The organism is Streptomyces sp. NPDC086549 (assembly GCF_044746205.1).
Classification (GTDB): domain Bacteria; phylum Actinomycetota; class Actinomycetes; order Streptomycetales; family Streptomycetaceae; genus Streptomyces.
Genome location: NZ_JBIVBS010000004.1, coordinates 455,259 through 512,929 on the forward strand (window position 1 = coordinate 455,259; position 57,671 = coordinate 512,929).

Consider the following 57,671-nt stretch of genomic DNA (forward strand, 5'->3'; position numbering starts at 1 on the left):
AGGTGAGCGTGGTCGGGTGGTCCTCGCCCAAGGCCCGTAGGCAATCAGTGAGGGCCTGTTGGTACAGGGGGATGGCCCGGTCGAGGTCTCCCGCCTTCCGGTACGCGTACGCGAGGTTGTTGCGGGAGGTGAGCGTGGTCGGGTGGTCCTCGCCCAAGGCCCGTAGGCAATCAGTGAGGGCCTGTTGGTACAGGGGGATGGCCCGGTCGAGGTCTCCCGCCGCGTGGTACGCGTACGCGAGGTTGTTGCGGGAGGTGAGCGTGGTCGGGTGGTCCTCGCCCAAGTCCCGTAGGCAATCAGTGAGGGCCTGTTGGTACAGGGGGATGGCCCGGTCGAGGTCTCCCGCCTCCTGGTAGGCGCCCGCGAGGTTGTTGCGGGAGGCAAGCGTGTCGGGGTGGTCCTCGCCCAGCACTCGTACGCGGTTGGTGAGGTTCCGTTCGTACAGGGGGATGGCCCGGTCGAGGTCTCCCGCCTCCCGGTAGGCGCCCGCGAGGTTGTTGCGGGAGGTGAGGGTGGAGGGGTGGTCCTCGCCCAGCACCCGTACGCGGTTGGTGAGGTTCTGTTCGTACAGCGGGATGGCGCGGCCGAGGTTCCCCGCCGCGTGGTAGGCGTACGCAAGGAGGTGGCGGGAGGCCAGCGTGGAGGGGTGGTCGGGGCCGTGGAGGCGGGTGGAGATGGTCAGTGAGCGCTTGTTGTAGTTGACGGCCTGGGTGATCTGGCCTTGGCCTTGCAGGTAGACGGCGGTTTTGGTCAGGAGGAGGTCGGTGTCTTCGGTGTCGTGGGCGGGGGCGGCGGCGGTGAGGAGAGCTTCAGCATGAGGAAGCAGGGTGCGCCAGGCGGGCCATCCGGCCACATTTGTCTCTGGTTTGTCGGGTAGTGCGGTGCGTAAGAGGACTGTGGCGTGGTGGCGGGCGCTGGTGATGGTGTCGTGGGTTCGGTGGGGGTCGGCGTCGTCTGTCGTGGTGGGGTCGGGGGTGCGGGCGACGGTCTGGACAAGGCGGTGGACGCTGAGGGTGTCGGCGTCCAGGGTGATCATGCTGTAGGCGGCGAGCTGGCCGAGGGCTTGGGCGTAGCTGACGGGGCTGTCGGTCAGGGGGGCAAGGAGGGTGCGGGGGATGGCGCTGGGGGCATACCAGGCGGCGGTGCGCAAGATGTCGACGGCCTGCGGGGTATCGCGGTGGAGGGCGTCGAGGGTGATGCGCCAGATGCGGGCCATGGTGCGCTGGGGGTCGCTGCCCGCGGGAGCGGTGCTGATGGTCTGAGCCGGGTGCTGGCGGAGCAGGTCCCGGTAAGCGCTGACGGAGATGCGGCTTTGGGCGATAAAGGCGCCGGCTTGTTCGAGCGCGAGGGGGAGGTGTCCGAGGTCGTCGGTGAGCAGGCGGGCGTGGTGCTGGTTGTCGGGGTCGGTCAGGCTGGTGAGCCGGGTGAGCAGGTCGAGTGAGGCGGCCGAGGTGAGGAGGGGAAGAGCGAGAGGGGCAGTAGGCCAGCCGTCCGCGAAGCGGCTGGTGATCAGGTGACGTCCGGCGTGGTGGAGCTGGCCTATCAGGTGGCGGGTGGTGTCGGGCCGCTCAGCGTTGTCGAGAACGAGGAGCCAGCCGGGGTGGGTCTGGAGCCATCCGATGGCCCACTCCGCGTCCTCGGCGGTGGTGCGGCCGGTGGCGCCGCCATGGATGCGGGTGGTCAGGCTGGCAAGGTCGGTGGTGATCTGCTCAGTGGTGTCGGCGCGAATCCACCACACCAGTTGGTAGGAGTTCCGGTGAGTGTGGGCGTAGTGCAGGGCCAGTGTGGTCTTGCCGACACCGCCGAGTCCCTGGACGGTCTGCGTGATTGCTTTGGAGCCCTGCTCCATCTCGGCGGCGAGGGTGGCGAGGGCTTCTTCCCGGCCGACGAAGACTTTGGGGGGAAGGCTGGGGAGGTTGTGCAGGCCAAGGGGCGCAGCCACGTCGTAAGGACCTGAGGGGTGGTGATCGCCGCTCGTGGAGGTGGTGATGTCTTCGAGGGACAGTGGGTTGCCTGCGGCTTTGATGGTGCTCGTGAAGCCGGGGCGTGCGGCGAGGGTGGCCAGGGGAACGGCAATGAGTTGGTTGCCGGGGTAGTTCCTGGCGCGGTCGGTGGTCAGGACTCCGGTCAGCAGGTTTCCGCAGAAGAGTGCGCTTCCGGAGGCCCCGGACCAGGACGATGATGCACCAGCCGCAGTGGGGGTGGCGACCTGGTCGATGTGGGCGGTGATCAGGCCGGACTTCAGGCCGCTCAGCGTCTCAATGTGGCCGCGGATGTGCTTTGTGTCGCGCTTTCCGTCCCGTTGCTCGGCCTCCGGGAATCCCACTGCGACACAGGTAATGCGTGCTTCGGCGGTACCAGGAGAGGGTGCGGGCAGGCGTCCCCAACGCAACGGTGCGGCAGAGGCGGGAGGTTGCCAGGCTGAGTCGGTGATGAGTAGCAGGGCGGCATCGGTGTGCGGATCCTGCTCAATGTCGGGTGGTTGCTCCGGCCACAGCACCTCCGCTGCCATCCACGAGGCCGGCTCTTCTCCGTGCCGAGCGAGCCGCCGTACCTCCACCGCACGTTCGGAGGAGGATCCCGCCTGCTGGATGTTGTGATAGGCCGTCAGGACCAAGCGATCTGTGATGAGGTAGCCGCTTCCGGCAACCTGGCCTGTCGGGTCCCAGACCTCCACCACCTGTTGCACGTCCACCTACGGACCCCCGTTCTTTGCATCTCAGCAAGCGCGTGCCAATACGGGTGGGCTACTGGGGGCGTTGGGTGGTGTGGGCGCCGATGTTCTGGTCCTGGCCGTGTTCGTCGACCGGCTGCAAGGTGATTTTCAGCCGGGATGTGGTGCCCGCCGCGTATCCGGCTTTCACCTCGGCACTGGCGCTCCAGGGCAGGATGGACACCTTCGCACCGGCATGAGCGTCCTTCTTGACGTCCACGGCGAACTCCATCTCCACCGGACCGGTGCGGAACTGGATCGTGTGTCCGTGGCCCTCGGTCATGGCCTGCTCCAGTTCGGCCCGGATCGCGCTGATGGCCTCGGACAGTCCCGCCCACGGTTCCTGCGACATGAGTGGCTTCCCCCTGCTCTGCTGAGGTGACGTCAGGCGGGCAGCGTAACGGCTACCAAGCAGCGAAATGCCCCGGAATGACGAACTGCCTCATTCCCAGGGTCCGACCGCATGACCAGCAGCGCAACCGGCGTCGCCGTCCCTGCATAACGACGCCCGACCGGACTCCGAGGCTGCCGCCAACTTGGAGCGCGCACCCTTCTCTGGAGCCCTGCGACGCGCGCAAGCGACGCTGCGGGAGTCCTCGGTCAAGCCATGCTCATGCGGTAATAACTTCGCTGGTCAGGGGGTTGGATGAGGCTGTCCCCTGCACCCCGGCCTCGTTCCGCGCCATGGGACCTCGGTACGGTCGGGGTCGTGTCCGGTGCACGTCGGGGTTGGTCACCCGCGTCGGCTGGCATGCGTCCTGCTGGATGATCGCCGGTCGTGGACTGATCGGCGCGCGGTACGCTCTCGGCCATGTCGGAGGTAGGGCGAAGACTGGTGCGCGTCTTCTGGGCCGTGGACCGCTTCCTGGGTGGCGAACGCCCGCCCACACGTACACAGAAGTTCGCGGCCCGGCATCCGGTCCTCCTGGCGCTGCTGACGGGGACGTTGTGGGCCGCCTACTTCTTGTTTCTCCCAGGAGTGCAGCAGTCGGACTTCGTCATCGCTCCGGTCGGTGGCTTCCTGCTCGGTGGGATCCTCGGACTCACGGCGTTGTACGAGAGGTTCCGACAGCGCCGCCTGCGTCGACTGGGACTGTGGGACGGTTCATGACGGACTCCGTCGCCCTTGGAGCGGTTCCAGGGGACACATGAAAGTGCAGGCTCGTCGGGACTGGGGCAGGCGGCGGACGAGTAACCGCCGCTCGCACCCGGAGCCTGAACCAACTCCGTGGCCGCCGCTCCTCAGCCGGGAGCCACGGACCTTCATCTGGCATCAATCGTTGGCCGCCCTGTGACTGTTTTCGGTCAACCCTGGTTCACACCGCAATAGTGCGCTGCCTTGAGAACCGAGTACGGCCCTTCGTCGGATCCGGCTCACCCGCTGATCCACGTGCGGAGGCTCGTACTGTCAACCAGTTTGGCGTATTGAAAATCATATCCATGTGGTCGATGAGTGCGTTTCCAGCACATGCAGTCGCTATCGGTCGTAGCATCCCTCTCGGTTGCGTCTATCCCGGGGGTGGCACATGGTGTCGGATTACAGTGGGTTTGATCTCGTCCGTGCTGTACAGGCTGTGCGTGACGATCTTGTAGCCGCGGCGCATGCTGGATTGAACGAGCAGGTTGTTTTCGAAGTCGGCGATATCCAGATGGAGTTCGCAGTCGAGTTCCGCGAGGATTCTACAGTGAAAGGTGGAATCAAGGCATGGGTGGTTTCCATGGATGCCGACTCCACTGCCACTGCTGCGCGGACACATAAAATCTCCTTCACTTTGACAGCGAAAAAAGCATCCGATGGCAGCGGATGGCTAATCGCAAATGAAGAGGAGGGTGACACCGGAGGGTTTGGTGTTCCGGCTTCTGTGAATTCTTGACTTGCGCGTTCTGATCAGGACCGACTGTGGCCAACTATGAAGACCGCATGGTGGCGGTTCTCGCAGCACGTCAGGGCAGTGGAATTCTGCTGACGCCGAAACTTGTACTCACGAGCGCGCATGTAATTGGAGATGCGCAGCGGGTAAGAGCAATATCACCTTACGCGGATAAGTCGATCCAATGTGATGTTATCTGGGTAGGTGCTGAATCGGAGTGTGACGCTGCTTTACTGCGAGCCGATCACGATCTGATCGGCACTGCGATTGCCGAAAGCCTGCCGGCCTTGCGCTGGGGACGCGTTGCGACTCGGACACCGCTAAGGGGCTGTCAAATATTCGGTTTCCCAGCGGTGCAACGCTACGATGGCAATCAGTTGGAATGCGAGCAAGTGACGGGGACCGTAAAGACCGCAGCTGGTCTTCTACGGAGAGTTTATGTCCTCGACATCGACCACACTCCTCCGTCGGAGGTTGGAGGTGGCTCGCCATGGGCCGGCTTGTCGGGCGCTCCCCTATTTGCGGGCCCTGTTCTTATTGGCATAGTAGCGAGAGATCCTGCGAACCGACAGCATGGCAGAATCGAAGCTGTACCTATTGACCGAATCCTCAGCGTGAAAGAACTGGCATCTGACCTATCCTTGCTCTGGAAAACGGCTCCGGGCTTGGAAGACCTGACCAGTTCACATCCCGACGACGCCAACTACGAGGAGCAGTACGCAAAGGCAATCAGAGCTCGCTACAGGCGAACTGAGATATTCGGGCTCGATGAACTTACTAGTAACGACAGTAATTGGGACCTAGATGCCGCATATTTGAGTCTTGAGGCTGAGATCGTAGAGCCAGGACGATTGGAGGTAGCGGAAGCTCGCACCGTCCCAGCTACGGCCGAGAGGCGCGTCATAGACGAACTTCTGGCCAGGTACCCAAAGATTGTAGTAAGAGGCGAAGCGGGCGCAGGCAAGACAACTTTGGTTTGGTGGCTAGCATCGCACGCCGCATGTGGGACCCTAAAAGGTAGCTTGGCCTGCCTAAACGGACTAGTTCCGTTTGTTGTTCCTATGCGCAATCTGGCGGACCAGGACTTTCCGAGGCCTGCTGACCTACCTCGAGTGACAAGGCTTCCTTTGGATGAGGCACCGTCAGGATGGGCCGGCCGAGTACTTGATGCGGGGCGCGCTGTTCTGTTGATCGACGGCCTTGACGAGGTGACGCAGGACAAGCGGGAAAAGGCAAGGAGGTGGCTTTCGGACTTGCTGCGTATGTATCCGAAATCTCGTTGCATTTCCACGGTCAGGCCACTTGCTGTAGAACGGGACTGGCTCCAATCCGAAGGGTTCCGAGAAACACGTCTGCTCCCAATGCGAGACCTAGAAATTCGTAAGTTTGTCACCGCGTGGCATGCCGCTGCATGTTTGGAACAGAACGCTCATGCTGATCAGGAAGAACTCGCCGCCCAAAATGCGCATCTAGACGAGCTGAAGAATGAGCTACTAAGAGAACTCTTTCGTAATGAGGCGTTGCGCGACCTCGCCCGAGTACCGCTCCTCTGTGCCGTAATCTGTGCGCTTCACCGTCGGCGTCGCGGTGTTCTCCCTCAGACGCGATGGGAATTGTATCGAGCAGCACTGACAATGCTACTCGGCGAGCGGGATTCTCGGCGTAGCATTACAGCCCCTGAGGGTATAACCCTGAGCTTTGAAGAACATCAGCAACTACTTCAGCGGGTCGCGATTTGGCTTGTCAGAAATAGTCGCTCCGAACTCTCGTCAGAGCAAGCCTTCAGGCAGATATCAATAGCTCTTGAGGGAATGCCGCAGGTGAGGGATCAGGGTTCACCCAAAACCGTCTTCACTCATCTGCTCAATCGAACCGGATTGCTGCAGGAACTGTCTAGTGATTCCATTCAATTTATCCATAGGACTTTTCAGGACTACCTTGCCGCCAAGGAATTTGTAGAAAATGACAGTCTGAACGAACTAGTTATGCATGCGGACGATGAGGCATGGCAGGATGTTATTAAGATGGCAGTTGGCCACTGTAACCGGCCCGATAGTCGACGCCTCATACAAGACCTGCTGCGGGTAGGGGAGAAGTTCGCCAGGGCGCGTAGCCAGCGAGACGCATTCATTTTGGCGGCGATCTGTGCCAACAGTGCAATTTTCCTAGAGGATTCAGTACGAACCGGTGTTTGGGAGAAGATTGCTTCTCTGATGCCGCCGCGAAGTCATCGCGATGCTGTTCAGTTCGGACGGCTTGGTCCCGCTGTGCTGGGAATGCTGCCAGGTCCCGACGGCTTGGATCCGGCAAGTGCTGCAGCAGTTGTCGTGACTGCCGGAGAAATCCGGGGAAAGAATGCATTGACGCTAATTAAGAAATTTGCGACGCATTCAAGTATCCAGGTTCGGCGGAATATAGTGGAAGTTTGGAATGAATTCCCTATCGAGGAGTTCGCTGTCGAGGTTTTGTCCTCGATGTCGTTGAGTGATGTTCACCTGACCCTTGAGAATAGTCAACAGTTCGATAGCCTTACGCATCTCTCAGGCGTGTGCAATCTGCGATGCGTCGGAGACTGGGACGAGGATTTTCTTCTTGAGAAAACCAGCTCCCTTGATGTGCGCGAACTGATATTTCATGAGAATACGACGTTGCGTGACCTTGGGTTTCTGCATGCGTATCCGAACCTGCATGCCCTGTGGCTGCGTGGATGTACGAACGTAGGGAGCCTCTCTGCACTTGCAGGAACTCAGTTGAGTTTCCTGAATCTCGTGCATGCGCATAGTGAAGTGGATATTTCTGTCCTGCCAGAATTGCCAAATCTGCGCTCGCTAAGTATCAACACAAAGCTACCATGGCCAGACTTTCGACAGGCTCCTCCCGTTGAGCAAGTTGAGAGCCTATGGCTTGGTGCGGGGATGAATCAGAAAGTTTCTTTGCGCGGCATAGATCGCTGGACTCGTCTGCAGGAAGTCCGTCTGATGGGGAATTGGGCTACTGAGGAGGTTTTGCATCTTTGCTCGGTGAGGGACCTGGAAGAACTCGATGCTCCTTTCAGGTCTGTAGAAGACTTGGATGGCCTCACTTTCCCTCATTTGAAAATGCTTACTCTTCGCTGCCCTCGGCATGTATCTGTGGCTCCCATCCTGAGGGGCTTCCCTGGCTTGCGTCGACTAATATTGCAACATATCAGGGATGACGGAGTCGTTGACTTCCTTGGCGTGCAGTTCCGGGCCGATCTAAGGATTCAACTGCGCGGTTTTAGTGAACGGTTGAACCTGCAGGATGACGTCGCTGGGATGCTTAGGCTAGGTGGAATTCAAGCCTGAAACCTCAAGGTTGCTCTGCGTGGCCTCGACGGTGCTCCTCAGTATTGGCCAAGTTGACTCGTCGTAGCATTACATCTCTTCGTCGGGCACCTACGCCACTAACTCAGCGCGGCTTCTCGCTGAGCGGGAAGGCGAAATGGTAGATCTGTGGTGACTAGGAAAGTCCTGTGCTCTACCCCTTGATCCAGACGCGGGCGTGCCTTTTTCCCCGGCCTGGACGGTGCGTCGGGCGGACTGGGCGATAGGCAGGCCCCGCACCTTGTAGGAAGCGGGGCCTGGGCATGTAGGAGCCGACTCAGAATGGAAGCTCGGGTCTGGCGGTGCCTCGCTTGATGGTCATGATCTGTTCGTGGAATTCGCGGGTGGCGCCCTCGCGTGGATATCGGGAGCGCAGTTCCTTGTCCAGCTCGTCAGCGACTAAAAGCAGGGACGGGAGGGACTTACGGTCGGCTTCCAGGGCCGTTGTGCCCATGCCGATGGCTTCTTCGATATCACCGGTGCGGGCCGCGGCGACTCCGAGGGTGAGGCGGGCTTCTGCGGCGCGCATGGGGGAGATCTCAGTTCCGTCGGGGCCGGTGCTGATGTGGATCACCGAACGAGCGTGGGCGGCGGCGCGTTCGTCGTCTCCGAGGAGGCGGTAGGCGTCCATCTCGTAGAAGTCCCACTTGTCGGGGTCGATGATGAAGTGGTGTTCCGGGTGGTCGGGGCGGGGGAGTCGGTCCAGGCGGGCGCGGCCGGCATCCAGGGAATCGCGGACCAGGCGGGCGTCTCCCATGCGGGCGGCGGCGCGGGCCTTGTGGGCGTAGAGCTGGACGCCGACGGAGTGTGTCTGGTCCGAGGCGTGTCCGGCTTCAACGGCGTTGAGCATGTCTTGCCAACGGCTCTGGGTGAGGGCGAACCATGCCTCGATCTCCCATGCCCAGGCCATGATTTCGCCGTGTCCGGCCTCCTGCCCGATGCGGAGTGCGGCGGCTTTGCTGAGGTTGGCGGCTTCGCGCTGGCCCCGGTCGTATTGGACGCATGCGTTCAGCAGGAAGAGCCATCCGGCGTCGACGAGTAGTTCCCGGTGCTGGCGGAGGGTCATCCGGCCTTCGAGCTGCTTGGTGACGTACTGCAGGCCGTTCCGCGTGCGCTCGTGCAGGTAGTCGGCATTGGCGTACGGGTAGGCGCGGGCCAACTGGTCGATGCCGTCTTCGATCGACTCCAGGGCCGCGCTGTTGATGCTGGACATCTCGGTGCGCCGTAGCATCTCGGCGATGTCCCAGAGACCTGCGCCGCCCTGCGCGATCAGGGCGCTCGGATCCTCCAGCTCGGTTGCCTTGGCTGGTTGATCCAGCTCCCAGGGGCGCGGGGCGACCCCGGCGAGATGACCGGGGATCCGTAGGCCGTCCACCACTTCAAGGATCTTGCGGAACTGCGTGATCCGCGGGCGAACGCCCTTGCCGTCGGTGTCGGGCCGGGCCATCTTGCCGATGTGCTCGGGCTTGTAGCCGACGGCCTCGGCGATCTTGGCGTAGCTGATGTTTCCGTGGATCTTGGCGAGTCTGAAGACCTCGCCGAAGTCGTGGTTGGCGATCGCCGACCGCACGTCTGCGCGTTCCAGAACGTGAGGCGGGAGAGCTGCCGGTGTCGGTGCAGCTACGGTCATCTCACTTCCCCATCGTGATTGACCAAACGTCTCTTCTGGTTCGTTCTTCTCTTTCGATCGTCGCGCCCTGTCCGTCTGGCGAGTCTACCCAGGGGATTTCCCAAGTGGAGGGGCCCAAGTGGTCCCAGGGAGTGCCCCATTGGCCCGGGGGTCCCCAAGAGGGGGGTCCCCAAGAGGGGGGAGCGACTGCCGGGGTAGGGGGTGCAACCTGAGGCACCCTGCCGGGAGGGCCTCGGCAGACGTGATCGGGGACGGTGGGCGTGTCATGAACGCGAGGGAATCGCGGCGGCATGAACACGTAATGAGTGAGTTAGATGCCTTCAGCCACTGGTACGCGGCTCCGGACCCTTCCACGGGTGGGCGCTACCTGGCCTTGACGCTTTTTGCCGAGTTCCACGAGACGGCGCGCGTCGCCCGGGACATGACGGCCAAGTTCCTGCGGGACGCGGGTGCGAGCGCGGTCGTCGATGATGCCCGGCTGGCCGTGTCGGAGCTGGTCGGGAATGTAGTGAACCATGCGGTACCTGAGCGCTGCCTGGCTCGTCCGGGCGCCTGTCGGCGCATCGACGTGACCTTCAAGATGTGGCCGAAGTGGCTGTTCATCGGCGTCACGGATGAGGACTCCACGCCCCCGCTGCTTCCCCTTGGCGACACCTTCTCGCCGGGGCTGATGGGTGAGTTGTCGGAAGCGGTTCTCCCGGACAGCGGTCGCGGGCTGTTGATCGTCCAGCGGTTGGCGACGGCCGTCTGGTGGACACCGGAAGACAACGGCGGCAAGACGGTGTGGTGCCGCTTTGATCTGGACGACGGGGCCTGACTCGACCCGTCCTGATGATCTCCGGGCTTGTCGCCCTTGCGTCGCGCACTCGGGCGGGAGCGGCAGCCGGGGACCGGGGGTGATCCTCCGGTGATCGGGGCGTGGCTCCTCGGGACTGTCCGCCGGGATCCCCACCCGGCCCCAGGGGCCACGCCTCACAACCTCATACCGAGACCGGACCACCCCCGCGCCTGGCAGCAACCGGGGTGGTCCGGCAGGGGACACAGCGATCCCCGGTGCCTGATGGTACCGGGGTCGTTGTGCTGCGTATTCGCCCCGGTTCAAAGACAGTTGACGATCTGTTACCAGAGCGGGAGTGACACGGTGACTGGCGCGGGTGATGAGTGGCTCGGCGACGGCCTAGGCATGGCGGGCGGGGACCTCGGTCTGTGGGTGTCCGGTGTGGACTACGTCGCGGGATGGCGTGAGGCGCGGGAGGCTGCCGACCGGCTCAACCGCGCGTTTCTGGGTGCGGGCTTCGAGCTGTCGGAGGTACGGGCCGTCGCCTCGACGTACGACGACGGGCGTGGGGTCGTGCGCTTCGTGGGCTGGCCCGGTGCCATAGTCCGGCTTGCCGCGCTCCTGGCGGCACGCGCGGACGGCGACGGTGGCGCGCGATGAGGGGTGTTTTCACTGGTGAGGGGCGCGCGTGGGTACGTCGCCGGCCGGAGAGACTTTGGGCTGGAGCTGCCATGGGGCGAGTGAGCAGGGGGCCCTACGCTGGCCCGGCGAATCGGGCAGGCAGTTGCCCTGCCCGCGGTTGTGCCCGATGGGCCCCCTGTTCTTCGAGGCTCGCCCCATGGGAGCTGCGTAAAGTCTCGGAGGCCGTCGACCCCCAGCCGCGTGGGCTCCGGTCCGCGGCGGCCGGTCGTCGCCTCGACTCCTCGGGCGTCCTGCGGTCTGGGGCGCCCGGCGACCGGACGGGACCGGCGGTCACGCCGCACGCCCGGCCGGGGCGGCCGGGCGTCCCGGCGCGCCGTAGGCGCGCCCTTGAGGAAGTGAAGACGTATTCGACACGTGGCCGCAGGCGTTCAGGCGCGGGTGCGTCGGGTGGGCTGCTTGTCGGCGGTGATCCGGTAGGCGAGTTCGGCACGGTCCGCGCCGAAGCGAAGCTCTTCGAGGATCAGGGGGCGGTCGTCGGTGCCGTGCGCGACGCGGGCCACGTGCAGGACCGGTGTCGCGTCCGGGAGCTGGAGGGTGGTCCGTTCGTCGGGCAGCGGCATGTGCGCGCGTACTGTCTCGGTCCACGACAAGGCGCGACCGTCCTGGGTGAGCAGCCGGTAGATCGCGGCCGGGCGCTTGCAGGGCTCCTCGGCAAGCAGCGGGACCGCTTCGGCGACCTCGAAGGGGATCAGGGTGCGGTGCATCGCCCGTGTCCCCGTGTTGGGATCCACAAGCAGCCGGTCACAGCCGAACAGCGCCTCTTCCTCGTCGAGTCGCAGGAGTCGGCCGGTGGCCTTGGTGGTGCGGGTGCGGTAGGTGTTCGGCTCCTCGGCCTCCTGCCAGATGTCGCCGTTGGGCATGACGAACCGGCCGTCGCTGGTGCGGCTGATGCGGCGCTCGATGGTAAGGGCGGGCTGTCCGTCGGAGCGTACGAAGCTGCCCTTGCCGTGCCGGACATCGATCAACCCCTCCGCGCGCAGGGCTGCGATGGCGTTGCGGACAGTCGGGCGCGATACCCCGTAGCGGGCCATGAGCTGGGCTTCGGATGGAAGCAGGGAGTCGGGCGCGAACTCGCCGGACAGGATCGCTTCGCGGATCGCGGCGGCCACCTGCTGGTAGAGGGCTCCGGGGCGCTGGATCTCTGACATCTCGGCATCTCCGGGTGAGGTCGTAGGCACGTCGCACGCGCGACATCACTCGTCAGCATAAGTAGTTGCGCATCTGCCGTACAGGACTTCATAGTCATAACTCGTTAGGACAAGTGACGTCAGTTTGAGTCTGGCGTCCCGACTGGCCAGGGAGGCCGAAGAAATGCAGTCCATTCCCGTGGACACAGCGCGGCTGGGCGTACTGCGGTGCGCCATCGCGCCCGAAGCGAAGATCACCAACTCCGAGACGCAGGAGGTGAAGAGGGACCGGGACGGCAACCCGGTTTGGACCGTCGCCGTCACCGTGCGGCAGGACGGTCGGCGGATCTCCGTCATCGAGATCGCCGTCAGCGGACAGCCCAAAGGCATCGAGGAAGGACAGATCGTCAAGGTCACCGGGCTGACGGCGTTCATGTGGTCGATGGGCGATCGGCACGGCGTCAGCTTCCGTGCCGATGCGATCACGCCCGTGCACGGCGGCCCGGCGCACGCCAAGGGCGGTGATGCGTGATGGGGCCGGTCCTGTTCGCCTTCGCGCTCGCCGTAGCGGCCTGGCTGCTCGTCGTCGGCGACCTGGTGCGCCGGCACCGCCCGGCCTGGCACTGGTACCTGATCGGCTACCCGGCCACCACGTTCCGGGTGCTGCTGACCTGGCGCAAGGTCGCCCTGCTCAACGACCTCGCCGTCTCCCACCGCGGACTGCTCGCGGACCTGGTGGTCAAGGGAGATCCGCTGCGTCCGGTGACTCCGCGGCTGTCCTTCCCCAAGGCGAACCTCCTCGGGCTGACCGCGACCGTGCGGCTGCACGCGGGCCAGACCCCCGCGACGTACATGAAGGCGGCTGATGCGCTGGTGCACGCGTGGAAGGTGCACGCGGTGCGTGTCACCTCGCCGGAGCGTGGGCTCGTGCTGCTGACCGCGACGGCGACGGATCCGCTTCAGCGGCCGGGCTTAGCCACGGCTCCGGCCGAACTCCTCTCCGCACTGATCGGTGTGCTGGAGAGCGGCGGCGCGTGGGTGATGAACCTGCGGATGGTGCCGCACTGGCTGATCGCCGGGGCCACCCGGTCCGGCAAGTCCACGCTGCTGGCCCGGCTGATCACCCAGCTCGCCACCCAACGGGTCGCCCTGGTCGGCATCGACTGCAAGGGCGGCATGGAACTCGGCCTGTTCGCCGGGCGGCTGAGCGCACTGGCCACATGCAGGCGTGAGGCGGTCGCCGTGCTCTCGGCGCTGGTGGCCGACATGCAGGACCGGATGAGCGCGTGCCGGTCGGCCGGGGTGCGCTCGATCTGGGAGCTCCCGGAGAAGCTGCGGCCGGTGCCGGTCGTCGTGATCGTCGACGAGATCGCGGAACTGTACCTGTCCGACGGCACCCGCGAGGGCAAGGGCGAGGCGGAGCAGTGCTCCACGCTTCTCTTGCGGCTGGCGCAGCTCGGGGCCGCGCTCGGCATCCACCTCGTCGTCGCCGGCCAGCGGGTCGGCTCCGACCTCGGCCCCGGCGTCACCGCCCTGCGTGCCCAGCTCGGCGGCCGCATCTGCCACCGCGTCAACGACCCCGGCACGGCCGAGATGGCCTTGGGCGACCTGAACAAGGACGCCGCCGCCGTCGCCCAGTCGATCACCGCACAGGAACGCGGCGTGGCCGTGTGCACCGGACCGGACGGCGGCTGGAGCCGTGCCCGCTCCCACCTCACCCCTACGGATGAGGCCGTGGCGATCACACGGAGGTACGCCGCGATGACCCCGGACCTGCCCGCCCTAGGCCGCGCGCTCGCGGCCCTGGAAGGAGACGACAAGTGATCAGCACCGGTACCGCCGTGTCCCTCGTCGTGGTCTTCGGAGTCATCACCTTCCTCCTCGTCCGCTCCCGCGACGTGCGCATCTGGGAAGCGGCCTGCATCGCCCTGTTCGGCATGTACCTCGGCCAGACCCCGGTCAGCCTCACCATCAACGGCTTCATGACCTGGATCCTCAGCGGCTTCGCCCACTTCTAGGCCTGGAAGGACGCACACCATGCCCATGCCTCGCGTGAGGTGCCCCCACTGCAAGGGCGACGGAGCCCGCAAGTCCTGGACCGGCCGGATACGGCGCTGCCGCGTCTGCCGGGGCACCGGCACCATCCGCTGACCCCACACCCACCCGACCACACCCGTAAGGAGCAACCCCATGGGCGACACCACGCCTTCAGCCACCATCCGTGCCGCTTCGGCGGCCCACCTTGGAAGGTCACCACCATCGCCCCGGAGTTCACCCCGGCTGACAGGCGCGCCGTTCTCGACCGCGCGGCGCGCCTGCGTCAGCTCTCCGAAGCAGACCGCGACGCAATCCGCATCGCCCAAGACCCGCAGTTCCCTCGCCTGCTGGAGCAGATCACCGCTACCGGTGGTTGCTCCCACCCGGTTCACCTCTCCGGATCGACCACGACCCTGGACGAATCGACCGGTGAGATCCTCCGTCACTACGACACCCGGACGGAACCTGGTGAACGCCTGCTGATCCGCTGCCGCAACCGGCGCGCGACCGTGTGCCCAGCTTGCTCCCACCTTCATGCCGGGGATACCTACCACCTCGTGCGGGCCGGGCTCCTCAGGGGCAAGAACGTCCCCGCTACCGTCCGCCACCGCCCCCGACTATTCATCACCCTGACCGCCCCGTCCTTCGGACCGGTACACCGTGCGGGGGAGCCGTGTCGTCCCCGCCGCAGCGGTGGTACCTGCGAGCACGGTCGGGCCATCGGCTGCCACTCTGTGCACGCTGCTGATGACTCCGCCGTGGGGCAACCGCTCTGTCCCGACTGCTACGACTACGCCGCACACGTGCTGTGGCACGCGCATGCGGGCATGCTCTGGGACCGCTTTGCCCTCGGCGTTCGGCGACAGCTCGCGTCGGCGGTTGGCCTGGCGCAGGCTCGCTTTGCCGACCACGCACGGCTTTCGTTCGCCCGTGTGGCTGAGTACCAGAAGCGGGCGGCCGTGCACGTCCACGCTGTCGTACGGCTCGACGGCCCGGCCGGACCAAACGACGAACCCCCGGCCTGGGGGACCACTGATCTTCTGGCCGGTGCCGTGCGCGCATCTGCCCGACGCGTCCTGGTCCACGCCCTCTACAGCCGTGCCGTGGGCGAACTTGCTTTGCGCTGGGGCGCTCAGATCGACGCTCGGCCGCTGCGCGCCGACGGCGACGGACCGGACTATGACGCCGTGGCGGCGTACGTGGCCAAATACGTCACCAAAGGCGCGAGCGAGACAGGCGCCGGCACCGACCACCCGCTCACTACCTGGGAGGACATCGACACGGCACCGGTGAGCGGGCACGTGCGCACCCTCATGCGTACCGGCTGGCGCCTCGGCGGCCTCCCCGAGTACGAGCCGCTGCGCCTGCGAACATGGGCTCACACGCTCGGCTACCGGGGCCACATCCTCACCAAGTCCCGCGCCTACTCGACGACGTACACGGCGCTGCGCGCCGAACGGTCCCAGCACGTAGGCCGCGGAGACTTACCCGGCGCGGTCACCGATGCCCATTGGCGCTATGTCGGATCCGGCCACACCCCCGGCGCCGCACTCCTGGCCGCTGGAGTCGCCGAAGACATCGCCACGAACCGCGAGATCGCCCGAGAACAGCGTGAGGTGCCTCGGTGACGAGACCTCGGAGTGAGCAGTGGGCTCGGGCCGTCGAACGCCAGGCGGCCAAGTTCCCCACACGGATGGGGCCGAAGAGCGCTGCGAGACTCGCGAGGCTCCTCGGCCCTGTGCGGAAGGATTCCTAGCGCTGGTCGACCGGAGCCAACCACTGCGAAGACAAGACGGTCGAGAACAGGACTCCGGCCTGCGCCAGTTCAGCCAACCTTTGTTTCCCGAGCTGGTCCGGAGGTCATCTGATCGCTCCGCGACGGCAAAAATTTACCTTTCTTTTAAGCTGCTAAGAATCTGAGGTTCCCATGAGCTTGTACGCGCCGCGTGGGTATTTTGTGACCGGAATAGGTAGCCTTTGTCTCATTTGATCACCCTTATCTCGCGGGCACTGAAGCCGCGCGCGCATGCGATCTGCTCCACGCCCGGCGCCTACTTACTTGCGCGACGAGATTAAAGGCATGTAGCAATAACCAGGGGATGCGCCGCCTAGCCGCTTTGGGGAAGGGGCAGATGAGGCGCATACGCAGCTCTCTGACCAGGAGCTGCCTAATATTCCAAGGGGGAAAATTGCATGACCAGTGGAGCCTCGCGCCCGTATCGTGCGTGCGCAGCGGCATTTGTGGCCGCTTCCTCTCCGTTGTCAGCGTTGTCGAACCGTGCCGCCTGACGCTCGGATGCCGAGTGCCGGATGACGGCCTACTTTGATCCCAACGCGCGTTGCGCAATGTGTTCTCTGCGCCCCAGCGGGTGCTCGTGGCTCGCGCCAGATATGAGTCAGGCCGACGGTGGCTCCGCGGCACACGGTAATAAATAACGGGCAGCCATACGAGGCCGGCACTGACCAGCTTTTGGGCTCACTATCGATTATCGGTCGGGTAATGGTCACTTGCAATAGTGATGACATTCTTGATGTTGACGCTTTCTCGATGACCGATCGCCGGATCAGCGCATTCTGTGCATTTCTCAACTTGTGTGAGCGCCAACGCTTCATGCCTTGATGCTGCGCTTTGTGTAGCCATTTCGAATCACGGGGAGAAAAAATGAAAAAGTTCCGCTTGCGCGGATCCGTAGCTACTGGCCTTCTCGCTGTCGCGGCGATCGGCATGTTCACTGCCGTTCCAGCACACGCAGATGACGACCAGACTGTCGGAGTGCAGACCGCCCCTGCGGATACGGCAAGCGACGCCGGCGAGTCTGCCCTGACGCATGAGCTGGAGACTTTCTCCATCAAGGACGCCACCGCATCACACACCTACCGGTTCGACACGGTTACTCCGTCGAACGGGAAACTGGTGCCCGTAGAGCCCGCAAAGGGCGACGACATCACGAGCGAAGTCGTGGTTACGGATCAGAACGGAAAGGCCTTGGGTGCCTACGACGCTCCATGGGCGTTGGATGCGGACAACCACCGGGTTTCTGCCAGCTATCGCATCGATGGTTCCACCCTCGTTGAGGTGGTGAACTTTACGGCAGAGACGAAGTTCCCGGTGAGCTTCAACCGTCCACTTTACTCCGCACTCACCGCTGGCTCTACGTCCCCCGGTGACGATGACGATGACGCGATTATCGCAGCCTCATCCCGCAAGGTGACGGTACCGTCCAATTACGTCTACAGCCCCCGGCTGGGCACTCTGCACGATTACTGCACTAGTGCGCCGGACACTTGGGGGAGCGCGGATTTTCGTGGCCCCTGTGCGCGGCACGACCTGTGTTACGGAAGGCCGGGTGACCATAAGAAGTCGTGTGATGCCACACTGCTCGCGCAACTCGGCCAGAACTGTAAATATGCTTACGGCACGTGGAATCCTCTGCGCTACGACTGCCTTTCGGTGTCCACCGTATTCTACGCTGCTGTGACTGCCTTTGGTGACGATCACTAGTCGCCTACGGATAACTGCTCACTATCCGCCCGTATTTGCAGCTGTGCCGCAGTGGGCCGCATGTTCGTGAACCGAAACGGCGGCATCTCTGATAAAGATTGACGTCACCTATCCAAAAGCAACTCCCAAGTGACAGCCGGGCCGGAAGGTGCTATTCTCCGATCGATCTGATCTTAGCGTGGCATGCAAAATATCTATCTGCCGTTACTTGGGAGGCGCCAATATGTCCCGACTTTTGAAATTTGGCCTGGCAATCCTTGTCGTGAGTGTAATTGGTGCGGCAGTGAACTTGTGGGCTCGTGAAGAATTCCCCACGCAATGGGGTGGCCCAAACATTGGCGGCGGAATGCTGCAAATGCTGTTTTACGTCGGCGTGCTGGCGGGAGTGGCCATGATCGTGACCGGGCTCGTTCGCCGACGCAACTCGCAGTAGGCGGCCCTTGCGAATTCGGCTGTGGCGCCGGGTGCCGTGCGCTCCGTTGCCTCCGACTCAGTCGAACTGGATGAAACAGGACACCCAGACCTGATGGCCCGGTCGGCATCGGCCGGGCCGCTGCCCTGTCCAGACGACCAGCACACGGTCGGCAGCAGCTCCGTCCCGCCGCAACCATCTGCCAGATCGAACCGCCCGGCGACGGGGGCATCTTCCTGCGGTCTGCCTGCTGATCCAAACCAAACGGCCTAGTCCAGCGGGTTCGGCTCGATCTCCACCCGATCCGTGTCGAACCCCCGGCCCCTCCGTGTCGGCGGACGAACGATCACGGCGGCGAACAGGAACCGATAGATCGCGTTCATGCGGGCGTGGTCCTCCGCCTTCTCCAGCTTCTCCCAGTTGGCTGCGGCCTCCGGCCCGGCGATCCCCTCCAGGACGACGACCGGCCGCCTGACGGTCTTCCGCTGCCGCTCCTTCATCCGCTTGACGATCGGCGTACGCATGGCCTGGAAGTCGGCCGTCGTGAAGTCCTCGTCGTTGAGCCACAGCTCCTTCAGCTCCCGCAGCTTCTCGCGGTCCTTCTCGTCCGCGATGACGTCGGCCTCGGGGCGCGTGGTCGTGGCGGGCTCGTACCCGGACGTGTCCAGCTTGGTCAGAACCTTGATCGCCACATCCCGCACGAAGTCTTCGAGGGGCCCGGCTGAGACGGAGCGGTTGCACTTCTGCTGACCGGTGTCGTCGGCGCGGGTACACCGGTAGTAGGCATACCGCCCGCTGTTCGTACCGGCCATGCGCGTTCCGCATGCGCAGGTGGCGACTCCGCGCAGAATGTAGTTCCGGGCCGGCCGTTTCTGCGTGTCTCTGTGCTGCTTGGCGCGGTACTCCCTCAGCCGCTGCACCTCGTCCCACTGGCCCCGGTCGATGATCGCGGGCCACGTACCCACACCCACCTCTTCGCCCTGATGGATCCGGACCCTCGCCACGAAGTTGGACGACAGCAGATGACGAACGTTCTCGGGGTTCCACGTCTTGCCCTTGGACGTGGGGACGGCACGCGCCGTGAGGTCCTGGGCGATGCTCATCGGCGACTCGCCGTCCAAGTAGCGGCGGAAGACTTCACGCACGATCTCCGCCTCCTCCTCGACGATCGCGCGGCCGTTGCTGGTGTAGCCGTAGGGACGGTTACCTACGTGCGGCGTGCCCTCACGGGCCTTGTCCTTCAGAGCATCCTTGAGGCGGCGCGACGTGTCGTCGGAGGAGCGGCACGCATGGGCCACCTCGATACGCAGGATGAAACGGTCGTCGGGGTCCGACAGATCGCGCCGGTTCGCCTCGCCGTGGAGCAGGACACGCTTGTCGTCGGCTATGGAGAGCAGCTCTTCGAGATCCTTGGGCTGCCTCATGAGGCGGTCGGGGTGGTAGACGATGACGTGCCGGATCTCCCCTTCCCCCATGGCCTTCAGCATCTCTTCCCAACCCGGCCGCTTGCGGTTGCGCTGCCACGCAGAACGGTTGTTGTCCACGTAGACGTGGGTCGACTCGACCCGGAGCTGGAGCCGCTCGGCGATGTCCCGGCAGACGCGTTCCTGCCGGTCGACTCCGGTTTGGTCCTCGTCCTTGGCATGGGAGATACGGCAGTAGATCGCTGCGGGCTCGCCCGGTGTGACCGTGGCCTTGGCTAACTTGGATCGGCTCATGACAAATACTGTATGAGCCCGATATGACATCGATCGTCGCCGGAGCGGCGATCGGGGCGCTGTTCTTCAAGGAGCGCTTCGGCGCGCCCCGGATCGCCGCCGCGGGACTGGTGGTGCTCGGGATCGGGCTGATGCTGCACGCCGGGTAGGCCGGGGCTCGGGCTCGGCGGCGTACCGGGCGGGCCGCGCCTTCTACGCGGCCGAGTGCTGCCCCCAGCAGTACCTGGTGGCCGGTCCCTCGTCCGGGCGGCGGCCCGCTGATGCCCGGCCCTTCGCCCTTCGCCCAGGGTGCCGCCAAGTGCTGAGGCGGCGGGCCGCAAGCTGGTTCCCGAACCGTGCCGGGGGGTCCACCAGCAGTACGCCAGGCTTCCTGGACGGATCACGACGCGACGATATGACCGATGAGCAAGAAATCAGGGAACACGACCTCACCGTCGTGCAAGCGATCTCATCCGTGTCCCCCGTGGCTCTTCTTGTCCATCGCCTGCTGATCCTTCTTGGCCTTCTCGATCAGCCGGGTCTCCTCGGGCGGAAGGTTCATGGAGAACAGGGCGTTCAACTGCCCGATGCGCCCGTTGTACTCGGTGCACCAGTTGTCGGCGTCCTTGCCGACCCAGGTGTGCGGCAGCATGCCGTTGACCTGCTTGATGGCGTCCTGGATGGCCTGCACGGACTTGTTGACGTCGTTCATGTCGTTGCGACAGAGGACTTCCAGGCGGTCCTCGTTCGGTATGGCCACGGGAATTCCTTTGCCTTTGGGCTTACTTGACGGGGATGCGCAGTACGTACGGGGCGCTGCCCGCCATGACGAGGCTTCCCGAGGACGCGGAGTAGGCAAGTGCGTAGGGCATGGGGCAGGGCAGCTTCTTCGCTTCGACCAGGTGGCCCGGTTTGCAGGCGGGGTCCGGTTTGTCGCTCTTGTCGTCGGCGCCTTCGACGATCACCTCGGCCTTGCCGCCGGCCAGATGGAGCACGTACGACTTGGACTTGCCGAAGGCGTTCACGTAGAGGCCGTCCGCGCCGTCGCCGGTGATCCAAGCCACATGCAGTGCCGATGGATCGCCGGTCACTCCGGCGATGCTCCGGGGCAGGGCGATAGGGCGGGACGTACCGTCGGGGCCGATCGCCCTGATGCTGCCGAGCGTCTGCTGAAGAGCGAGGTAGACCGTGTGCGTCCCGCCCGCCAGCTGACTCGGTGCCACCCGGATCCTGCCCTGGGACGAGGCCGCCGGGATCTGGTAAAGACGAGTGAGGGTGCCGCCCTTGAGGCTCCAGATCACGTCCTCGTCCGTGATCAGGACGGAGTCGTCCGCCCGTACGGCGAAGGGAATGGGCTGCTTGTCGGCGAAGTGGTACCCCTTCGCCGGGACGCTGCTCGGGGCCGGCTGCCCTTCCTTGCGCCCCGTTCCCTCGGCACCCGCGAGCACCGCCGACTGCTGCCCGTTCGCGTTCAGCCTGACGATCTGCCCGCCACTGCCGGCCACCAACGAGCCGTCGGGCAGGGCGACAAGTCCGTACAGCCCGTTGATGTGGTGTCGCAGGGTCTTGAGCTTGTGGTCCTTCCCGACGGTGACGAGGTCGACGAACATCCCGTACACCTGGTTGTCCCTGCCGACGGCGAGACCCAGAGGGGTGTCACCGAACCCGTTGTACGCGGCGTCACCGTCCGTACTGAGGAGGACCAGCGCCTGTCCCTGCTTGGGCTCCTTCCAGTCGTCCCCCCCGCCGCATCCCGCGAGCCCGAGCAGCACGGCCGAGGCCGCTCCGGCCGTCAGCCACCGACCACGGCGTCCCGACTTAACCCACTCCAAGGTAGAAGGCCTCCCTCATCTGCTGATCGAAATTGCCGACCTTGCGGTCGTTTGCCAGCTGGGTCTTAGCCCACCAGGCGTTGAAGATCGCGTGGTCGGCGCGGTTCTTGATGACGATGTGCCCCTGCGCCCACTCCGGGTGCTCCGGCGGCGGCTGCACGTGCCATTCCTGAAGCTTTCCGGACCGAGCGAGGCCCTCCATCACCGGGACCGCCATGGTCGTCGAGTCGCGGAACCTCATCCCCTGGTAGTCGCTCTCTTTCTGTGCCTGCTCCCCGGACGGGAAATTCGAGGCGCCGTACGGAATGCCCGTCCAGATCGCCGCCTGCGCCCACTTCTCGGCGAGTTCGAGCGCCGCCGGGCCGCCCGGCAGCGGGACGGAGGCGGCCGCGCTGGTGGCGATGTTGAACCACAGGAGCTGCTTGGCGTGCTCGGCGTCGGTGAGCGCCGCCTCGTCCATGTCCACGGCGTGACCCGCGGCGGAGACCGTGCCGCGCAGTTCTGCGAGCTTCTTGATGTACGTGCCGTTTGCCCCGTCGATGCCCTGCTGGGAGGTCATCCTCATCTGGGCGTTGATGGCCTGGATGACGTTGCCGGCGTTGTCCTTGTCCTTGGTCTCCAGGATTTCGCTGAGGAACGCCTGCGCGGTCGCCTTGGGCACCATGATGGTGCCGTCGCCCTCGGGGGACGCCTCGTCCTGGTCGATGCCAGTGGTGTTCGCGAAGTCCGACACGTACGTGGAGAACACGAAGGACAGCGCCTTCTCCACCTTCGTGTTGACCGGGTACTGCTCCTTCTCGTAGTCGCTCTTGTTCTTGTCGTCGGCGTACTTGGCCGCGCCGGCGTTGATGACGTTCACCGCGGCCTCGGCCGACTCCTTCGCGTACATCAACCTGTCGGCCGTGGCCGCGGTGATCACGGCGGCGGGCCACTTGGCGTCGTCGAGGCCGGTGCCCGGGGTGGCCCAGTGGTCGTTGACCAGTTCCTTGGCGTGGCTGGCGCCGTCGGCACCGGTGAGGAGGCCGCGTGCGGCGTCGGCGTTCTCGCTGACGCGCTGCATCAGCGCGATCGAGGGGTCGTTGGCGTCGATGGCGTTGACGCGGCTGAAGGCGTCCTGCGCGTTCTCGTCCACATAGCTGTGCGTGAGGCCCAGCTCTCCGTACCAGGCGTTCTTCGGGTCCACGTACGCCTCGGGCGAGTAGGCCGTGCCGACGACCTGGCCCGGGGAGTAACCGGGCCTCATGTCATGGGCCTTGCGCCAGTCCAGCATGGCCCCGCCGACGTGCGACAGCACGGTCGGCTCCCAGTCGTCGCCCTTCGGACCGTACTTGAACAACATCCCCACCGACCACATGTCGCCGCCCTGCGGCTGCGTCAGCGCCTTCTCGTAGTCCGCGTTCGGCGGGATCTTCGGGTCCTTGCCTTGCTGGTACTTGAAGACCTGGTCGACCCCGTCGGCGAACTGTCCGACGATCTTCGTCGAGTCGTCGCTCAGCACCACGTTGTTGTGGGTGCCGTCCTCTTGGTGCAACGCCTGGGCGACCCGCGCCGCGTCCGCGATCCCACCCGCGTCGGCGAAGGCCTTCAGATACGCGGTGTCGTCCTTGTGGTCCTGCAGGGACTGCGCGATCGCCGCGATCGTCTCCCGCGCCCCCTGCGCCTTCGGATCGTCGAGCGCCTTCTTCAGATCGGCCGCCTCGTCCTTGGCCTCCTGCTGACGCTGCTGCTCCGTGAGGTCCTTGATGTCCCAGGGAATGTTGATGATGTCCCCGTCGGGCGTACACATGCCCGTACCGCCGTGCTCCAGCAGGTCCCGCGCCAGGTCGGCGCGCTTGGACATGTCACGCGCATAGTCGGAGACGGCCGCCGTGTGCTTGGCTATCACCGACAGGTCCAAAGTGGTGTCCCAGTCCTGCAGCTTCCTCTTTATGTTGGGGCCGTGCACGTTCAGCACATGCTCAAGGTCCTTCAGTCGGTTGGCGAGTTTCCGGACCCGTTCCGGATTGACCCCGACGAACTCACCCAAAGGTGATAACCCCGTTTTGTCGCACTGCTCATGTGCTTCACGTACGCCACGTCGAACTTTCATTCGCTCACACGGCACAGCGGATGTGCACCACATGAGAGGCGGCTTTGCTTGCCTCCGGTCAGATTTTTTGAATTGCTTGCCACGGCGACGGGTGGCGCGAGGCGGGGCACGTGTGCAGAAGGCATGTCCCTCGGGGGTGCGGCCGCGCCGAGTTGATCAGGGCGGGACGCAGTCGCCCTGATCGTCGCGCGGGGTCAACGCATCGATCAGGGCGAGAGGGGCTCGGCCAACCGGTCATGGACAGGGCGTAGGGCGACGGGGCCGGAGCCGGCTGTACTCCGGGGGTTAGGCCGAGGGCGACGAGGGCGTCGGGGAGGCCGCATCCGACGCGCGCCGCCTCGATGGTGCCCTGGGCGGCCAGATGGCGGAGACGATGTCGAACAGGTGCTGTACCCGGCCGGGTCCGTGGGGCGATAACTGGCCGTGGAGGCCCTCGCGGTGAGCGAGTGGGCGAGATCGAGGCGGCGAGGCGCCGGCGGTGTGGGCCGAGGCCGCGCTGGTGCTGTCGAGGGCCGCGTATCCGCCCTGTGGGACTGCAGGAGTACCTGCCGGATTCGCCGCCACGGCGACCAGAGCATGGACTACGGATACCGACTGCTCATCGCAGGCAAGTAGCCCTCAACTTCGGGTCGATCGTCGTCGGAGCGGCGATCGGGGCGCTGTTCTTCAGCACGCTGCCGGAGCGCGAAAAAGGGGTAACTGCAAAAGGAGCCGCCCGGCGGCCATGCCGCCGAGCCGGACGACCACGGGCTCGGACGCTCGCGCGGCGGCCTGACCACCAAGCTGCCCCTCGCCTGGACGCCGAGCCTCGCCAGTGATCCACTTCCGATACACGCCCTAGTGGTGCTCGGGATCGGGCTGATGCTGCACGCCGGGTAGGCCGGTGCTCGGGCTCGGCGGCGTACCGGGCGGGCCGCGCCTTGCGGTCGTAGCGCACCGTTGGCCTGCCGGCCGTGCGCGGGAGGGCGGTGAAGTGGACCGCGGCCGCGGTGGGCGTGAGGCGGACCAAGGGCCTTGGGCCGTGTCGGACCGCGGGGCAGGTGTCGCGTTCGGTTCCCGCTACGGCGCGGGTACGGGTGAGGGTCCCGGAACGACGTTGGAGCGCAGCCGCAGGTCCACGTCCTCCAGGTCCTCGATTGCATGCTGGAGGTCCTCCTCCAGCACTGTGAAGATCCTCGGCGTCGTCCCGGCCGTCTGCCGGAACAGCTCGCAACGGCGCAGTGCCGCCCGCAGATAGCCCAGGATGGTACGGACGTATTCGTTCGGCGGGAATTCGACGTACTGGCTGAGCAGCGAGTCCAGTGTGAGCGAGGACTTCTGGATGTCGGCCGTCAGTACCGAGAAAAGGTCCCAGGCCTCCCGGTCTTGGGAGGGCATGCGAGGCAGCAGCCACTCGTACGCCTGGTCCCTTCTGTTGAGTCCCTCGTGTACGCACCGCCGCACCGAGATCAGGCTGAGGCGGACGTCCGGGCCGATGGGATACACCTGACCGGGCGGGATTCCCAGCGTCCTGCGGAGGTCGGCGATGTTGGTGATGGTCTTGTCGAGATCGTCGAGGGAAATCCGCAGCAGAGCCGAGTTCCGGTAGAACTCCAGTTCTCTGCACTGCAGATCGTGGTAGTCGGTGAGACGCTCGGCCGCCGCCTTGACGTTCCGGTCGATCAGTGCGACCTGCTCGAATGCTCCGGTGTCCCGTAGAATCTCCAGCGCCTGTTCTCCGCGGTCGCGGGTCAGTGCCTTGGCGAAGCAGAATCCGGTCAGCGAGAAGAGCGAGCCGATGACGAAGTCCTTCTGCGCGTTGAAGATGTTCCGCAGATTCTGGTAGGCGATCACCGAGATCAGAACCAACAGAACCAGACCGCAAAGTGCCCACCTGAACTGCTTTGTTGACGGCCTGTCATGAAAAGCGATCCGACCTGGCATCTGCTGGCCCCCCGCGGCTTTCCCAGTGGAAGGTCCAGGCTCTTGAGGGTCGATCGGCAGCGTCAAGGGCCGCACGGGGGCGCTCAGAAGCACGGCCGCTGAGCGGCTGAACGTGTCGGATCCCGGTTGGCCTCGGCGTCCGGTCCGGCGATCCCACGGCTCTCGGCTCGTCGGGTGGATCCGGGGCGAGGGGGGCGGGGGCGCATCCGGCAGGCGCAGGGCGGTCTGCCGATCACTGCCGCGGGGCTGCTCGTCGTCGGGATCAGGCCGCTCCTGTGTCTGTTTCGAGACGTCACAGTTCGTGTGAGTTTCGGGCAAGGCGGGTAATCCGCCGCTAAAGTGCCTGCGTTGGATGCATTCAGGGGGGCTTGTGATACTTCTTGTGCGATTTCTCATTGCGGTCATGGGTGGGCTTTTGTGTCTCTTCATGACGTTCCTGCTTGCCGCAAGCGGCTTCATGCTCGCAGTCGTCTGCATCGTGTTCGCGTGCACCATCGGGGTCCTCGCCGGCATCCTGGGCGGCAGAGACGGGCGGGAGTTCGCGATGAATTCCGCCGGGACTCCGATGAGGACACTTCGGGCCACTGGGCGTGGAGTCAATGGGATCTGGGAATTCTGGTCGGAAATGATCTCCAGATGATGGCTGAGCGTCCGGACTGCTGAAGGAGGCACCGGGCGCGGTGTTCTACCAGCCCCGGGCTGCCTTCTGGAGCGTCTCCCGTACCCGGACCACGTCCGGATTGGTGTCGGCGCCCGGGCGCTGGACCAGGAAGAGTGTGTTCAGCGGGGGCTCCTCCGGGGTGTGCAGGAGGATGAGGCGGCCCGTGTCCAGGTGCTCCTGGCACAGGGAGCGGGGGAGCACGCTGTAGCCGGCTCCGGCGTTGACCGCCGATAGGACCGCGTACAGGTTGGGCACGGTGAGCGCGGCGTGGGTGGTGAGCTGCTTGCCCAAGACGTTCCGCCAGTAGCGGCGGGCGATGGGGAGGTCCTCGGCGTAGGTGACCAGGGGGACCTCGCGGAGGGCGGCGCACAGGTCGCCGTCGGTGAGCCGGCCGGCCCAGGCGGGGGACGCGACCAGGACGTACTCCTCGTCGGCCAGGGGCGCGGAGAGGAGTGCGCGGCCGCGCGGGCGCCGGGTCGCGATGACCAGGTCGTGCCGGCCTGCGCGCAGATCCTCCAGGAGCGGGTCGGTCAGGCCCTGGGTGACGCGCAGCTGCACGCCCCCGGCGACGAGCGGGGCCAGGGCGGGGAGGACACGTACGCACAGGAGCTCGGAGGAGCCCGCGAGATGTACGGGGGTGGTGTGGCCGGTGAGTGGACCGCTGCCGCCTTCCAGGGCGGCCAGCGCGTCCAGGGGGGCTGCGACTTGGGCCGCCAGTTCATGAGCGAGCGGGGTGGGGTCCGCGCCCCGCGGCAGCCGGGTGAACAGCAACCGGCCGGTCTGCTGCTCCAGAGTGCGGATCTGCGCCGTCACGGTCGGCTGGGACAGGCCCAGCAGGGGTGCCGCCGCGGTGAACGAGCCCGAGCGGTAGACGGCCAGGAAGGTGCGCAGCAGGTTCAGGTCCGCGTGGGACGGGATCCGGCCGACGCCGTCCTCCCGCACCTGGGTCACCTGGGTTGCCTGGGTCTCCATGCCGATCAGGGTAGACCGGAGCCCCATCGGTGTGCCGATGGGTGGTATCGGGTCTCCTATTGGTTTCTCGATGACGTGCTTGCCTACCGTCGAAGCCATGAGCACACAGGACGCGATGAACACGATGAACGCGATCAACTGGCCCGAGAAATACCTTCCCGGCACCGGCGACAACTTCGTCTCCAACGAGGTGATCGTCCAAGGCCTCACCGCCGCCGACGTCTGGCACTACCTCGTCGACACCTCGGAGTGGGAGTCGTACTACGACAACGTCGCCGACATCTCCTTCCCCGACGGCGGTGGACCCGAGCTGAGGGAGGACGCCGTCTTCAGCTTCGGCACCTTCGGCTTCCCGCCCCTGGACGCGCACGTCGTCGAGTTCCAGGCGCCCGCCGAGGGCATCCCCGGCCGCCTGTCCTGGACTGCGAGGCAGGACGGCACGCCCGAGGAGCGGCTGGACGTGCTGCACGCCTGGCTGGTGGAGGACCTCCCCGGCGGCCGGGTCCGCGTCCTCACCCAGGAGACCCAGATCGGGCGGCCCGCCGCCGAACTGGCCAGGCAGACGCCGAACCCCATGCTCAACGGCCACCAGGCCTGGCTGGACGGCCTCGTCCGCGCCGCCTCCGGAAAGTCCGGCGCGGCCTGAGAGAGCATGGGGAGGCGCCGTACTCGCCACACGTATCAGGAAGTTGACGTCATGACAGACAAGCTCACCGTGAGCGTCCTGGGCACCGGGATCATGGGGGCCGCGATGGCTCGCAACCTCACGAAGGCCGGGCACACCGTCCGCGCCTGGAACCGCACCCGCGCCAAGGCCGAGCCGCTGGCCGCCGACGGGGCCCATGTCACCGACACCCCCGCCGAGGCCGTCCAGGGCGCCGACGTCGTCCTGACCATGCTGTACGACGGCGGCACCGTCCTGGAGGTCATGCGCGAGGCGGCACCCGCACTGCGCTCCGGCGCCGCCTGGGTCCAGTCGACCACCGCCGGGATCGGGTCCGTCGCCGACCTGGCCGGTTTCGCCCGTGACCACGGTCTGGTCTTCTACGACGCCCCGGTCCTCGGCACCCGCCAGCCCGCCGAGGCCGGACTGCTGACCGTCCTGGCCGCCGGTCCGGCGGAGGGCCGGGACGCGGTCACGCCCGTCTTCGACGCGGTCGGCGCCCGTACCGTGTGGACCGGCGACGACGGGGCGACGGGCAGCGCCACCCGGCTGAAGCTGGTCGCCAACAGCTGGGTCCTCGCGGCCACCGCGGCGACCGGCGAGGTCCTGGCCCTGTCCCAGGCGCTCGGCGTCGACCCGCAGGACTTCTTCGACCTCATCGAGGGCGGGCCGCTCGACATGGGATACCTGCGGGCCAAGGCGGGACTGGTGCTGGGCGGCGGCCTGTCCCCGGCCCAGTTCGCGGTGGCCACCGCGGAGAAGGACGCGCGGCTCATCGTCCGGGCCGGCGAGGACAACGGCGTCCGCCTCGACGTCGCCGCCGCGACCGCCGAACGTTTCGCCCGCGCCGCGGCCCAGGGCCACGCCGACGAGGACATGGCCGCCGCGTACTTCGCCAGCTTCGAGGAGAAGCCCGGCTCCTGAGCCGAGGACCGCGTCCTGGGCCGACGTGACGTCGGGGGCGCCGAGGAGCACCCTGGAAGCAGTGATTCCGGAGGTGGTCCTCATGATCCACACCACTGTGGGATGGCACGTCGAGCTCGAGTTCCAGGAGGACGATCAGCACACGAAGGCGGCCGCGTTGGTGCGTCTTCCCGACGGCAGTGAAGTGAAAGCGCACGGGAGTGCCAGCAGGCACCACACCGACTCGAATCAGCCCCGGGTCGGCGAGGAGATCGCCGGCGCGCGGGCACTCAACGAACTGGCGATGGAACTGTTGACCAAGGCGCACGAGGAGATCGACTCGGCCTCCGGGCGGACCTCGCACCCGATCCACATCTGACGCGCCAGACGCACCGCGGGTGAGGCGTACGGCGGTCAGGCCGACGCCGTACGCACCGCCCGCACCAGGGCCTGCGCGCGCGGGTCCGCCGTCACGCTCTTGTGGAAGCCATTGGTGACGTAGCCGAAGGCGATGCCCGACTCGGGGTCGGCGAAGGCGAGGGATCCGCCGCGGCCCGGGTGGCCGAAGGAGGCCGGAGACAGCAGCGGGGACGCGCTGCCGTGCAGCATGTAGCCGAGGCCGAACCGTGTGTTCACGACGAGCACGCGGTCCGGTCCCGCGGACCGTTCGCCCCGGGCCAGCTCCACCGTCGCGGGGTCGAACAGCCGCGTGCCGCCGTCCACTTCGCCGATCATCGACGCGTAGACGCGGGCCAGGCCGTCGGCGGTCGCGATGCCGTTGGAGGCGGGAAGGGCCGCGGCGCGGTAGGCGGGGGCGTTCTCGTCGGGGAGCGGGGTGATCGCGGCGAAGGCGCGGCGGGTCAGGGATTCCGGGTCGGCGTACGCCTCGGAGACGGACCGCTTCGGGCGGGTCTTCAGCGCGCCGCCCGTCTCGGCGGACTCGAGCCGGCCGACCCGGCCCACGCGCGCGGCCTCCGCCTCCGGCAGGCCGAGCCAGAAGTCGGCGCAGGCCGGCCCGGCGATCTCGGTCGCGATCCACTCGCCGACCGGACGTCCGGTGACGCGTCGCACCAGCTCGCCGGTGAGCCAGCTGTACGTCTGGGCGTGGTACCCGTGGTCGGTGCCCGGCTCCCACGCCGGCGCCTGGGCCGCGACGGCCCGCGCGCCGAGATCGGGATCGGCGGCCTGCTCGGGCGTCAGCGGGCGGTCGAGGACGGGGACGCCGGCACGGTGCGCGAGCACGTGCCGGACCAGCGTCCCTTCCTTGCCCGCCGCCTTGAACTCCGGCCAGTACTCGCCCACCGGCGCGTCCAGGTCCAGTTCGCCGCGCTGGTGCAGGAGCAGCAGCGCGGCGGCGACGACGCCCTTCGTCGCGGAGCGCACGATCTGTGCGGTGCCGTGCTCCCAGGGGGCGGTGCCGTCGATGTCCTTCGTCCCGCCCCACAGGTCGACGACCCGGTGCCCGTCCCGGTACACGGCGACGGCCGCGCCCCGGTCGCCGAGCAGCCCGAAGTTGCGCGCGAACGCCTCCCTGACCGGCTCGAAGCCCTCGGCCACTGTGCCGTTCACGTCCACGTCCACCACCGGATCCCTTCACTCGCTTGTGACAGTGAGTGAAACACGGGCCTGCGGTCTCGGATTCCTCGGTGGGTGCCGGTGCCGGTGCCGATGCGGGTCACGGTTCGGTGTCCCGCGGCCCGCTCTCGTTCGGCCCTCAGCCCAGCACGATCGTCACGTCGATGTTGCCGCGCGTCGCGTTGGAGTACGGGCACACCTCGTGGGCCGCGTCCACCAGCTTCGCCGCGATGTCCGCGTCGAGGACCGGCAGCGAGACGCTGAGGGCGACCGCGAGGCCGTAGCCGCGGTGCTTGTTGGGACCGATGCCGACCTTCGTGGCGACCGTGGAGCCGGTCAGGTCGTAGCCCGAGCGGTTGCCGACCAGGATCAGCGCGTTGTGGAAGCAGGAGCTGTAGCCGGCGGCGAACAGCTGCTCCGGATTGGTGCCGTTGCCGTCGCCGCCCATCTCCGGCGGCATCGCGACCTTCAGTTCGATCTCGCCGTCCTGACTGGTGACGTACCCGTCCCGGCCGCCGTGCGCGGTGGCCTCGGCGACGTACATGATCTTCGTCGGGCGGGTGTCTACAGCGGTGCCGTCGGATACAGCGGTGCCGTCAGTCATGGTCGGCCTTCCCCGGAACAGGAGCGCACAAGTACATCGTGCACAAGGTACTGTCCGGTAGGTCAGTTGTCGCCCTCAGGGGGAGGTAACCGTGGGTAACTTGTGATCAGTGCGGAGTGGCGGTGGGGCCGGCCCGTTCCGCGAGCCGCCACAGCTCCTCGCGCAGCCGCTCGACCTCCTCTGTGCCGAGCCCCGTCGCCGTGAGCAGCGCGCCCGGTACGCGCGCCGCGCGCCCCCGGAGTTCCTCCCCGCGCTCGGTGCACGCGACGAGCACCGAGCGCTCGTCCTGCGCCGAGCGCTCCCGGCGCACCAGATCCGCCGCCTCCAGCCGCTTCAGCAGCGGCGACACCGTGCCGTAGTCGAGGCGCAGGGCGCAGGCCAGTTCCTTCACCGTGGTCTCGCCGCGCTCCCACAGGACGAGGAGGACGAGGTACTGCGGATAGGTCAGCCCCAGCTCGTCGAGGAGCGGGCGGTACGCGGCGGTCACGGCGCGCTGGGCGGCGTAGAGCGCGAAGCACAGCTGGTCGTCCAGCCGCAGCGACCCGGTCTCCTCTTGATGTGTCACACGGCCATTGTCCCGGACGAGCCGGGACGGCCGTCGGGGAAACGCGTCACGTCCGCTCGGCGGCCGCCGGCACGGACCTCGGGTCGAAGCCGAACGGAAGCTCCAGCCGGTGGGCGCGCATCAGGGCGTCGTCGGACAGGAGGTCGCCCGTCGGGCCGTCCGCGGCGATCGCGCCCTCGCTCAGGATCAGGGAGCGCGGACACAGCTCCAGCGCGTAGGGCAGGTCGTGCGTGACCATCAGGACGGTGACGTCCAGCGAGCGCAGGATGTCGGCCAGTTCGCGGCGGGAGGCCGGGTCGAGGTTGGAGGAGGGCTCGTCGAGGACGAGGATCTCCGGCTCCATCGCCAGGACCGTCGCGACGGCGACCCGGCGGCGCTGGCCGAAGGACAGGTGGTGCGGCGGGCGGTCGGCGAAGTCCTGCATCCCGACCCGCTCCAGGGCCGTGCGCACCCGCTCCTCCAGCGCGGCCCCCTTCAGCCCGGCCGCCGCCGGTCCGAACGCCACGTCCTCCCGCACGGTCGGCATGAACAGCTGGTCGTCCGGGTCCTGGAAGACGATGCCGACCTTCCGCCGGATCTCCGCCATGTGCTTCCTGCCGACCGGCAGCCCGGCCACGGTCACCGTCCCGGTGCCGCCGCCCAGGATGCCGTTGAGGTGCAGCACCAGGGTCGTCTTGCCGGCGCCGTTCGGGCCGAGCAGCGCGACGCGTTCGCCGCGCCCGATCGAGAAGTCCACGCCGAACAGGGCCTGGTGGCCGTCGGGGTAGGCGAAGGCCAGTCCGGCCACTTCCAGCGAAGGTGTCACAGAACCCATCCCAGCAGACAGACGACGAGGGCGGTGAAGGGGAGGGCGAGGGCGTACGACCACTGCGCCCGGGACGCGGTCACCTCGTCGATGACCGGCATCGAACCGGCGTACCCCCGGCTGACCATGGCCAGGTGCACGCGCTCCCCGCGTTCATAGGAGCGGATGAAGAGCGCGCCGGCCGACTTGGCGAGCACGCCCCAGTGGCGTACGCCCTTCGCCTCGAAGCCGCGCGACTCCCGGGCGATCCTCATCCGGCGCATCTCGTCGGTGATGACGTCGCCGTAGCGGATCATGAAGGACGCGATCTGGACCAGCAGCGGCGGGAGCCTGAGCCGCTGCAGTCCGAGGAGGAGTTCGCGCAGTTCGGTGGTGGCCGCGAGCAGGACGGAGGCGGCGACACCCAGGGTGCCCTTGGCGAGGACGTTCCAGGCGCCCCACAGGCCGTTGACGCTCAGCGACAGGCCGAGGACGCCGACCCGCTCGCCCTCCGCCACGAACGGCATGAGCAGCGCGAAGGCGACGAACGGCACCTCGATGAGCAGCCGCTTGAGCAGGAAGCTCGCGGGCACACGCGCGTGGTGGGCGACGAACGCGAGCAGGGCGGCGTACAGCCCGAACGCCCACATCGCCTCGCGCGGGGTCGACACCACGACCACCACGAAGGCGAAGGCGGCGGCCAGCTTGGTGTGCGGCGGCAGTGCGTGCACGGGCGAGTGCCCGTGCCGGTACAGCCTGTGCGCGTGTCCGGCGCCCATGTCAGGCTCCCGTGCTCGCGGGCGAGACGTCGGGCGAGACGTCCTGCGTACGGCGCCTGCGCACCGCCCAGAACACCGTGCTGCCCGCGACGACCGTGACGCCGACGCCGATGACGCCCGCGAGGCCGCCGGAGAGGCGGGCGTCGGAGACGTCCTTGACGCCGTAGTGGGCGAGCGGGGAGCCGTCGGACGCGTGCTGCTCGGCCTTCCGGTCGATGCCCTGGTCGTGGGCGACCTTCATCAGGCCGTCGGGGTCGGCGGAGGCGTAGAAACTGACGAATCCGGCGAGCACGAGGGAGGTGACCAGGCCGGTGATCCACAGCTTGCGGTGCGACCCGGTGGCGGCCGCGGCGGGGACCGGCCGGGCCGTGGGCGCGTCGACGAGCTCGCCGTTCACACGGAGCTTCAGGCGCTGCTGGAGTCCGCGGGCGCCGTACACCAGATCCGGCCGTACGGCGACGACGGCACCGACCGTGAGCGCGGTGATCGCGGCCTCGCCGATGCCGATGAGGACATGGACGCCGATCATCGCGGTGGCGACCTTGGAGATGGCCACGTCGGTGGTGCCGCCGACGGCGTAGATGAGCGTGAAGACGACCGCGGCGGCCGGGACGGAGACGAGGGCGGCGGCGAAGGCGGCGACGGTCACCGAGCGACGCTCGCGCGGGAGCACCTTCACCAGGCCGCGGAAGACGGCGTACGACACGACCGTCGTCACGATGGCCATGTCCGTGATGTTCACACCGAGCGCGGTGAGGCCGCCGTCCGCGAAGAGGATGCCCTGCATGAGCAGGACGACGGAGACGCAGAGCACGCCCGTGTAGGGGCCGACGAGTATCGCGGCGAGGGCGCCGCCGAGCAGGTGGCCGCTTGTTCCGGCCGCGACGGGGAAGTTGAGCATCTGTACGGCGAAGATGAACGCCGCCACCAGACCGGCCAGCGGGGCGGTCCGCTCGTCGAGCTCGCGGCGGGCGCCGCGCAGGCTCACGGCGAGGGCGCCGGCCGCGACCACTCCGGTGACCGCGGAGGTGGGGGCGTCGATGAATCCGTCAGGTACGTGCACCGTTTGATTTTAGTGGCTTGTTGCGAACCTATTGCAAGAGCGAGTGAGTCGTTTATGTGGCACGCATGCGTGAGGCGGACCCGCTCCGACGAGCGCAATTCTGAACATATGGGACATTGGATGGGAGGCGGACGCACATCTTCCGAAAAGGTCACTCAGCGTAAGGCGGCGTCTGATGTCCGTAGTCGAGCAGTACGCACGAGCCCACATAGTCACGGACGAGAATGTCGTGGAGGAGGATCCGGCCGTCCCGGTCGTCCTGCGTTACGACCCCGACAGGGACCCCCGGTCGGTGCGTGTCGGCCTACCCGGGCCGCACGAGTGGACGTTCTCGCGCGCCCTGCTGGAACAGGGGCTGCGGGTTCCGGTCGAGAGCGGGGACGTACGGGTGTGGCCGTGCGGCCGCGTCCAGGCCGTGGTGGAGTTCCACTCCCCGGGCGGTGTCGAGGTCGTGCAGTTCGAGTCGAAGGCCCTGCTGCGGTTCCTGCGGCGGACGTACATGGCCGCCGAGCCCGTGGCCCGCTGAAGGCGCGGCCCGGCCCCGGCTCCGGCCGCCCGTCCCGGCCTGGGAGTTGTTGCGCCCTGGCCCGCCGTAGCCCGCCCTAGCCCCCCATCTTGAGCAGCGCCGCCACGATCGGCCCCGCCGTGTCTCCGCCGTGGCCGCCCGCCTGGACCACGCCCGCGGCCGCGAGGTCGCCCCGGTACGCGGTGAACCAGCCGTTGGGCTTCTTCTGGCCGTCGACCTCCGCCGAGCCGGTCTTGGCGCCGACGTCGCCCGAGACCCCGGACATCGCCTTGGCCGCCGTACCGTACCCGGCCGTGTACCGCATGACCTCCTTCACCCAGCCCTGCGTCTGGGACGACATGGTGCGCGAGGCCTTCGCCAGCGTGCGGTTGTCCACGTCGGGCGAGACCAGGTACGGCTGGCGGAAGACGCCCGACTCGACCGTCGCCGCCACCGACGCCATGTTCAGCGGGTTCATGCGCACCCCGCCCTGCCCGATCAGCGAGGCGCCCATCTGTGCGCCGCTCTGCACCGGGACCGACCCGTCGAAGGTCGGGACGCCGATGGCCCAGTTGTTCATGCCGAGGCCGTAGACCTGCTGGGCCTCCTTCGTCAGATCGCTGTTCGACAGCTTCGGCGCGAAGTTGATGAAGGCGTTGTTGCAGGAGGCACCGAAGCTCAGCTTGAAGGTGCCCTGCTTGATCTCGGAGTCGTCGTCGTTGTGGAAGGTCCAGCCGGCGAGCTTGTACGTCTTGGGGCAGGGGTGCGACGAGCTCGGGGTGACGAGCTTCTTCTCGAACAGCATCGTCGACGTCACGACCTTCATCGTGGAGCCGGGGGCCAGGGAGCCCTGGAACGCCACGTTGAAGCTGTGGTTCTGGTTCGCCACGGCCAGGATCTCGCCGGTCGACGGACGCATGACGACGACCGACGACCGCGCCTTCGCGGCGACCTGCCGCTCGGCCGCGGCCTGGAACGTCGGGCTCAGCGTCGTCTTCACCTTGCCCGGGGTGCCCTTGCTCAGCGCCAGCAGCGTCTTGTCCGACAGCTTCGCCTTCTGCGCGGCCTTGCCCCGCACCACCTGGAGCTCGATGCCCGCCTTGCCGCCCGCGGTCTTGCCGTACTTCTCGCGCAGGCCGTCGAGGACGGGACCGAGCGAGGGGTACTTCGCGGCGGTCAGCTCGCCGCCGTCACGGTCGTACGCCTTGATCGGCGGGGTCCCGGACTCGCCGGTGACCAGGGTGTCGCCGTCCTCGAGGTCGGGGTGGACGACCGCGGAGTGCCAGTCGACCAGCGGCTTGCCGGTGGTCTTGTCGCGCACGACCGTCAGCGAACTCTCGTACGCGAGCTGCTTTGCGGTGCCCTTGTAGGAGACGGTGCCCTTGACGGAGAAGGGGACCTTGGCGCCGCTGCGGGTGCCGGCGGTGAGCGTGACGTCCTTGATGTGGGCGTCCTTGGTGTAGCCCGTGAGCAGGGAGGTGGCGGCACCGGAGTCGTCCGTGGCGGCCGCGGCCCCGCTCACCCTGCCCTGTTGCCAGGCCGTCAGGAAGCGCTCGGCGGTGGTGCGCACCTCGGTCGCGGACAGGGGTCCGGTCTTCACCGTCTTGTGGTCGGCGGTGGTGCCTGTCTGGCCCTCGGCCGCCGCTCCGCCGCCGTAGAGCGTGTAGACGCCGAGTCCGGCACCGACGACGCCGGCGACGATCATGCCGCCGACGACCGCGGGTCTGCTCATCCGTCGCTCGGCGACGCGCCTTCTCTTGCCCACTGCCTCAGTTCCTCCGCCGATTCCCCAGGGTCCCCGTTGCCCTCGTAGTGCTCACGCTCCTCAACGACGGCACCCACCCTAGAGTCCCCTCCTGTACGGGTGACTTCAGCCGCCTGTCCGTAGCACATCTGCGACAATCGGTCCGGCCGCGTCGATGCCGTGTCCGCCGTCCTGGGTCATGGCCGCGGCCGCGATGTCATTGCGGTAGCCGGTGAACCAGCTGTTGGACTTCGCCTGCCCGTCGACCTCCGCGGAGCCGGTCTTCGCGCCGATGCTGCCGCTCAGGCCGCGCATCACACCGGCCGCGGTGCCGCTGACAGCGGTCCGGTTCATCATCGAGCGCAGCTGCTGGACCGTGCCGGCCGTGAGGCCCCGGGCCGTGGCCAGATCGCGGCCGTCCAGCTTCTGCGACACGATCACCGGCTGCCGGAAGGCGCCCGTCATCGCGGTCGCCGTCACCGAGGCCATGTTCAGCGGGCTCAGCTGCACCTGGCCCTGGCCGATCAGATTGGCCGCCGTGTCCGGGCCGCCGGAGGCGGGGACGCGGCCGTCGAAGGACGGGACGCCGACCTTCCAGTCGGCCGCCTGCCCGAGCCCGAACCGCTCCTCGGCCTCCGTGGTGAGCGAGTCCACCTTGACCTCGTCCGCGTACTTCACGAACGCGGTGTTGCAGGAGCGGGCGAAGCTCTCGGAGAGGGTGGCGTGGTCGTCGGGGGCCAGGCCCTTGAGGTTGCTGAAGGTCTGGCTCTGCCAGGTCGCGGTCGGCGGGCAGGGCGCCGGGCCGTTCGCCGTGGTGATCCCGTTGTCGATGAGGGTCGCGGCACTGATGATCTTCATCGTGGAGCCGGGCGCCAGTTCGCCGAGGAACGCCGCGTCGAAGCCGTCGTCACGGTGGTTGGCGACCGCCAGTACCTCACCCGTGCTCGGCTTCACGGCCACCACCGACGACTCGGCGTACTTCAGCACCGCCTTCTCGGCCGCCGCCTGCGCCCTCGCGCTCAGCGTCGTAGGCAGCCTGCCCGCCTTTCCCTTGGCGAGGGTCAGCAGGCTGGTGTCGGCCTGGTCCTCGGCCTGGTGCCGGATCACCAGTTCCACGCCGGGCCGGCCGCCCGTCTTGTCGCCGTACCGCTTGCGCAGCTCGTCCAGGATCGGCCCGAGGGACGGGTACTTCTCCTTCGTCAGGACGTTCCCGTCGCGGTCCACCGCCTCGATGGGCGGGCTCGCCGAGTCGCCGGTGACGAGCGTGTCGCCCTTCCGCAGCTCCGGATGGACGACGGACGGCTGCCAGTCGACGAGGGCCCGGTGCGTCGTCTCGCCGCGCACCACGGTCAGCCGGCTCTTGTAGGAGAGCGGCCGGGACTTGCCGTCGTACGACACCGTTGCCTCGACCGAGAACGGCACGGTGGTGCCGGTCGCCGTACCCGGGGTGACGCGCACCTCGGTGATGTGCGCGTCCTTCCCGTAGGCCGCCAGCAGGGGCTCGGCGTCGGCGGCGTCGTTCGTGTACCTCGCCGCCGACGCGGCCTGCCCCTTTTCCCAGGCGGAGAAGAATCTCTCCGTCGTCTCCTTCACCTCGGCACTGCTGGGCGGCCCGGTCTTCACGGCCGCGGCTTCCCCGCCCGGGTCGTTCAGCGCGGACAGGAAGGTGTACGCCCCGTATCCGGCCCCGCCCACCATCACCACGAACACACCGCTCACGACGGCGGTTCTGACCCCCTTGCGCATGGCGCGAATCCTCTCCCCGTGACACCTGCCCGCGCTTTGTGAACGCGTTCAAAAATAGGTCGCGGCTCGCACTGTAGGCGGTTGTGGGGCTCCCGGGGCCGGAGTTGTCGATTGTTGTCCGAACGGAGACCAGGGATGTGCCCTGCCGGGGCTCGGTCGAGCCTTCCAGGCGCCCCGCTAAACCCACGTGTCCAGCCACATCCGCGACCGCCAGTCGTCGATCGGGATCGCGTTGCCCGTGTACAGCGGCCAGAAGTAGATGAAGTTCCAGACGATCAGCAGCACCAGGACGCCCGCGCCCGCCGCGCCGATCACGCGCCGGACGTCGCCGGCGCCCGGGGGGCCGGCGATCGCGCCGATCAGCATGGCCACCGCCAGGCAGAGGAACGGGACGAAGACGACCGCGTAGAAGAGGAAGATCGTGCGTTCCTGGTACATGAACCAGGGCAGGTAACCGGCCGCGATGCCGCAGGCGATGGCGCCCGCGCGCCAGTCGCGGCGGAAGGCCCAGCGCCACAGGACGTAGGCGATCGCGAAGCAGGCGGCCCACCACAGCAGCGGCGTGCCGATGGCGAGGACCTCGCGGGCGCACTTCTGGCCCGCGTCCGCCGGGCAGCCGTCCACGCCGGGGGAGGGGGACTCGTAGAAGTACGAGACCGGGCGGCCCAGGACGATCCAGCTCCACGGGTTCGACTGGTACGTGTGCGGGGACGACAGGCCGACGTGGAACTTGTAGACCTCGTGCTCGTAGTGCCACAGGCTGCGCAGCCAGTCCGGCAGGAAGGTCCAGTTGCCGCCCCTGCCGTCGGTGGCCGCCCAGTTGCGGAAGTAGCCGCCGGTGCCGTCGGCCGGGGAGAGGATCCAGCCGACCCAGGAGACCAGGTAGACGACGACGGCGACGGTGGACATCGCCACCCACGAGACGACCGACTCGACCACGAACGGGAGGGAGAGCCGGTAGTCGGCACCCGCCACCTTGCGTGCGCCGACATCCCACAGGACGGTCATCACGATGAACGCTGCCAGGATGTACAAGCCGTTCCACTTCGTGCCGATCGCGAGCCCCATCAGCACGGCCGCCGCCCAGCGCCAGGGGCGCAGCCCCAGCCAGGTGGTCCTCGCGATGTACGCGTCGGGACGGACCCGGCCGTCCGCGTCGACCGGGAGCGCGGCGGCCAGTCGCGCGCGTGCTCTGTCCCGGTCGATGAGCAGACAGCCGAAGGCCGCCAGCACGAAGAACATCAGCACGCCGTCGAGCAGCGAGGTGCGGCTCATCACGAAGTGCAGCCCGTCCACCGCCATCAGCGCGCCCGCCAGACAGCCCAGGAAGGTGGAACGGAACAGCCGGCGCCCGATCCGGCACAGCAGCAGCACGCTCAGCGTGCCGAGCAGCGCCGTCATGAAGCGCCAGCCGAACGGGTTGAAGCCGAAGAGCAGCTCGCCGAACCCGATGACGTACTTGCCGACCGGCGGGTGCACGACGTACGCCGCGTCCGCCGGGATGCCGACGTGCCCGGCCTTCTGCAGGATCAGGTCGTTGGCGTTCTTGTCCCAGTTGACCTCGAAACCCCGGTGGACGAGAGCCCAGGCGTCCTTCGCGTAGTACGTCTCGTCGAATATCACCTTCTTCGGGCTGCCCAGGTGCCAGAACCGCATCAGGCCGGCCATCAGCGTCACCAGCAGTGGCCCGCCCCAGCCCGACCAGCGGGTGATCCGCTCGGCGAGCGTCCGCGGCACGCCCAGCACCAGCCACAGGCGCGGGCTGGGCTCGGCGTAGGGCGGCACCAGGCGGTCGATGACACTGACGTCACTTCTGGGCCCCGTGTAGCCGAATCGGCGCAGCCGCTGCTGCCACGACTGCCGCTGGTCGTGCGGGGCCTGGCCCTGCAGGGTGTCCGTGGAGGACGCGGTACTGGTCACCGCGCCATCGTAGGGAACCCTTCTGTGTGAGTCCCGCGCATGGGCGCTTCCGATCGGTGTGCGTTCCCTTTCCCCGGGCCCTGGGAGGATGGGAACGTGACTGGAACCCTTGTTTTGGCGGGCACCCCCATCGGCGACATCGCGGACGCGCCGCCCCGGCTCGCGGAGGAGCTCGCCGGTGCGGACGTCGTCGCCGCCGAGGACACGCGGCGGCTGCGCCGGCTGACACAGGCGCTCGGCGTCACCCCCAAGGGGCGTGTCGTGTCGTACTTCGAGGGCAACGAGTCCGCCCGGACGCCCGAGCTGGTGGAGGAGCTGCTGGGCGGCGCGCGTGTGCTCCTCGTCACGGACGCCGGGATGCCCTCGGTCTCCGACCCCGGGTACCGGCTGGTCGCCGCGGCCGTCGAGAAGGACGTCCGCGTCACCGCGGTCCCCGGACCGTCCGCCGTGCTCACCGCCCTCGCGCTGTCCGGGCTGCCCGTCGACCGGTTCTGCTTCGAGGGGTTCCTGCCGCGCAAGGCCGGGGAACGGCTGTCCCGGCTGCGCGAGGTCGCCGAGGAGCGGCGCACCCTCGTCTACTTCGAGGCCCCCCACCGGCTCGACGACACCCTCGCCGCGATGGCCGAGGTCTTCGGCGCGGAGCGGCGCGCCGCCGTCTGCCGGGAGCTGACCAAGACGTACGAGGAGGTACGGCGCGGACCGCTCGCCGAGCTGGCCGCCTGGGCGGCGGAGGGCGTACGCGGCGAGATCACCGTCGTCGTCGAGGGCGCCCCCGAGCGCGGCCCCGAGGAACTCGACGCCGAGGAGCTGGTGCGCCGGGTGCGGGTGCGCGAGGAGGCGGGGGAGCGGCGCAAGGAGGCGATCGCCGCGGTGGCCGCGGAGGCGGGACTTCCCAAGCGGGAGGTGTTCGACGCGGTCGTGGCGGCGAAGAACGCCCAGGTGCCGTAACAGGCCGGCGCCCGGCTCACATCCCCTCTGAGCAGGGCACTTCTCCTATGAGCGGGCGCCCCATGGGACGGCAAAGGGCGGTTGCGGAAGGCAAAGCCCAGACCCCGGCGCCGAGGCCGTTTTGGCAAGCAAAGTCCAAATCGCCTCCAACACTCGACAGGCCGGATGCATTCGCGCCGACACAGGCGTCCACTGGTCGAAGGGACGCACCGGTCCCTTTGTCCAGCGGACCCGAGGAGCTGGCATGAGTGAGATCGCAGGGCAGACCGGCCTCAGCGGTACGGCGAGCGCAGTCGTTCACGAGTCGTATTCCTTCGCCTGCATGCGATGCGGGCACGGCTGGGAGCAGTCGTACGCGATAGAGCACCACACGGACGCCGCCGACGGCCATGAGTTCGTCACGTACGTGGCGAACGGCAAGGTCGTGCCGTCCCCGCTGAGCCGGCCCAGCTGCCAGAACTGCGACGGCCACATCGTCCGGATCATGCGGCCGGGGCAGGTCTCGTCGGTGCACAGCGCGGCGCGGCGCAACCCCCAGGGGACGCCGTCCGAGGCCGACACCGAGACCGCGACGCCCGCGCAGGCCAGGCAGCAGCGCCACTGGCACCTGTCCGATCTCCTGCATCCGTTCCACCGCAAGGCGAGCTGAACCGGCCGCCCGGCAGCGAAGGCACGCCCCTTTCGCGGAATCGAGGTTCCGTAGGATCGGGGCATGCCTTCGAACGCCGACAAGAACGCGGCGCCGCCGCTCCCGGAGCCCCTCCGGGTGCCCGTCGCCGACTCCCACACCCACCTCGACATGCAGTCCGGCACGGTCGCGGAAGGGCTCGCGAAGGCCGCGTCGGTGGGAGTGACGACGGTCGTCCAGGTCGGCTGTGACATCAAGGGCTCGCAGTGGGCCGCGGAGACTGCCGCGGCGTACGACAGCGTCCACGCGACCGTCGCGCTGCACCCCAACGAGGCACCGCGCATCGTCCACGGCGACCCCGACGGCTGGTCCAGACAGGGCGCGCGGGTGCCGGGCGGCGACGCGGCGCTGGACGAGGCGCTCGCCGAGATCGACCGGCTGGCCGGGCTGCCCCAGGTGAAGGGCGTCGGCGAGACGGGCCTCGACTACTTCCGCACCGGGCCCGAGGGCAAGGCGGCCCAGGAGAGGTCTTTCCGCGCCCACATCGAGATCGCCAAGCGGCACGGCAAGGCGCTGGTCATCCACGACCGCGACGCCCACGCCGACGTCCTGCGCGTCCTCAAGGAGGAGGGCGCCCCCGAGCGCACCGTCTTCCACTGCTACTCGGGAGACGCCGAGATGGCCGAGGTGTGCGCCCGCGAGGGCTACTTCATGTCCTTCGCCGGGAACGTCACCTTCAAGAACGCCCAGCACCTGCGCGACGCCCTCGCCGTCGCACCGCTGGACCTGGTCCTCGTGGAGACCGACGCGCCCTTCCTGACCCCGGCGCCGTACCGCGGACGGCCCAACGCCCCGTATCTCGTTCCGGTCACGGTGCGCGCGATGGCCGCCGTGCGCGGCATCGACGAGGACGCGCTGGCGGCGGCCCTGGGCGCGAACACGGCCCGCGCCTTCGACTACTGATCGCACATCTGCGGGACAACTGTGCGTAGTTGCGTTGCTTTGGAGAGTGACGCCCGCTCCGCTAGGTTCTGGGGGCCCGATCCGGGCCCCTCTGGACCCTCTGGAGCGTGTAGGCGTGAGCAAGTCGCAGTACGAGCAGTACGAGACGTACGGCCCTGACGCCTCCGTGCACACCGCGGAGACGCTGCCCTACGGGGAGTACGACGCCACCCTGTACGAAGCCTCCCTGTACGACGCCTCCCGGTACGAAGCCTCCCTGTCCGTGGCCCCGGCGGCGGAGTCCTTCCGGTACGAGGACACCTACCGGCCGGCCTACGAACAGCGGATGCCGCCGCGCCGCGCGGGCAGGCGGGCCGCGCGCCGGCGCAGGGCGCGGTACGCCGAGCGCTCCGAGGCCGCCGTGCGCCGTCTGCTGCCACGGGCGCTCGTCGTCGTGTTCCTCGCCGGCGGCACCACCGCGTTCGTCGCCGAGGACAAGCCGATCGAGCTGACCGTCGACGGCAGGCCGCGCACCCTGCACACCTTCGCCGACGACGTGACCGGGCTGCTCGCCGAGGAGGGCGTGAACCTGGGGGCGCACGACGTGGTCATGCCCGTCCCCGGCACGACGCTCGCCGGTGGCGACGAGGTCGCGGTGCACTACGGGCGGCCCCTGCGGCTCACGATCGACGGCGACCGGCACGAGGTGTGGACGACGGCGCGCACGGTGGAAGAGGCGCTCGACGAGATGGGGGTGCGTGTGGAGGGCGCGTACCTCTCGGTTCCGCCCTCCCGGCGCATCGGCCGCGCCGGGCTCGCGCTCGACGTACGCACCGAGCGCGCCGTCACGATCATGGCGGACGGCCGGGCCCGCACCGTCCGCACCAACGCGGCGACCGTCCAGGAGGCGGTCGAGGAGGCCGGGATCACGCTGCGCGGCCAGGACACCACCTCCGTCCCGCCCGGCAGCTTCCCCCGGGACGGGCAGACGGTGACCGTGCTGCGGGTGACCGGCACGAAGGAGGTCCGGGAGGAGGCGATCCCGTTCGGTGTGACGCGGACGCAGGACTCCTCTCTGTTCCGGGGCACGGAGGTCGTCGAGCGGCACGGGCTGCCGGGGCTGCGGCGGTTCACGTACTTCGTGCGGACCGTCAACGGGGTCCGGGAGAGGCCGCGCGGGGAGCGGTCCGAGGTGGTGCGGGAGCCGCGTGCCCAGGTCGTGAAGGTGGGCACGAAGCCGCATCCGCCGTCCGTGCAGGGCGTCGACCACCTGGACTGGGACGGCCTGGCGGACTGTGAGTCCGGCGGGCGGGCACACGCGGTGGACCCCTCGGGGACGTACGGCGGGCTCTACCAGTTCGACACCCGCACCTGGCACAGCCTCGGCGGCAAGGGACGGCCGCAGGACGCGCCGGCGGAGGAGCAGACGTACCGGGCGAAGAAGCTGTACCTGCGGAGCGGGGAGAGCCCCTGGCCGCACTGCGGTGCGCGGTTGCACGGGTGAGCGCCCGGCGCCGGCGCCGAGGCCCGGGCCGGAGGGCCGGCTCCGGCCCCGTACCCTTGTCCCGTGAGCAGCCCCACTCCCGACGCCCTCCTCGGCCCCGCCGACATCCGTGAACTCGCGGCAGCGCTGGGCGTGCGTCCCACCAAGCAGCGCGGCCAGAACTTCGTGATCGACGCGAACACGGTCCGCCGTATCGTCCGCACCGCCGACGTCCGTCCGGACGACGTCGTCGTCGAGGTCGGCCCGGGGCTCGGCTCCCTCACCCTGGCCCTGCTGGAGGTCGCCGACCGCGTCACCGCCGTCGAGATCGACGACGTCCTGGCCGCCGCGCTGCCCGCGACGATCACGGCGCGCATGCCGCAGCGTGCGGAGCGGTTCGCGCTGGTCCACTCCGACGCGATGCACGTCGCCGAGCTGCCCGGCCCCGCCCCGACGGCGCTGGTCGCGAACCTGCCGTACAACGTGGCCGTCCCGGTGCTGCTGCACATGCTCGACACCTTCCCCAGCATCGAGCGGACGCTGGTGATGGTGCAGTCGGAGGTCGCCGACCGGCTCGCCGCCGCGCCCGGGAACAAGGTGTACGGCGTGCCGTCCGTGAAGGCGAACTGGTACGCCGACGTGAAGCGCGCCGGAGCGATCGGCCGCAACGTCTTCTGGCCCGCGCCGAACGTCGACAGCGGACTCGTCTCCCTCGTCCGGCGGGCCGAGCCGATCAAGACCACGGCCTCCAAGAAGGAGGTCTTCGCAGTCGTCGACGCCGCCTTCGCGCAGCGCCGCAAGACGCTGCGGGCCGCGCTCGCCGGCTGGGCCGGGTCCCCGGCCGCCGCCGAGGCCGCCCTGGTCGCCGCCGGGATCTCGCCGCAGGCGCGCGGGGAGGCCCTGACGGTCGAGGAGTTCGCCCGGATCGCCGAGAACAAGGAGGCCGGGAAGTGAGCGTCACCGTACGCGTCCCGGCCAAGGTCAACGTCCAGCTCGCGGTGGGCGCCGCCCGCCCCGACGGCTTCCACGACCTCGCCAACGTCTTCCTCGCGGTCGGCCTGTACGACGAGGTCACCGTCACCCCCGCCGACGAGCTCCGCGTCACCTGCGAGGGCCCGGACGCCGCCCAGGTCCCGCTGGACCGCACCAATCTCGCCGCGCGCGCCGCGATCGCGCTCGCCGGGCGCCGGGGCATCGACCCGGCCGTGCACCTCCACATCGCCAAGGACATCCCGGTCGCCGGCGGCATGGCGGGCGGCAGCGCCGACGGCGCGGGCGCGCTGCTGGCCTGCAACACCCTGTGGAACGCCGGCGCCTCCCGCGCCGAACTCCTCGCCATCTGCGCCGACCTCGGCAGCGACGTGCCGTTCAGCCTGGTCGGCGGCGCCGCCCTCGGCGTCGGGCGTGGCGAGCAGCTGACCGCCCTCGACGTCGGCGGCACCTTCCACTGGGTCTTCGCGATGGCCGAGCGCGGCCTGTCCACCCCGGCGGTCTTCCGCGAGTTCGACCGGCTGGCCGAGGGGCGGGAGATCCCGGAGCCGGTGGCCTCCGCCGACCTCCTGGACGCCCTCGCGAAGGGCGACCCGGACGCGCTGGCGGCGGCCGTCACCAACGACCTCCAGCCCGCCGCTCTCTCCCTCTTCCCCGAGCTGGCGGACACGCTCGCGGCCGGTCGCGGGGCGGGCGCACTGGCGGCGCTGGTCTCCGGCTCCGGCCCTACGACGGCCTTCCTCACACGCGACACCGAGTCGGCGGAGAAGGTGGCGGCGGCGCTGCGGGCATCCGGCACGTGCAGGACGGTACGGACGGCGGCGGGGCCGGTATCGGGGGCGACGGTGCTCTGAGATGACGTTCGGGCTCAGAGGTCGTCGATGGCGGTCAGGTCGATGTCGATGGGGTAGGGCTTCTCGACCTTGAGGCGGTCGCGGTGCATGCCTGCATAGACGTACACCCTGGTCACCGGGTCAAGTTCGTAGACGTGGATAACAGGCCTGCCGGTGATTCCGTCCTGCTCGACGCGCCAGAAGTTCGGGATCCCGGCAGCGGCGTACTTCTGTGGCTTGGCCGTGCGGTCGAGGGAAGCCGAGTCCGGTGAGACGACTTCCACGGCCAGGAGGACGTCCTTGGCCTGGAAGCTGACCTGGTCCAGCCCTCTGCACGCGTCGGCCCGGGTCACGGTGACATCCGGTTCGGGACCGTTGCGCTCGTCGAGGATGACGGTCGTCTGCCGACTGACCTTGAACTCGGCCGGTCGGCTGGCACGAAGGCCGCCCACCAGCAGGTCGACCCCGACGGAGTGGTACGAGGACTGCGGATGCGTGAGTACCAGGGTCCCGTCGATCAGCTGGATGTGCGGCGGGAGGTCGGGCAGCGTGAGCAGGTCGTCCACGTTATAGCCGTCCTTTTGGGGCGACACGTGCCAGTGGCTGTGCTGCGACACGGATTCGGACTCGTATTCGGTCGTGACTCCACCCGCGCGTAAACGCGAGGGCTTCCTGGATCGCTGGCTAAGCAGCGTCGCAGAGGGCCAGCCCGGCCCTGTTGAGGATGTTCAGAGCGCCGACATGGTCCGCGTTTGCGGTGAAGCGGCACGCCGCGCATTCGAACTTCGCTTGGGTGACGCGGTTCTCCTTCGCGACGTGCCCGCAGTTGGGGCAGGTACGGGAGGTGTTGCGGGGGTCCACTGCGATGACGGTCCGACCGGCGCTTTCAGCCTTGTTGGTGAGGATCGCGAGGAACACCCCCCAACCCGTGTCAAGAATCGACCTGTTGAGCCCGGCTTTTGCGGCCCTCTGGTTTGGGAGGAAGACGCCAGGCTGTTCGGGGTCGGGCTTGGGTACGGGCACTTTGGTCATGCCCGCGGTGTTCAGCCGTTCGTGGGCGATCACTTCGTGGTCGCGGACAAGCATGAGAGCGGTCTTGTGCGCGTGGTCCAGGCGCTGGCGCCGGATCCTCGCGTGGATCCTGGCAACCTTCCGCGCGGCGGCACGGTGCTTCTTTGTGCGCTGCTTGGTGTGCTTGGGGAACGTCGCCAGATGCCGCTGTGCTTCGGCGAGCTCCTCGGCCGCTTTTCGGAGGAAGCGGGGGTTGGCGATGTGTTCGCCGTCCGAGGTGGTCAGGAAGTGGGTGATGCCCATATCGATGCCGATGACCGCGTCCGCATGTGGCAGAGGTTCGGCGGGAACGTTGTCGCAGGACAGGACGACGTACCAGCGTCTTCCCTCGCGTTTGACCGCGACCGTCTTCACTCGCCCTTTGACCGGGCGATGCTGATGAACGCGGATGTGTCCGATGCCCTGGAGACGCACCCGGGTCTGCGGATCGTGCGGGGTGGAGTTCCAGCGACAGCCGTCGCCGTCCCTGGGGAAGACGACAGTGTCGAAGTGTCCAGTGCCTTTGAAGCGCGGGTATCCGGGTGTTGCGCCGTTCTTCACACGGCGGAAAAAGGCGGCGAACGCCCTGTCGAGGCGGCGCAGCGTGGCCTGCTGGGAGGAGAAGGACCAGCGACCCTGGCGCTCCGGGTCGAAAGCGCGGATCTCCTTCAGCTGCGCGGACTGGCCGCCGTACGTGATGCTCGTCTTCGAGGTGTGCTGGTAGGCGTCCCGGCGCTCCTGGAGCGCGCCGTTGTAGAGGGAGCAGTGGTCGGCCAGCATCTCGGGAAGCGTCTGGGCCTGACGGGCTGTGGGGCGAAGAAGGAACTTGTACGCGCGGATCACGTCTGCTCCTCCTTCTGCTTCGTTCTCGGTCACCACCGATCATGCATTTCATGCACGCGCACAGCCCTGGGAACCGGCCAGCGTTCACCCCGTGGAGGGACACCCTGACGAATCACGGCCAACTAATCAGCGGTTGGAGACCCGATCATGTCATCACAAAGGGTGACCACCCCCTCGCGCCCCGCCACCCCCGCCGCAGGCCCTACGCTTGAAGGCTGACCGACCCCCGTACGCAGGAGTGAAATGGCCGTCAACCTGGTCAATGTCGAGAACGTCAGCAAGGTGTACGGCACCCGTGCCCTGCTGGACGGCGTCTCACTCGGCGTGTCGGAAGGGGACCGGATCGGGGTCGTCGGACGCAACGGCGACGGCAAGACCACCCTGATCCGGATGCTCGCCAAGCTGGAGGAGGCCGACACCGGGCGTGTCACGCACTCCGGCGGGCTGCGGCTCGGCGTGCTCACGCAGCACGACTCCCTCGACCCCGAGGCCACCGTCCGTCACGAGGTCATCGGCGACATGGCCGACCACGAGTGGGCGGGCAACGCCAAGGTCAGAGACGTACTGACCGGGCTCTTCGGCGGCCTCGACCTGCCGGGCTTCCCCAAGGGCCTCGACACCGTCATCGGACCGCTGTCCGGTGGAGAGCGGCGCCGTATCGCGCTGGCCAAGCTGCTCATCGAGGAGCAGGACATGCTCGTCCTCGACGAGCCCACCAACCACCTCGACGTCGAGGGCATCTCCTGGCTCGCCAAGCACCTGCAGAACCGCCGCTCGGCGCTGGTCTGCGTGACGCACGACCGGTGGTTCCTGGACCAGGTCTGCACCCGCATGTGGGACGTGCAGCGCGGCGACGTCTACGAGTACGAGGGCGGCTACTCCGACTACGTCTTCGCCCGCGCGGAGCGTGAGCGCATCGCCGCCACCGAGGAGACCAAGCGGCAGAACCTGGTCAGGAAGGAGCTGGCCTGGCTGCGCCGCGGCGCCCCGGCCCGTACCTCCAAGCCGCGCTTCCGCGTCGAGGCCGCCAACGAGCTGATCAAGGACGTGCCGCCGCCCCGGGACAGCAGCGAGCTGATGAAGTTCGCCTCGTCGCGACTCGGCAAGACCGTCTTCGACCTCGAGAACGTCAGCGTGAACGCCGGCCCCAAGGAGCTGCTCAAGCACGTCACCTGGCAGCTCGGCCCCGGCGACCGGATCGGCCTCGTCGGTGTCAACGGCGCCGGCAAGACCTCCCTGCTGCGCGCCATGGCCGACGCGGCACGGACGGAGGGCGAGGCGCAGCCCGCGGGCGGCCGCGTGACCGTCGGCAAGACCGTGAAGCTCGCCTACCTCTCCCAGGAGGTGGGGGAACTCGACCCCAACCTGCGCGTCCTGGAGGCGGTCCAGCAGGTGCGCGAGCGCGTCGACCTCGGCAAGGGGCGCGAGATGACGGCGGGTCAGCTGTGCGAGACGTTCGGCTTCAACAAGGAGAAGCAGTGGACGCCGGTGGGGGACCTGTCCGGTGGTGAGCGGCGCCGCCTCCAGCTGCTGCGGCTGCTGATGGACGAGCCCAACGTCCTCTTCCTCGACGAGCCCACCAACGACCTCGACATCGAGACCCTCACCCAGCTGGAGGACGTCCTCGACGGCTGGCCCGGTTCGATGATCGTCATCTCCCACGACCGGTTCTTCGTCGAGCGCACCACCGACCGGGTGTTCGCCCTCCTCGGTGACGCCGCCCTGCGGATGCTGCCGCGCGGCATCGACGAGTACCTGGAGCGGCGGCAGCGGATGGAGGAGGCGGTCGCCGCCTCGGCCGCCGCCGCGGCACCCAGGGCCGCCGCTCCGGAGAAGAGCGCCGCCGACCAGCGCGCCGCCAAGAAGGAGCTCCAGAAGATCGAGCGCCAGCTGGACCGGATCTCCGAGAAGGAGACCAAGCTGCACGCCCAAATCGCGGAGAACGCGACGGACTTCGCGAAGGTCGCCGAACTCGACTCCGAGCTGCGGGACTTGGCCGGCGAGCGGGAGGACCTGGAGCTGCGGTGGCTGGAACTGGCGGAGGACGCCTGACCTTTGGCGTATCTCGCGCAGGGGGCGCGAGCGCCGCGTGGAGGGGGCGTGAAGGCGCATAACAACGGCATCACGGGCCGGTTCTCCCTTGGGAACAGGGGCGGGCACGGCCCCGTGTGCTGTCTGTGCCGAGTGATACAAAGAGCCGTCTGAGAACTTTCTGAGTACGACCTTGGGTCCTTCACGAACCTCAGGGCGTGGCTAAAAATCAGTGAACGAGGGGGAAGAACGCTGATGTCCCAGCCGCCCAACCAACCGCCGCAGCAAGGTGGTTCCGGAGCGCCGCAGGACCAGCCGCCACAGGGCGGTGGCTTCGGAGCCCCGCAGCCACCGCCCGCGCAGGGAGGTTTCGGAGCTCCCCAGGCCGTTCCACAGCCCGCTCCCCCTGCTCCCCAGGGCACCCCCGCTCCCCCTCCGCCGCCCGTCCAGCCGCCCCAGCAGCCGCAGCCGGGTTACGGCTACCCGCAGCAGCCCGGCCCCTACGACCAGCCCGGCCCCTACGCCCAGCCGGGTCCCTATGGCGCCCCCGGCCCGTACGGGCAGCCGCAGCAGCAGGGGCCGTACGGACAGCAGCCCGGTTACGGCTACCCGCAGCAGCCGCAGTACCCGGGCGCGCCCGGCACCCCGCCGCCCGGCGGTTCCGGTGGCCCCTTCAAGGGGAAGCCCGCGGTGATCATCGGGGCCGCGGTGGCGGCGCTGCTGGTCGTCGGCGGGACCGTGTACGCGGTTGCCGGCAACGACGGCGGCAAGAAGAAGCCGGTCGCCGAGCAGAGCGACGACTCCAAGTCCACGGGCTCCACCGACCCGGTCAACCCCGGTGACGGCAGCGGTGACGGCGGCTCGGACCCGGACAACCTCAACAAGGGCCGCAAGGCCGGCGAGGCCAAGGTGCTCTGGTACAAGTCGGCGCCGGACGCGCCCGGTTCCGGCGCCGACGCGCCCGGCATGTGGATCACCGGCAGGACGGCGGTGAAGGCGGCGTACAAGCAGGTCTTCGGCTACCGCGTCGGCGACGGTGACCCGGCCTGGGCCCCGGTCACCTTCCCGCAGAAGATCTGCGCGGTCACCCCGCTGAAGTCGGCCGACAACAAGGTCGTCGTGGCGTACATGAGCGGTACCAGCGACCGCGCCAAGTGCAACCAGCTCCAGCAGATCGACCTCGACACGGGCAAGAAGGGCTGGAGCGGCACGGTCGCCGACGGCGCGCTCTTCGACAGCACGATCACGGTCGAGCTGGCCATCGCAGGCAAGACGCTGATGGTGGGCCGCTCGCAGTCGGGCACGGCGTACGACCTCGACAGCGGCAAGAAGCTGTACGACAAGAAGAGGTACGGCACCGACTGCTTCCCGACCGCGTTCGCGGGCGGCACGAACCGTCTGATCTCCGTGGCCTCCTGCGACGCCACCGGCAGCAACGAGCACGACGAGATCCAGGAGCTCGACCCGGCCACCGGCAAGGTCAGGTGGACCCAGCCGGTGAAGAAGGGCTGGACAGTGGCGCGGACCTACTCCGTCGACCCGCTCGTGGTCTACCTGACCAACGAGGACAAGAAGGCCTGGAACATCTCCACCTTCACCGCCGCCGGCAAGTTCCGCTCGGAGGTCGGCGTCGACGAGCACTTCGCCCCCCAGTGCGGCTGGGCCGTCCTCGATCGCGACCTCCAGGGCTGCCAGGGCGTCGCCGTCGACGCGGGCACCCTCTATCTGCCCACCGAGTCCACCAGCGGTGCCAACGAGATCGTCGCGATCAGCCTTGCGAACGGCAAGGAGAAGTGGCGCGTGAAGTCCCCCGCGGACGAGTCGATGACGCCCGTCAAGGTGGAGGGCGGAAAGCTCATCGCCTACGTCCGTCCGTCGTACGACGCGGGCGGCCAGGTCGTGTCGATCCCGACGACCGGCGCCGGCCACAAGCCGACGAAGCTGCTGCAGCACCCGCAGGGCACCGCGGACATCGAGGACGGCTTCTACGACGGTGCCGTCGACTGGGCCGACGGACGCTTCTACATCTCCTCCACCCGGCTGTCCGGCAACGACGACACGAAGGAGAAGCTGATGCTTGCCTTCGGCAAGTGAGCCTTCCCCAGACCTTCCCGTCGTCCCCGCCGTTCCGAGCGTTCTCCGAGGTACACCTGCCATGACCCAGCCGCCGCCTCCGCCCAACCAGCCTCCGCAACAGGGCGGTTTCGGCCCGCCCCAGGACCAGCCGCCGCAGCAGCCGCCCGCCCCGGGATACGGCTACCCGCAGACGCCCCCGCCGCCCGGCTACGGATATCCCCAGGCCCCGCAGGGCGCCCCCCAGCCGCCCCCGGGATACGGCTACCCCGGCCCGCAGCCGAACCCGTACGCTCAGCCGAACCCGTACGCTCAGCCGAACCCGTACGGCCCGCAGCCCGGTCAGCCGGGCGGCGGCGGGCGGAAGGCCAACGCCTCGCTCGTCATCATCGTCTCGGCCCTCGTCGTGATCGCCCTGATCGTCGGCGGTGGCGTCTGGTACGCGAAGTCGTCCGCCGACGGCGGCACGAAGCACGACACCGCGGGCTCCAGCGGCGGCACCGGCGGCGGAGGGGGCACGTCCTCGGGCGGCAAGGAGAAGGTGCCCTCCGACACCGCCTCCAAGGTCCTCTTCCGCGTCCCGCTGCCCAAGACGAACGACACGGTCGTCACCGCCGGCTCCTGGCTCACCGACAAGGTGTACGCCAAGAGCGGTATAGCCCAGATCAACGGCTACGACCCCGACAAGGGGGGCAAGCTGTGGACGGTCAAGCTGCCCGGCCCGGTCTGCGCCGTCACCGACCACGTCACCTCGGACCACCGGACGGCGATCGTCTTCCAGCCGAAGATGCCCGCGAAGAACTCCACCGCGGGGTGCAGCCAGGTCGCGGCGATCGACCTCGACGCGGGCAAGAAGCTGTGGACGCAGTCGGTCGACGCAGGTGACTACCCGATCAGTTTCGAGAACGTGACGGTCGCCCAGCGGACCGTCGCGGTCGGCAGCACCAACGGCGGTGCCGCCTTCGACGTCGACTCCGGCAAGGTGCTGTGGCAGCCGAAGCCGACCGACACCTGCTACGACGCCGGGTACGGCGGCGGCGAGAAGCTGGTGGCGGTGCGCAAGTGCGGTAAGTACGACAACCAGCAGCTGCACATCCAGACCATCGACCCGAAGTCCGGGAAGGTGATCTCCGAGTACAAGATGGCGTCGGGCATCGAGTACGCCAGTGTCGTGTCGACGGATCCGCTGGTGGTGGCCGCCGACGTCGGCGACAGCGCGGGCGACGGCAGCGGCATCTCGGACTACTTCTCCATCGACAACAGGACCGGCAGGCTGCGCACCAGGATCTCGGCGCCCGGTGACTCCTACGGCGGCCGCTGCGACGGCATCTCCCGCATCGAGTTCTGCAAGCAGATCGTGGTCGGCAACGACAGTCTGTACGTGCCGACCGAGGAGCACGACAGCAGCGGGGAGTACGGCAAGACCAACGAGATCGTGGCGTTCGACCTGGGCACCGGCAAGCAGACCGGCCAGCGCGCCGACGCCGGTGACGGCTACACGATCTCCCCGCTGCGCATGGACGGCGGCAACCTGATCGCGTACAAGTCCCCGCCGTACGACAAGGGCGGCCAGATCGTCAGCATCGACGGCGGCTCCTTCAAGGAGACCGGGCTGCTGGAGAACCCGGCCACCGAGGAGGTGCGGAAACTGGAATCCGGCATGCTGCCGGATTCCGCGGAGATCCTCTACGCGCAGGGGCGTCTTTACATGGCGGGGACCTACGCCCACAAGATGGACTCGTACTCCAACGCGTACCTGGCGGTCGGGTTCGGCGCGGGCGGCTGATCGCGCGCCCCTTCCTGCTCCTGGCCGCCGGCCCCGTCCCTGTTCAGGGGCGGGGCCGTGCGCGTACCGCTCATCACCCTCGAATGCCGGAAATTCCGTCGATCCGGGGCACTTCTCATCAGTAGGGGCAGCGCGACGTCGAACAAGCGTGTAGCTTCCGGGGGCATGAAGGGCGGGGGTGCCGGGGGGCCCTCTGTCCATGGGGACCAGTGGGCATCCATAGTGGGGCATCCATTGGGGGGACTGGGGGGTTGCTCTATGGGAGTGCGGCTCATGGTGGTCGACGACCACCGGTTGCTGGCGGAGGCGCTGGCCTCGGCGCTGAAGCTGCGCGGGCACCGGGTGCTCGCGGCGGCTGCTCCGGCCGCGGGGGCGGCGGAGCTGGTGATCAGCCGTGCGCCCGAGGTCTGCCTGCTGGGCACGGCGGCACCGGCCGAGCCGGGGGCTTTCGACCCGGTGGTGCGGATCAAGCGGGAGCGTCCGCAGGTCGCGGTGCTGGTCCTGGGTCCGGTGCCGTCCCCGCGCGGGATCGCGGCCGCCTTCGCGGCCGGCGCGTCGGGGTACGTGCGTCACGACGAGCGGATAGAAGGGGTCGAGCGGGCGATCATGAAGGCCAGGGCCGGCGAGGCGGCCGTCGCCCCGCAGCTGTTGCAGGGAGCCTTCAGTGAGCTTCTCAACCCCGCCGCCCAGCCCGACGACGAGGGCCAGCGCCTGCTGCAGATGCTCACCCCACGGGAGGTCGAGGTCCTGGTCAGGGTCGCCGACGGCGAGGACACCCGGCTGATCGCGGCCGGTATGGGCATCGCCCCGAGCACCGCCCGTACGCATGTGCAGCGTGTCCTGATGAAACTGGGGGTCGGCTCCCGGCTGGAGGCGGCGGCGCTGGCGGCCCGGACGGGGCTGCTGGACAGGGCGGGACCGGTGACGAACGCGACGGCTTTGCGCCCGGACGCGTAGGAACGCGGTTCTCTCGTGCCGACGGGGCCGGAGTACCGGTACTCCGGCCCCGGGCGTCATTCGGTCGGCCTGTCCTCCGGTTCGGCGGCCGGGAGCGGCGGAGGCGTGGGCCGCAGCTTCAGCCAGGCCAGGAAGAACAGGCCGAGCAGCAGCATGCCGATGCCGGTCCACAGGTTGATGTTGACGCCCTCGGCCTTGGCGATCTCGGCGTCGGAGGCGGTGAGGCCGGCGACGGTGACGATGACGCCGTAGACGACGAACAGGACGCCGATGATGCGGCGCAGGTCGAAGATGCGGGCGGCGGTCGTGGACTGGTGCTCCAGCTCGGTGACTTCCCGCTGGACGTCCTTCTCGGAGTACCCGGGGTGTCCGGGGTACTCCGGGTGCCCGGAGTGCTGGGGGTGTTCGGGGTGGTCGGACATGGTTTCTCCATCCTCCCGCGGTCAGAACGAGAACGGGATGTAGCAGGCGGCGGCCAGGATCACCGCGCCCCAGCCCAGCAGGGCCGGCTTGCGGTACCAGGCGTCGTCGCCGGCGGCGGGCGGCTCGGCCATCCCGGGGGACCGGGTGCCGTAGACGAGGCCTTCCAGCTCGTCGGCCGGCTTCGGCGCGGTGAACAGGGAGACGAGGAACATGACCACCGCGCCGGCGACGAAGCCCGCGATCGCGGAGACGAAATTGGCGCCCTGGTCGGTGGGGATGCCGATGATCCCGTTCTTGTAGATCACGAAGTAGTTGACCATCGCCGTGACCGTGCCGGCGAGCAGTCCCCAGAAGCCGGACTTCGCGGACGCCCGCTTCCAGAACATGCCGACGATGAAGACGACGAACATCGGCACGTTGAAGAAGGAGAACAGGGTCTGCAGGTAGGCCATGATGTTCGAGAACGAGGAAGCCAGGAACGCCGTGCCGACGGAGGCCGCGACGCCGATCGCGGTGATCAGGCGGCCGAAGCGGACGTAGTACGCGTCCTCGCGGTGCCGCACGACGTACTTCGCCCAGATGTCGTTGGTGAACACCGTGTTGAAGGACGACACGTTGGCCGCCATGCCGGCCATGAACGCGGCCAGCAGGCCGGTCACCGCGATGCCGAGCACGCCGTTGGGCAGCAGCTCCTGCATCAGGTAGGGGATGGCGTCGTTGTACTGGAGAGGGGAGCCCTTGGTGCCGATGTTCGGCACCAGCGCGGCGGCGACCAGGCCCGGGATCATCACCAGGAAGACGATGAAGATCTTCGGGTACGCGGCGATCAGCGGTGTGCGCTGCGCGGCCGAGAGGTTCTTCGCGGACAGGGCGCGCTGCACCTCGGCGAAGTTGGTCGTCCAGTAGCCGAAGGACAGCACGAAGCCCAGGCCGACGACGATGGTCAGCCAGTTCGCGCCGAGCGGGTTGGGACTGCCGATGCCCGTGCCGCCCCACGCGGTGACGAAGTCATGGCCGTGCAGGACGGTGAGCCTGTCGGTCAGCCCGCTCCAGCCGCCGACCTTCTTCAGGCCGAGCACGGAGATCGGGATGAGGGCCGCCAGGATCACGAAGAACTGGAGCACCTCGTTGTAGATCGCCGAGGACAGGCCGCCGAGGGTGATGTAGGCGAGCACGAAGAAGCCGGCGACCACGATCGCCACCCACTGCGGCCAGCCCAGCAGCGCCTCGACCACGATCGCGAGGGCGTACAGGTTCACACCGGCGATCAGGATCGCCGCGAAGGCGAACAGGATCGAACTCAGCAGGTGGGCCCACCTGTCGAAGCGGAGCAGCAGGAACTCGGGGACCGAGCGGACCTTGCTGCCGTAGTAGAAGGGCATCATCACCAGGCCGAGGAAGACCATGGCGGGGATGGCGCCGATCCAGTACCAGTGGACGGTGTAGGCGCCGTACTGCGCGCTGTTGGCTGCCATGCCCAGGATCTCGGTGGCGGCCAGGTTGGCCGAGATGAACGCGAGACCGGTGATCCAGGCGGGCAGGGAGCGCCCGGAGAGGAAGAAGTCGAGGCTGGTCTTCACCGAGCGGCGGGCCGCGAAGCCGATGCCCAGGACGACGGCGAAGTAGATCGCGAGGATCGTGTAGTCCAGCCCGTTCGTGGGGAGCCGCAGCACGGCTGCCAACTGCTCGGGGGCCTGCCTGAGGGCATATGTGGTGATTTGCACTCCGTTATTGAACACGTCCGCTCAGCCACCTTGTTTGATTGCGATGTTGACTGTCGTGGTGAGTTGTGTTTTGGTGTGTTCGTTTCTGTTTGAAGGTTGAGCAGTGGCCCGAATAGGGAGTCCGCAGTGAAGAAGACCTCGACTCGACTGGCAGACGGTCGTGAGTTGATCTACTACGACCTGCGGGACGACACCGTGCGTGACGCGGTCGACCGGCGTCCGCTCGACCGCACCGTGACCACCTCCGAGACCCGCCGCGACCCGCTGCTCGGCGACCAGGTCGCGATCGCCTCGCACCGGCAGGGCCGCACCTACCACCCGCCGGCCGACGAGTGCCCGCTGTGCCCCTCCAGGGACGGCCGTCTCAGTGAGATCCCGGACTCGTCGTACGACGTCGTCGTCTTCGAGAACCGCTTCCCGTCACTGGCCGGAGACTCGGGCCGCTGCGAGGTCGTCTGCTTCACCTCCGACCACAACGCGTCCTTCGCCGACCTCACCGAGGAACAGGCACGCCTCGTCCTCGACGCGTGGACCGACCGGACATCCGAGCTGTCGCATCTCCCCTCCGTCGAGCAGGTGTTCTGCTTCGAGAACCGCGGCGAAGAGATCGGCGTGACGCTCGGCCACCCGCACGGCCAGATCTACGCGTACCCCTTCACCACCCCGCGCACCGCGCTGATGCTGCGCTCCCTCGCCGCCCACAAGGAGGCGACCGGCGGGGCCAACCTCTTCGACACCGTCATCGAGCAGGAACTCGCCGGTGAGCGGGTCGTCCTTGAGGGTGAACACTGGGTGGCCTTCGTGCCGTACGCCGCGCA

48 protein-coding genes and 2 pseudogenes (1 of these 50 only partly in view) are annotated in these 57,671 nt (G+C 67.9%); 27 read left to right on the forward strand and 23 right to left on the reverse strand.

What is annotated here, in order from left to right:
* The coding region (locus ACIPSA_RS17000) for a tetratricopeptide repeat protein (RefSeq protein ID WP_402634919.1) at positions 1–2,695 on the reverse strand (2,695 nt) is incomplete at its 3' end.
* A 52-nt stretch (positions 2,696–2,747) separates the two neighbouring features.
* Positions 2,748–3,065: a trypco2 family protein gene (locus ACIPSA_RS17005; RefSeq protein WP_402634921.1), complete on the reverse strand. Its 318-nt coding sequence runs from the start codon at positions 3,063–3,065 to the stop codon at positions 2,748–2,750.
* Positions 3,066–3,524: 459 nt separating this feature from the next.
* On the opposite strand from ACIPSA_RS17005, the gene ACIPSA_RS17010 reads away from it, so the two are divergent.
* The 3 genes from ACIPSA_RS17010 (at position 3,525) to ACIPSA_RS17020 (ending at position 7,910) form a co-directional block, all read left to right on the forward strand.
* Positions 3,525–3,824, forward strand: coding sequence for a hypothetical protein (locus ACIPSA_RS17010; RefSeq protein WP_402634924.1), 300 nt, complete (start codon positions 3,525–3,527; stop codon positions 3,822–3,824).
* A 415-nt stretch (positions 3,825–4,239) separates the two neighbouring features.
* Complete coding sequence (locus ACIPSA_RS17015) at positions 4,240–4,587, forward strand: trypco2 family protein (RefSeq protein ID WP_402634927.1); 348 nt, start codon at positions 4,240–4,242, stop codon at positions 4,585–4,587.
* A 47-nt stretch (positions 4,588–4,634) separates the two neighbouring features.
* Positions 4,635–7,910 (forward strand): NACHT domain-containing protein, encoded by a 3,276-nt coding sequence (locus tag ACIPSA_RS17020; protein ID WP_402635447.1) that lies wholly within the window; start codon positions 4,635–4,637, stop codon positions 7,908–7,910.
* 295 nt (positions 7,911–8,205) lie between these two features.
* Here the strand turns inward: ACIPSA_RS17020 and ACIPSA_RS17025 are convergent, their stop codons facing one another.
* A complete protein-coding gene (locus ACIPSA_RS17025) occupies positions 8,206–9,498 on the reverse strand; it encodes a tetratricopeptide repeat protein (protein WP_402634930.1) in 1,293 nt (430 codons plus the stop codon).
* A 325-nt stretch (positions 9,499–9,823) separates the two neighbouring features.
* On the opposite strand from ACIPSA_RS17025, the gene ACIPSA_RS17030 reads away from it, so the two are divergent.
* Complete coding sequence (locus ACIPSA_RS17030) at positions 9,824–10,375, forward strand: ATP-binding protein (protein ID WP_402634933.1); 552 nt, start codon at positions 9,824–9,826, stop codon at positions 10,373–10,375.
* 324 nt (positions 10,376–10,699) lie between these two features.
* The gene (locus ACIPSA_RS17035) at positions 10,700–10,996 is read left to right on the forward strand and encodes a hypothetical protein (protein ID WP_402634936.1); all 297 of its coding nucleotides are present in this window, start codon (positions 10,700–10,702) and stop codon (positions 10,994–10,996) included.
* Positions 10,997–11,406: 410 nt separating this feature from the next.
* Here the strand turns inward: ACIPSA_RS17035 and ACIPSA_RS17040 are convergent, their stop codons facing one another.
* Positions 11,407–12,186, reverse strand: a complete 780-nt coding sequence (locus ACIPSA_RS17040; protein ID WP_402634938.1) for a GntR family transcriptional regulator — start codon at positions 12,184–12,186, stop codon at positions 11,407–11,409.
* A gap of 163 nt (positions 12,187–12,349) precedes the next feature.
* On the opposite strand from ACIPSA_RS17040, the gene ACIPSA_RS17045 reads away from it, so the two are divergent.
* The 5 genes from ACIPSA_RS17045 to ACIPSA_RS17065 all read left to right on the forward strand — a co-directional run bounded on the left by ACIPSA_RS17045 (position 12,350) and on the right by ACIPSA_RS17065 (position 17,704).
* A complete protein-coding gene (locus ACIPSA_RS17045) occupies positions 12,350–12,697 on the forward strand; it encodes a hypothetical protein (RefSeq protein WP_402634941.1) in 348 nt (115 codons plus the stop codon).
* On the forward strand, positions 12,697–13,989 hold the full coding sequence (locus ACIPSA_RS17050) for an FtsK/SpoIIIE domain-containing protein (protein ID WP_402634944.1): 1,293 nt from the start codon (positions 12,697–12,699) through the stop codon (positions 13,987–13,989). The genes ACIPSA_RS17045 and ACIPSA_RS17050 overlap by 1 nt, the downstream gene beginning before the upstream one ends.
* Positions 13,986–14,183, forward strand: coding sequence for a hypothetical protein (locus ACIPSA_RS17055; RefSeq protein WP_402634947.1), 198 nt, complete (start codon positions 13,986–13,988; stop codon positions 14,181–14,183). Before ACIPSA_RS17050 ends, ACIPSA_RS17055 begins: the two co-directional genes overlap by 4 nt.
* Before the next feature lie 39 nt (positions 14,184–14,222).
* On the forward strand, positions 14,223–15,830 hold the full coding sequence (locus ACIPSA_RS17060) for a replication initiator (RefSeq protein WP_402634950.1): 1,608 nt from the start codon (positions 14,223–14,225) through the stop codon (positions 15,828–15,830).
* 1,034 nt (positions 15,831–16,864) lie between these two features.
* A complete protein-coding gene (locus ACIPSA_RS17065) occupies positions 16,865–17,704 on the forward strand; it encodes a hypothetical protein (protein WP_402634953.1) in 840 nt (279 codons plus the stop codon).
* Between the two features lie 681 nt (positions 17,705–18,385).
* Here ACIPSA_RS17065 and ACIPSA_RS17070 read toward each other — a convergent pair.
* Positions 18,386–19,834, reverse strand: coding sequence for a recombinase family protein (locus tag ACIPSA_RS17070; RefSeq protein WP_402634956.1), 1,449 nt, complete (start codon positions 19,832–19,834; stop codon positions 18,386–18,388).
* 26 nt (positions 19,835–19,860) lie between these two features.
* Here ACIPSA_RS17070 and ACIPSA_RS17075 point away from each other — a divergent pair.
* A pseudogene (locus ACIPSA_RS17075) lies at positions 19,861–19,983 on the forward strand (EamA family transporter); the annotation flags it as partial.
* Between the two features lie 299 nt (positions 19,984–20,282).
* On the opposite strand, the gene ACIPSA_RS17080 reads toward ACIPSA_RS17075, so the two are convergent.
* From ACIPSA_RS17080 to ACIPSA_RS17090, 3 genes are read right to left on the reverse strand one after another with little or no spacing between them, the layout of a single operon-like run.
* Positions 20,283–20,573: a hypothetical protein gene (locus ACIPSA_RS17080; protein WP_402634959.1), complete on the reverse strand. Its 291-nt coding sequence runs from the start codon at positions 20,571–20,573 to the stop codon at positions 20,283–20,285.
* Between the two features lie 22 nt (positions 20,574–20,595).
* Positions 20,596–21,645 (reverse strand): hypothetical protein, encoded by a 1,050-nt coding sequence (locus ACIPSA_RS17085; protein ID WP_402634961.1) that lies wholly within the window; start codon positions 21,643–21,645, stop codon positions 20,596–20,598.
* Complete coding sequence (locus ACIPSA_RS17090) at positions 21,632–23,671, reverse strand: hypothetical protein (RefSeq protein WP_402634964.1); 2,040 nt, start codon at positions 23,669–23,671, stop codon at positions 21,632–21,634. The genes ACIPSA_RS17085 and ACIPSA_RS17090 overlap by 14 nt, the downstream gene beginning before the upstream one ends.
* Before the next feature lie 783 nt (positions 23,672–24,454).
* Here ACIPSA_RS17090 and ACIPSA_RS17095 point away from each other — a divergent pair.
* Positions 24,455–24,553, forward strand: a pseudogene (locus tag ACIPSA_RS17095) (IS5/IS1182 family transposase); the annotation flags it as partial.
* 240 nt (positions 24,554–24,793) lie between these two features.
* Here the strand turns inward: ACIPSA_RS17095 and ACIPSA_RS17100 are convergent.
* Both ACIPSA_RS17100 and ACIPSA_RS17105 read right to left on the reverse strand, forming a co-directional pair.
* Positions 24,794–25,582, reverse strand: a complete 789-nt coding sequence (locus ACIPSA_RS17100) for a hypothetical protein (protein ID WP_402634967.1) — start codon at positions 25,580–25,582, stop codon at positions 24,794–24,796.
* A 760-nt stretch (positions 25,583–26,342) separates the two neighbouring features.
* A complete protein-coding gene (locus ACIPSA_RS17105) occupies positions 26,343–27,290 on the reverse strand; it encodes a LysR family transcriptional regulator (RefSeq protein WP_402634969.1) in 948 nt (315 codons plus the stop codon).
* Positions 27,291–27,387: 97 nt separating this feature from the next.
* Here ACIPSA_RS17105 and ACIPSA_RS17110 point away from each other — a divergent pair, with 97 nt between their 5' ends.
* The 3 genes from ACIPSA_RS17110 (at position 27,388) to ACIPSA_RS17120 (ending at position 29,236) form a co-directional block, all read left to right on the forward strand.
* Positions 27,388–27,936 carry an SRPBCC domain-containing protein gene (locus ACIPSA_RS17110; protein WP_402634971.1) on the forward strand — a complete coding sequence of 183 codons (549 nt, stop codon included), beginning with the start codon at positions 27,388–27,390 and terminating at the stop codon, positions 27,934–27,936.
* Between the two features lie 51 nt (positions 27,937–27,987).
* Positions 27,988–28,878, forward strand: coding sequence for an NAD(P)-dependent oxidoreductase (locus ACIPSA_RS17115; protein WP_402634974.1), 891 nt, complete (start codon positions 27,988–27,990; stop codon positions 28,876–28,878).
* Between the two features lie 82 nt (positions 28,879–28,960).
* Positions 28,961–29,236, forward strand: a complete 276-nt coding sequence (locus tag ACIPSA_RS17120; RefSeq protein WP_402634976.1) for a DUF1876 domain-containing protein — start codon at positions 28,961–28,963, stop codon at positions 29,234–29,236.
* A gap of 35 nt (positions 29,237–29,271) precedes the next feature.
* Here ACIPSA_RS17120 and ACIPSA_RS17125 read toward each other — a convergent pair whose 3' ends face one another.
* The 6 genes from ACIPSA_RS17125 to ACIPSA_RS17150 all read right to left on the reverse strand — a co-directional run bounded on the left by ACIPSA_RS17125 (position 29,272) and on the right by ACIPSA_RS17150 (position 34,227).
* Positions 29,272–30,432 (reverse strand): serine hydrolase domain-containing protein, encoded by a 1,161-nt coding sequence (locus ACIPSA_RS17125; protein ID WP_402635450.1) that lies wholly within the window; start codon positions 30,430–30,432, stop codon positions 29,272–29,274.
* A gap of 139 nt (positions 30,433–30,571) precedes the next feature.
* Entirely contained in the window at positions 30,572–31,036 is a 465-nt protein-coding gene (locus ACIPSA_RS17130; protein ID WP_402634979.1) for an organic hydroperoxide resistance protein, read from the reverse strand.
* Positions 31,037–31,142: 106 nt separating this feature from the next.
* Positions 31,143–31,601 (reverse strand): MarR family winged helix-turn-helix transcriptional regulator, encoded by a 459-nt coding sequence (locus ACIPSA_RS17135; protein WP_402634981.1) that lies wholly within the window; start codon positions 31,599–31,601, stop codon positions 31,143–31,145.
* Between the two features lie 46 nt (positions 31,602–31,647).
* Positions 31,648–32,415, reverse strand: a complete 768-nt coding sequence (locus tag ACIPSA_RS17140; protein WP_402634983.1) for an energy-coupling factor ABC transporter ATP-binding protein — start codon at positions 32,413–32,415, stop codon at positions 31,648–31,650.
* Positions 32,403–33,164: a cobalt ECF transporter T component CbiQ gene (cbiQ, locus tag ACIPSA_RS17145; RefSeq protein WP_402634986.1), complete on the reverse strand. Its 762-nt coding sequence runs from the start codon at positions 33,162–33,164 to the stop codon at positions 32,403–32,405. Before cbiQ ends, ACIPSA_RS17140 begins: the two co-directional genes overlap by 13 nt.
* Before the next feature lies 1 nt (position 33,165).
* A complete protein-coding gene (locus tag ACIPSA_RS17150) occupies positions 33,166–34,227 on the reverse strand; it encodes an energy-coupling factor ABC transporter permease (protein WP_402634989.1) in 1,062 nt (353 codons plus the stop codon).
* Between the two features lie 175 nt (positions 34,228–34,402).
* Here ACIPSA_RS17150 and ACIPSA_RS17155 point away from each other — a divergent pair, with 175 nt between their 5' ends.
* Positions 34,403–34,753 carry an SsgA family sporulation/cell division regulator gene (locus tag ACIPSA_RS17155; RefSeq protein WP_402634991.1) on the forward strand — a complete coding sequence of 117 codons (351 nt, stop codon included), beginning with the start codon at positions 34,403–34,405 and terminating at the stop codon, positions 34,751–34,753.
* Positions 34,754–34,829: 76 nt separating this feature from the next.
* On the opposite strand, the gene ACIPSA_RS17160 is transcribed toward ACIPSA_RS17155, so the two are convergent.
* From ACIPSA_RS17160 to ACIPSA_RS17170, 3 genes are all read right to left on the reverse strand, one after another.
* Positions 34,830–36,497: a penicillin-binding transpeptidase domain-containing protein gene (locus tag ACIPSA_RS17160; protein WP_402634993.1), complete on the reverse strand. Its 1,668-nt coding sequence runs from the start codon at positions 36,495–36,497 to the stop codon at positions 34,830–34,832.
* Positions 36,498–36,602: 105 nt separating this feature from the next.
* The gene (locus tag ACIPSA_RS17165) at positions 36,603–38,222 is read right to left on the reverse strand and encodes a penicillin-binding transpeptidase domain-containing protein (protein ID WP_402634996.1); all 1,620 of its coding nucleotides are present in this window, start codon (positions 38,220–38,222) and stop codon (positions 36,603–36,605) included.
* A gap of 177 nt (positions 38,223–38,399) precedes the next feature.
* Positions 38,400–40,142, reverse strand: a complete 1,743-nt coding sequence (locus ACIPSA_RS17170) for a dolichyl-phosphate-mannose--protein mannosyltransferase (protein WP_402634999.1) — start codon at positions 40,140–40,142, stop codon at positions 38,400–38,402.
* A gap of 96 nt (positions 40,143–40,238) precedes the next feature.
* On the opposite strand from ACIPSA_RS17170, the gene rsmI reads away from it, so the two are divergent.
* From rsmI to ACIPSA_RS17200, 6 genes are all read left to right on the forward strand, one after another.
* The gene (rsmI, locus tag ACIPSA_RS17175) at positions 40,239–41,090 is read left to right on the forward strand and encodes a 16S rRNA (cytidine(1402)-2'-O)-methyltransferase (RefSeq protein WP_402635001.1); all 852 of its coding nucleotides are present in this window, start codon (positions 40,239–40,241) and stop codon (positions 41,088–41,090) included.
* A gap of 244 nt (positions 41,091–41,334) precedes the next feature.
* Complete coding sequence (locus ACIPSA_RS17180; RefSeq protein ID WP_402635004.1) at positions 41,335–41,739, forward strand: hypothetical protein; 405 nt, start codon at positions 41,335–41,337, stop codon at positions 41,737–41,739.
* Between the two features lie 63 nt (positions 41,740–41,802).
* Positions 41,803–42,681, forward strand: a complete 879-nt coding sequence (locus tag ACIPSA_RS17185; protein ID WP_402635007.1) for a TatD family hydrolase — start codon at positions 41,803–41,805, stop codon at positions 42,679–42,681.
* A gap of 115 nt (positions 42,682–42,796) precedes the next feature.
* Positions 42,797–44,164 (forward strand): ubiquitin-like domain-containing protein, encoded by a 1,368-nt coding sequence (locus ACIPSA_RS17190; protein WP_402635010.1) that lies wholly within the window; start codon positions 42,797–42,799, stop codon positions 44,162–44,164.
* Positions 44,165–44,227: 63 nt separating this feature from the next.
* Positions 44,228–45,097, forward strand: coding sequence for a 16S rRNA (adenine(1518)-N(6)/adenine(1519)-N(6))-dimethyltransferase RsmA (gene rsmA, locus ACIPSA_RS17195; RefSeq protein ID WP_402635013.1), 870 nt, complete (start codon positions 44,228–44,230; stop codon positions 45,095–45,097).
* Positions 45,094–45,987, forward strand: coding sequence for a 4-(cytidine 5'-diphospho)-2-C-methyl-D-erythritol kinase (locus ACIPSA_RS17200; RefSeq protein ID WP_402635016.1), 894 nt, complete (start codon positions 45,094–45,096; stop codon positions 45,985–45,987). The genes rsmA and ACIPSA_RS17200 overlap by 4 nt, the downstream gene beginning before the upstream one ends.
* Positions 45,988–46,001: 14 nt before the next feature.
* On the opposite strand, the gene ACIPSA_RS17205 is transcribed toward ACIPSA_RS17200, so the two are convergent.
* Positions 46,002–46,532, reverse strand: coding sequence for a Uma2 family endonuclease (locus tag ACIPSA_RS17205; RefSeq protein WP_402635018.1), 531 nt, complete (start codon positions 46,530–46,532; stop codon positions 46,002–46,004).
* Between the two features lie 118 nt (positions 46,533–46,650).
* Positions 46,651–47,859: an RNA-guided endonuclease InsQ/TnpB family protein gene (locus tag ACIPSA_RS17210; protein WP_402635021.1), complete on the reverse strand. Its 1,209-nt coding sequence runs from the start codon at positions 47,857–47,859 to the stop codon at positions 46,651–46,653.
* A gap of 243 nt (positions 47,860–48,102) precedes the next feature.
* On the opposite strand from ACIPSA_RS17210, the gene ACIPSA_RS17215 reads away from it, so the two are divergent.
* From ACIPSA_RS17215 to ACIPSA_RS17230, 4 genes are all read left to right on the forward strand, one after another.
* Positions 48,103–49,911: an ABC-F family ATP-binding cassette domain-containing protein gene (locus ACIPSA_RS17215; protein WP_402635023.1), complete on the forward strand. Its 1,809-nt coding sequence runs from the start codon at positions 48,103–48,105 to the stop codon at positions 49,909–49,911.
* A 234-nt stretch (positions 49,912–50,145) separates the two neighbouring features.
* Positions 50,146–51,984, forward strand: coding sequence for a PQQ-binding-like beta-propeller repeat protein (locus ACIPSA_RS17220; RefSeq protein ID WP_402635025.1), 1,839 nt, complete (start codon positions 50,146–50,148; stop codon positions 51,982–51,984).
* A gap of 61 nt (positions 51,985–52,045) precedes the next feature.
* Positions 52,046–53,749, forward strand: coding sequence for a PQQ-binding-like beta-propeller repeat protein (locus ACIPSA_RS17225; RefSeq protein WP_402635027.1), 1,704 nt, complete (start codon positions 52,046–52,048; stop codon positions 53,747–53,749).
* 258 nt (positions 53,750–54,007) lie between these two features.
* A complete protein-coding gene (locus ACIPSA_RS17230; protein ID WP_402635030.1) occupies positions 54,008–54,706 on the forward strand; it encodes a LuxR C-terminal-related transcriptional regulator in 699 nt (232 codons plus the stop codon).
* Between the two features lie 56 nt (positions 54,707–54,762).
* Here the strand turns inward: ACIPSA_RS17230 and ACIPSA_RS17235 are convergent, their stop codons facing one another.
* A complete protein-coding gene (locus ACIPSA_RS17235; protein WP_402635033.1) occupies positions 54,763–55,128 on the reverse strand; it encodes a hypothetical protein in 366 nt (121 codons plus the stop codon).
* Positions 55,129–55,149: 21 nt separating this feature from the next.
* A complete protein-coding gene (locus ACIPSA_RS17240) occupies positions 55,150–56,847 on the reverse strand; it encodes a sodium:solute symporter family protein (protein ID WP_402635452.1) in 1,698 nt (565 codons plus the stop codon).
* 132 nt (positions 56,848–56,979) lie between these two features.
* On the opposite strand from ACIPSA_RS17240, the gene galT reads away from it, so the two are divergent.
* Positions 56,980–57,671, forward strand: the 5' portion of a protein-coding gene (gene galT / locus ACIPSA_RS17245) for a galactose-1-phosphate uridylyltransferase (protein ID WP_402635036.1). 370 nt of this gene lie beyond the right edge of the window; 692 of the gene's 1,062 nt are visible here — the first part of the coding sequence; it begins with the start codon at positions 56,980–56,982; its stop codon lies off the right edge, out of view.

Excerpts from the sequence above, each read along its gene's own strand:
- ACIPSA_RS17040 (WP_402634938.1), bottom strand. The coding sequence starts at position 12,186 with ATGTCAGAGATCCAGCGCCCCGGAGCCCTCTACCAGCAGGTGGCCGCC.
- ACIPSA_RS17225 (WP_402635027.1), top strand. The coding sequence starts at position 52,046 with ATGACCCAGCCGCCGCCTCCGCCCAACCAGCCTCCGCAACAGGGCGGT.
- ACIPSA_RS17115 (WP_402634974.1), top strand. The coding sequence starts at position 27,988 with ATGACAGACAAGCTCACCGTGAGCGTCCTGGGCACCGGGATCATGGGG.
- ACIPSA_RS17165 (WP_402634996.1), bottom strand. The coding sequence starts at position 38,222 with ATGCGCAAGGGGGTCAGAACCGCCGTCGTGAGCGGTGTGTTCGTGGTG.
- ACIPSA_RS17010 (WP_402634924.1), top strand. The coding sequence starts at position 3,525 with ATGTCGGAGGTAGGGCGAAGACTGGTGCGCGTCTTCTGGGCCGTGGAC.
- ACIPSA_RS17185 (WP_402635007.1), top strand. The coding sequence starts at position 41,803 with ATGCCTTCGAACGCCGACAAGAACGCGGCGCCGCCGCTCCCGGAGCCC.
- ACIPSA_RS17215 (WP_402635023.1), top strand. The coding sequence starts at position 48,103 with ATGGCCGTCAACCTGGTCAATGTCGAGAACGTCAGCAAGGTGTACGGC.
- cbiQ (WP_402634986.1), bottom strand. The coding sequence starts at position 33,164 with ATGGGCGCCGGACACGCGCACAGGCTGTACCGGCACGGGCACTCGCCC.
- ACIPSA_RS17120 (WP_402634976.1), top strand. The coding sequence starts at position 28,961 with ATGATCCACACCACTGTGGGATGGCACGTCGAGCTCGAGTTCCAGGAG.
- ACIPSA_RS17220 (WP_402635025.1), top strand. The coding sequence starts at position 50,146 with ATGTCCCAGCCGCCCAACCAACCGCCGCAGCAAGGTGGTTCCGGAGCG.
- ACIPSA_RS17130 (WP_402634979.1), bottom strand. The coding sequence starts at position 31,036 with ATGACTGACGGCACCGCTGTATCCGACGGCACCGCTGTAGACACCCGC.
- ACIPSA_RS17015 (WP_402634927.1), top strand. The coding sequence starts at position 4,240 with ATGGTGTCGGATTACAGTGGGTTTGATCTCGTCCGTGCTGTACAGGCT.
- ACIPSA_RS17155 (WP_402634991.1), top strand. The coding sequence starts at position 34,403 with ATGTCCGTAGTCGAGCAGTACGCACGAGCCCACATAGTCACGGACGAG.
- ACIPSA_RS17050 (WP_402634944.1), top strand. The coding sequence starts at position 12,697 with ATGGGGCCGGTCCTGTTCGCCTTCGCGCTCGCCGTAGCGGCCTGGCTG.
- ACIPSA_RS17140 (WP_402634983.1), bottom strand. The coding sequence starts at position 32,415 with ATGGGTTCTGTGACACCTTCGCTGGAAGTGGCCGGACTGGCCTTCGCC.
- ACIPSA_RS17020 (WP_402635447.1), top strand. The coding sequence starts at position 4,635 with ATGGTGGCGGTTCTCGCAGCACGTCAGGGCAGTGGAATTCTGCTGACG.
- ACIPSA_RS17180 (WP_402635004.1), top strand. The coding sequence starts at position 41,335 with ATGAGTGAGATCGCAGGGCAGACCGGCCTCAGCGGTACGGCGAGCGCA.
- ACIPSA_RS17230 (WP_402635030.1), top strand. The coding sequence starts at position 54,008 with ATGGGAGTGCGGCTCATGGTGGTCGACGACCACCGGTTGCTGGCGGAG.
- ACIPSA_RS17045 (WP_402634941.1), top strand. The coding sequence starts at position 12,350 with ATGCAGTCCATTCCCGTGGACACAGCGCGGCTGGGCGTACTGCGGTGC.
- ACIPSA_RS17110 (WP_402634971.1), top strand. The coding sequence starts at position 27,388 with ATGAGCACACAGGACGCGATGAACACGATGAACGCGATCAACTGGCCC.
- ACIPSA_RS17005 (WP_402634921.1), bottom strand. The coding sequence starts at position 3,065 with ATGTCGCAGGAACCGTGGGCGGGACTGTCCGAGGCCATCAGCGCGATC.
- ACIPSA_RS17105 (WP_402634969.1), bottom strand. The coding sequence starts at position 27,290 with ATGGAGACCCAGGCAACCCAGGTGACCCAGGTGCGGGAGGACGGCGTC.
- ACIPSA_RS17070 (WP_402634956.1), bottom strand. The coding sequence starts at position 19,834 with ATGAGCCGATCCAAGTTAGCCAAGGCCACGGTCACACCGGGCGAGCCC.
- ACIPSA_RS17030 (WP_402634933.1), top strand. The coding sequence starts at position 9,824 with ATGAACGCGAGGGAATCGCGGCGGCATGAACACGTAATGAGTGAGTTA.
- ACIPSA_RS17065 (WP_402634953.1), top strand. The coding sequence starts at position 16,865 with ATGAAAAAGTTCCGCTTGCGCGGATCCGTAGCTACTGGCCTTCTCGCT.
- ACIPSA_RS17235 (WP_402635033.1), bottom strand. The coding sequence starts at position 55,128 with ATGTCCGACCACCCCGAACACCCCCAGCACTCCGGGCACCCGGAGTAC.